The 57671-nt window shown below is 41.4% G+C and carries 38 protein-coding genes (2 of these 38 cut by a window edge); 25 read left to right on the top strand and 13 right to left on the bottom strand.

The annotated features are described in order from the left end of the window. The 6 genes from LVD51_RS10805 to LVD51_RS10780 form a co-directional block, all read left to right on the top strand. Positions 1–63: the 3' end of a hypothetical protein gene (locus LVD51_RS10805; RefSeq protein WP_236971249.1), read on the top strand. The gene continues 312 nt to the left of window position 1, outside the view; only the last 63 of its 375 coding nucleotides appear in the window; the start codon falls outside the window, past its left edge; the stop codon is at positions 61–63. Between the two features lie 84 nt (positions 64–147). Further along, positions 148–1500 carry a neutral/alkaline non-lysosomal ceramidase N-terminal domain-containing protein gene (locus LVD51_RS10800; protein WP_236971248.1) on the top strand — a complete coding sequence of 451 codons (1353 nt, stop codon included), beginning with the start codon at positions 148–150 and terminating at the stop codon, positions 1498–1500. Positions 1501–1531: 31 nt separating this feature from the next. Continuing rightward, entirely contained in the window at positions 1532–2806 is a 1275-nt protein-coding gene (locus LVD51_RS10795) for a hypothetical protein (RefSeq protein WP_236971247.1), read from the top strand. Between the two features lie 7 nt (positions 2807–2813). Then, positions 2814–4190, top strand: a complete 1377-nt coding sequence (locus LVD51_RS10790) for a hypothetical protein (protein ID WP_236971246.1) — start codon at positions 2814–2816, stop codon at positions 4188–4190. A gap of 56 nt (positions 4191–4246) precedes the next feature. Continuing rightward, positions 4247–5455: a Gfo/Idh/MocA family protein gene (locus LVD51_RS10785; protein ID WP_236971245.1), complete on the top strand. Its 1209-nt coding sequence runs from the start codon at positions 4247–4249 to the stop codon at positions 5453–5455. A 183-nt stretch (positions 5456–5638) separates the two neighbouring features. Then, positions 5639–6409, top strand: coding sequence for a sialate O-acetylesterase (locus tag LVD51_RS10780; protein WP_236971244.1), 771 nt, complete (start codon positions 5639–5641; stop codon positions 6407–6409). Positions 6410–6646: 237 nt separating this feature from the next. Here the strand turns inward: LVD51_RS10780 and LVD51_RS10775 are convergent, their stop codons facing one another. After that, positions 6647–7594 (bottom strand): NAD-dependent epimerase/dehydratase family protein, encoded by a 948-nt coding sequence (locus LVD51_RS10775; protein ID WP_236971243.1) that lies wholly within the window; start codon positions 7592–7594, stop codon positions 6647–6649. Between the two features lie 80 nt (positions 7595–7674). Further along, the gene (locus LVD51_RS10770; protein ID WP_236971242.1) at positions 7675–8739 is read right to left on the bottom strand and encodes a LacI family DNA-binding transcriptional regulator; all 1065 of its coding nucleotides are present in this window, start codon (positions 8737–8739) and stop codon (positions 7675–7677) included. 334 nt (positions 8740–9073) lie between these two features. Between LVD51_RS10770 and LVD51_RS10765 the strand changes: the two genes are divergently transcribed. From LVD51_RS10765 to LVD51_RS10755, 3 genes are all read left to right on the top strand, one after another. Further along, the gene (locus LVD51_RS10765) at positions 9074–11143 is read left to right on the top strand and encodes an outer membrane protein assembly factor BamB family protein (protein WP_236971241.1); all 2070 of its coding nucleotides are present in this window, start codon (positions 9074–9076) and stop codon (positions 11141–11143) included. 23 nt (positions 11144–11166) lie between these two features. Next, positions 11167–13275, top strand: coding sequence for an outer membrane protein assembly factor BamB family protein (locus tag LVD51_RS10760; RefSeq protein WP_236971240.1), 2109 nt, complete (start codon positions 11167–11169; stop codon positions 13273–13275). 200 nt (positions 13276–13475) lie between these two features. Beyond that, on the top strand, positions 13476–16850 hold the full coding sequence (locus LVD51_RS10755) for a proline dehydrogenase family protein (RefSeq protein ID WP_236971239.1): 3375 nt from the start codon (positions 13476–13478) through the stop codon (positions 16848–16850). A gap of 316 nt (positions 16851–17166) precedes the next feature. Here LVD51_RS10755 and LVD51_RS10750 read toward each other — a convergent pair whose 3' ends face one another. Beyond that, positions 17167–17931: an SDR family NAD(P)-dependent oxidoreductase gene (locus LVD51_RS10750; RefSeq protein ID WP_236971238.1), complete on the bottom strand. Its 765-nt coding sequence runs from the start codon at positions 17929–17931 to the stop codon at positions 17167–17169. A gap of 176 nt (positions 17932–18107) precedes the next feature. On the opposite strand from LVD51_RS10750, the gene LVD51_RS10745 reads away from it, so the two are divergent. After that, positions 18108–19814, top strand: coding sequence for an IlvD/Edd family dehydratase (locus tag LVD51_RS10745; RefSeq protein ID WP_236971237.1), 1707 nt, complete (start codon positions 18108–18110; stop codon positions 19812–19814). A gap of 17 nt (positions 19815–19831) precedes the next feature. Here LVD51_RS10745 and LVD51_RS10740 read toward each other — a convergent pair whose 3' ends face one another. Genes LVD51_RS10740 through eat form a run of 5 tightly spaced genes read right to left on the bottom strand, consistent with a single transcriptional unit; the run spans position 19832 to position 25841 of the window. Further along, positions 19832–21220 (bottom strand): aldehyde dehydrogenase family protein, encoded by a 1389-nt coding sequence (locus LVD51_RS10740; RefSeq protein WP_236971236.1) that lies wholly within the window; start codon positions 21218–21220, stop codon positions 19832–19834. 12 nt (positions 21221–21232) lie between these two features. Continuing rightward, a complete protein-coding gene (locus LVD51_RS10735) occupies positions 21233–21967 on the bottom strand; it encodes a gamma-glutamyl-gamma-aminobutyrate hydrolase family protein (protein ID WP_236971235.1) in 735 nt (244 codons plus the stop codon). An 11-nt stretch (positions 21968–21978) separates the two neighbouring features. Then, entirely contained in the window at positions 21979–23130 is a 1152-nt protein-coding gene (locus LVD51_RS10730) for an iron-containing alcohol dehydrogenase (protein ID WP_236971234.1), read from the bottom strand. Between the two features lie 21 nt (positions 23131–23151). Further along, positions 23152–24525 carry a glutamine synthetase family protein gene (locus LVD51_RS10725; protein ID WP_236971233.1) on the bottom strand — a complete coding sequence of 458 codons (1374 nt, stop codon included), beginning with the start codon at positions 24523–24525 and terminating at the stop codon, positions 23152–23154. After that, entirely contained in the window at positions 24522–25841 is a 1320-nt protein-coding gene (eat, locus tag LVD51_RS10720) for an ethanolamine permease (RefSeq protein WP_236971232.1), read from the bottom strand. Before eat ends, LVD51_RS10725 begins: the two co-directional genes overlap by 4 nt. A gap of 533 nt (positions 25842–26374) precedes the next feature. On the opposite strand from eat, the gene LVD51_RS10715 reads away from it, so the two are divergent. Both LVD51_RS10715 and LVD51_RS10710 read left to right on the top strand, forming a co-directional pair. Beyond that, on the top strand, positions 26375–27790 hold the full coding sequence (locus LVD51_RS10715; protein ID WP_236971231.1) for a DUF3748 domain-containing protein: 1416 nt from the start codon (positions 26375–26377) through the stop codon (positions 27788–27790). Positions 27791–27866: 76 nt separating this feature from the next. Beyond that, on the top strand, positions 27867–28775 hold the full coding sequence (locus LVD51_RS10710) for an alpha/beta hydrolase family protein (protein WP_236971230.1): 909 nt from the start codon (positions 27867–27869) through the stop codon (positions 28773–28775). Between the two features lie 86 nt (positions 28776–28861). Here LVD51_RS10710 and LVD51_RS10705 read toward each other — a convergent pair whose 3' ends face one another. Further along, positions 28862–32383 carry a DEAD/DEAH box helicase gene (locus LVD51_RS10705; RefSeq protein WP_236971229.1) on the bottom strand — a complete coding sequence of 1174 codons (3522 nt, stop codon included), beginning with the start codon at positions 32381–32383 and terminating at the stop codon, positions 28862–28864. A 1838-nt stretch (positions 32384–34221) separates the two neighbouring features. On the opposite strand from LVD51_RS10705, the gene LVD51_RS10700 reads away from it, so the two are divergent. The 11 genes from LVD51_RS10700 (at position 34222) to LVD51_RS10650 (ending at position 51312) form a co-directional block, all read left to right on the top strand. Next, entirely contained in the window at positions 34222–34788 is a 567-nt protein-coding gene (locus tag LVD51_RS10700) for an RNA polymerase sigma factor (protein ID WP_236971228.1), read from the top strand. 179 nt (positions 34789–34967) lie between these two features. After that, positions 34968–35969 (top strand): FecR family protein, encoded by a 1002-nt coding sequence (locus tag LVD51_RS10695; protein ID WP_236971227.1) that lies wholly within the window; start codon positions 34968–34970, stop codon positions 35967–35969. Positions 35970–36064: 95 nt separating this feature from the next. Next, positions 36065–39478, top strand: a complete 3414-nt coding sequence (locus tag LVD51_RS10690) for a TonB-dependent receptor (protein ID WP_236971226.1) — start codon at positions 36065–36067, stop codon at positions 39476–39478. A 33-nt stretch (positions 39479–39511) separates the two neighbouring features. Continuing rightward, complete coding sequence (locus tag LVD51_RS10685) at positions 39512–41230, top strand: RagB/SusD family nutrient uptake outer membrane protein (RefSeq protein ID WP_236971225.1); 1719 nt, start codon at positions 39512–39514, stop codon at positions 41228–41230. A 10-nt stretch (positions 41231–41240) separates the two neighbouring features. Continuing rightward, complete coding sequence (locus tag LVD51_RS10680) at positions 41241–42713, top strand: alkaline phosphatase D family protein (protein WP_236971224.1); 1473 nt, start codon at positions 41241–41243, stop codon at positions 42711–42713. A 144-nt stretch (positions 42714–42857) separates the two neighbouring features. Next, positions 42858–44390 (top strand): arylsulfatase, encoded by a 1533-nt coding sequence (locus tag LVD51_RS10675; protein ID WP_236971223.1) that lies wholly within the window; start codon positions 42858–42860, stop codon positions 44388–44390. A 4-nt stretch (positions 44391–44394) separates the two neighbouring features. After that, a complete protein-coding gene (locus LVD51_RS10670) occupies positions 44395–45861 on the top strand; it encodes an alkaline phosphatase D family protein (RefSeq protein WP_236971222.1) in 1467 nt (488 codons plus the stop codon). Between the two features lie 822 nt (positions 45862–46683). After that, complete coding sequence (locus tag LVD51_RS10665; RefSeq protein ID WP_236971221.1) at positions 46684–48228, top strand: solute:sodium symporter family transporter; 1545 nt, start codon at positions 46684–46686, stop codon at positions 48226–48228. A 23-nt stretch (positions 48229–48251) separates the two neighbouring features. After that, positions 48252–49070, top strand: a complete 819-nt coding sequence (locus tag LVD51_RS10660; RefSeq protein ID WP_236971220.1) for an inositol oxygenase — start codon at positions 48252–48254, stop codon at positions 49068–49070. 969 nt (positions 49071–50039) lie between these two features. Further along, entirely contained in the window at positions 50040–50582 is a 543-nt protein-coding gene (locus LVD51_RS10655) for an RNA polymerase sigma factor (protein ID WP_236971219.1), read from the top strand. A 127-nt stretch (positions 50583–50709) separates the two neighbouring features. Continuing rightward, a complete protein-coding gene (locus LVD51_RS10650; protein ID WP_236971218.1) occupies positions 50710–51312 on the top strand; it encodes a YceI family protein in 603 nt (200 codons plus the stop codon). A 461-nt stretch (positions 51313–51773) separates the two neighbouring features. Here LVD51_RS10650 and LVD51_RS10645 read toward each other — a convergent pair whose 3' ends face one another. Continuing rightward, entirely contained in the window at positions 51774–52475 is a 702-nt protein-coding gene (locus LVD51_RS10645; RefSeq protein ID WP_236971217.1) for a hypothetical protein, read from the bottom strand. 20 nt (positions 52476–52495) lie between these two features. Continuing rightward, a complete protein-coding gene (locus tag LVD51_RS10640) occupies positions 52496–53575 on the bottom strand; it encodes a 3-oxoacyl-ACP synthase III family protein (protein WP_236971216.1) in 1080 nt (359 codons plus the stop codon). Positions 53576–53810: 235 nt separating this feature from the next. On the opposite strand from LVD51_RS10640, the gene LVD51_RS10635 reads away from it, so the two are divergent. Together LVD51_RS10635 and LVD51_RS10630 are read left to right on the top strand one after the other, a co-directional pair. Then, positions 53811–55262 carry an MBOAT family O-acyltransferase gene (locus LVD51_RS10635; RefSeq protein WP_236971215.1) on the top strand — a complete coding sequence of 484 codons (1452 nt, stop codon included), beginning with the start codon at positions 53811–53813 and terminating at the stop codon, positions 55260–55262. Between the two features lie 3 nt (positions 55263–55265). Then, positions 55266–56225, top strand: a complete 960-nt coding sequence (locus tag LVD51_RS10630; protein WP_236971214.1) for a hypothetical protein — start codon at positions 55266–55268, stop codon at positions 56223–56225. A 76-nt stretch (positions 56226–56301) separates the two neighbouring features. Here LVD51_RS10630 and LVD51_RS10625 read toward each other — a convergent pair whose 3' ends face one another. Next, the gene (locus tag LVD51_RS10625) at positions 56302–57429 is read right to left on the bottom strand and encodes a glycosyltransferase family 4 protein (RefSeq protein ID WP_236971213.1); all 1128 of its coding nucleotides are present in this window, start codon (positions 57427–57429) and stop codon (positions 56302–56304) included. 49 nt (positions 57430–57478) lie between these two features. After that, positions 57479–57671, bottom strand: partial view of a non-hydrolyzing UDP-N-acetylglucosamine 2-epimerase gene (wecB, locus tag LVD51_RS10620; protein ID WP_394803169.1) — the 3' portion only. 947 nt of this gene lie beyond the right edge of the window; only the last 193 of its 1140 coding nucleotides appear in the window; the start codon falls outside the window, past its right edge — the gene reads right to left on this strand; it ends in the stop codon at positions 57479–57481.

Here is a 57671-nt window from a genome sequence, read left to right as displayed (position 1 = left end):
ATTTTATTCAAAGGCCCTGTTTATGAAGATGCCTATTGTACATATTGGGCACCTCAAGTATAGGACAGTTTAGTTTTTTTGAGATAATTTCTGAGATTAAAATGAGATACTATGAAAACTTGTGGTCTAATTTTTTTAATGTTTTTTATGCAAACAATTACGCAAAAGGTCGTGGCGCAATCGACTGATATGAATTGGAAGGCCGGTATGGCTAAAGTGAAAATAACCCCTGAAACTTCAATGTGGATGGCTGGTTATGGAAGTAGGACCAGTCCTTCTGAGGGAGTTTTGCACGATATTTGGGCCAAAGCCTTGATGTTGGAGGATGCCAAGGGATATCGTTCAGTTTGGGTGACTTTAGATTTGTTGGGATTGCCCAAAGCCGTGTCGGATGAAGTTCGCGATCAATTGAAGTCTAAACTAAATTTAGACAGATCACAAATCATTTTAAATAGTTCTCATACCCATACAGGACCGGTACTCGGCAATGCATTGGTGGATATTTACCCGACGACTGATGCCGATGAGGCATTAATCGATCAGTATACCGAGCAGTTGACCCAACTGTTGGTGGATGTAGTAGTTCAATCATCCATGGAAATGGAGAAAGTACATTTATATGCTGAAAATGGCGTGGCGCGGTTCCAAGTCAACCGTCGAAACAATGTTGAGTCCTTGTTGACTGAACAAACCTCCTTGGCTGGCCCCATTGACCATGCCGTGCCCGTCATTAAGGTAGAGCGAATGGATGGCAGTATTAAAGGCATTGTATTTGGATATGCCTGTCATCCCACAGTATTGAGTTTGAATAAATGGTCAGGCGACTATCCGGGATTTGCTCAGATAGAATTGGAAAAATCTCACCCTGGCGCTATGGCTATGTTTTTTCAAGGAGCTGGCGCAGATCAAAATCCTTTGCCTCGACGTACCGTAGCATTGGCCCGTCAATATGGACGCACTTTAGCCGCTGCTGTCGATGCTGTCTTGGAGGAAGATATGCAAGCTATTGAATCACAATTGTCTACAGCCTATAGGGAAATTGATCTCAACCTCAATCAACCCCCCAGTCGTGCTGATTTAGAAGCGCATTGTGCCTCTGCTAGAGGATATCAATTGAAATGGGGCCAGCGATTGTTGGAAGAAGCCAAAAAAGGAGAGAAATTTATGGAATCATACCCATATCCTATCCAAGTTTGGAAACTCGGCGATTGGCCACTGTTTACCCTTGGTGGCGAATTGGTTGTGGGCTATGCCAATCAACTGAAAAAAATATTTGGCCAACACAGTTTTGTCTTGGGCTATACCAATGATGTAATGGCCTATATACCCACTGCGGTTATATTGGAAGAAGGGGGGTATGAAGGTGCGAGTTCACAAGTGGTATATGGATTGCCTAGTATTTGGTCATTTAACATAGAGAGCAATATTATTCAATCTATGGTAGAACTGGCTTCCACCATAGAAGTGGAGCCCCAGGTTAATGCATTGTTGAAGAAATAAATCACACCATAAAAAAGTAAGAATAAATATAATGAGTAAAATAATTGCAAAAAAATACTATTCGGGCTTTCCATTAGCCCATGATACCTATAATACTTTGTCTGCTGCAAGTGATGGAAACATCTATTACGTACTTTCGTCTGAAGATGTTAAGATTGGGGGACAAATGTATAAATACAATCCCAAGACCGATGCTACTGAATGGGTAGGAGATCTTACAGAAATGTGTGGAGAAAAAAATACCGATGGTTTGTCTCAAGGTAAAAGCCATGTGGAATTCGATGAAATGGATGGCAAGTTGTATTTCTCTACCCATATTGGATATTATGAAATGATCGATGGAATGGAACGTTTACCCGTCAATCCACCAGAAGGCTCAAGTTTATACCCTGGAGGTCATTTTCTATCCTATGATATGACGACCAAAGAGGTAGAGGATTTGGGCATATTATCTGATGGCGAAGGGGTATTGACCATGATTACCGATACCGATCGGGGACAAATTTACGGTATATCTTGGCCTACTGGTCAGTTTTACCACTTAGATATTTCCAGTAAAAAATTGTTGAATCTTGGAAAAATTTCCCACAACGGCGAAGCGGGTATCGTAGGGGAGGATTATCGAGTGTTATGCCGTTCGATATTGGTTGTTCCTCAGACCGGTCACGTTTATTTTACCAATGCGGAGGGTGATATTTTTTGTTATAAACCAGAATTAGAGGCCATCAGTAAATTGGATAGTGTCCATATGAGACTGGATTATTTCGGAAAATACGATCCTTTGGATGCCGGATCCATGGGGTATAATTGGCGTAAGATTGTATGGCATCCCACAGAAAAAGTAGCTTATGGAATGCATGGTAATTCCGGTTATTTATTCAAATTCGATCCATTTAATGAAACCATAGAAATCGTTGAAAGACTTACTTCCCTGCCTTCCAAACGCAGTGGTATGTTCGATCAATTCAGTTATGGTTATTTGGGTTTTGAGTTAGATTTGGAATCCAATACCCTGTACTATTTAACTGGAGGACCAGTGATACAAAATGGAGAAAGAGTGGTCGGGCCAACAAAGATATCCAAAGGGGGAGCAAAAGCATTGGAAAACCTCCACTTAGTAACTTATCAACTCGACAGTCATACTTATCGAGATCATGGGGCCATTGTTTATGAAGATGATGAGATTCCCACTTATGTAAATTCTATTGCTGTGGGGCCGAGTAAGGAAGTATATACCTTGGCTCGAATGATGGTGAATGGAAAAGAGATTCAAGATTTAGTAAAAATTGATCCAGTTTTAACTTAAAATAAAAATGATGTCTACACCAGCTCAAATCCTTGTTTCAGCACTTGTTCTAGTATTGTCCATATTGGGATGCCAGTCTGAAGATATCCAGACTACTGGTATTGAAATGACAACATTTGAGGTGGATGTGACACCGCCCATAGGTAGTCCTGTCGCATATGCACCGACTCGGTCAGTGACAGAACCCTTACTGGCCAAGGGCATTATCTTGCGAACCGCTGCCAAGACCATAGTCTTGTGTGCCTTTGACTGGATAGGAATTGGCAATGAAAGTCAGGATATCATCAAACAGGCATTGGCTGAAGCTGCAGATACAGAGGCCAGTCTAGTCAGTGTGCACGCCTTGCATCAACACGATGGCCCGCGTTGTGATCACAGTACTGCCAGCATTTTGGAAAAATACGGCGTGGATCAAACTTATTATGATATAGCATTTTTAAACCAGGCCATAGATCGGGTTGCGGCATCACTGTCCAATGCTATGAATTCTTTGGAGCCTGTCAGTCACGTTGGCTTTGGACAGGCAAAAGTAGATAGTGTGGCTTCCAATCGGCGCGTTTTGGGTGCAGATGGCAAAGTGGAAATCGTTCGGTATAGCAAGAGTACAAACCCCGCAGCCATTGCAGCACCGGAAGGCGTAATTGATCCCTATTTGAAGTCTGTGACTTTTTGGAATAAGGACAAGGCCATTGCCAATTTAACCTATTATGCCACTCATCCTCAAAGCTATTATGGAGAAGGTGACGTGACTTGTGAATTTGTAGGGATTGCGCGCAATCAACGTCAAGAGGAAACCGGAGTTCCCCATATCCACTTTACGGGAGCAGCGGGAAATGTAGCTGCCGGTAAATACAATGATGGTTCTGTAGAGATGCGTCCTATATTGGCCAGCCGTATAGAATCAGCCATGAAAAAATCATGGAATGATATGGAGAAATCACCCATTGAAGGAAAGGATATTCAATGGAAGGCCGAGGATATTGTTCTTCCAATGGCCGACTATTTACAAGAAGATTTTTTGGCCGATCGAATCACTGGTAAGGTGGAAGACAAAGATTTATCCCCATTGTCGGCTGCCAAACATATGGCATGGTTGAAGCGAACGAATGATGGTCATATAACTACGGTGTCGGCTTTGAAACTGGGAGATATTCAACTCCTGAATTTGCCCGGGGAGATATTTGTTGAATACCAATTGGCAGCAGAAGCCTTTAGACCAGATCAACACATTTGCACGGCAGCTTATGAAGATTACGGACCTGGTTATATAGGGACGAAAATCTCCTATGGACAAGGTGGATATGAGACCTCCATGCGTGCTTCTAGAGTCAATGGCGAAGCAGAGGCTGTGTTGATGAAAGCCATAGAGGAAGTATTGAAATAATATATACAATAATTGTACATAGATAATTAACCCGATAAAATATTAAATTTCTAATAATGAAACAATCACTTAACAGTTCTCGAAGATCGTTTGTCAAGCAGAGTAGTGCGCTCGGTTTGGGTTTAGCGGTTGCACCCTATTATCTCATGTCGGACAAAAAACAATTCCTAGCCAACGCCAAACCCAATGTAGGATTAATTGGCTGTGGTAGTCGGGGTTTGGGATTAGCGAAGATATTGAGCAATCTAGACAACCTCAATTTTATCGCATGTTGTGACATTATGCCTGAAAAAATAGCCGCTGTTCAAAAAATAGATAGTAAAATACAGGGGTATGCAGATTATGAAAAACTCTTGATGGATGCCAATATCGATGCGGTAGTTATCGCAAGTCCACTGTTTTTACATTATGAAATGTCTAAAAATGCCATAGATGCGGGTAAAGATATTTATCTTGAAAAAACCATGGCATACTCTATTAAAGAAACCTTGGATTTGGAAAAAAGAGTTGTGAAATCTGGTACGATATTAGAAATTGGACATCAATATCGATATTATAACCTATATCACAAGATCAAGGAAGTGATAGACAAAGGATGGATCGGTAAAGTATTGCAATACGAATCTCAGTATCACAATAATTCCGACTGGCGAAGACCGGTATCAGATCCAGCTCTCGAAAGACAAATCAATTGGAGAATGTATCGCGAATATTCTGGTGGAGTTATGGCCGAATTGGCCGCTCATCAGATCGATGTAGTGAATTGGATGGTCGGTGCTCCACCTGTAAAAGTCAATGGTTTGGGAGGAATTGATTATTGGAAAGACGGTAGAGAAACCTATGACAATGCCAGAGCTGTATACGAATATCCCAACGGTATAAAATCCAATGTTAGCAGTATTTTAATGAATGGTTACAACGGATATCAACTGAGAATACTGGGAACTGATGGTACGATAAATGTAGCCAGAAGTTCGGCTACTCTCTTTAGTGAAAAAGTGAAAAGAGAAATTGGCGTCGTAGATGGTGTTACTGGTGCTACCATTCCTATGGAACCTGGAAAGGGTGAGGAATTGGTTTTTGATAATGAGGGTAAAAGTCCAACGGAACACGCTTTGTATCAATTTGGAGAATGTGTAGTGAGTAGAGCAACGCCATTGTCTAATTGTCACACTGGTAAAGAAACAGCCATCGCAGTACACATGGCCAATCATGCGATGAGAAAAGAAAAAACACAGTATTGGAAAAACAGCTATAATCTATAGTTGCCTCCAATATAGGATGAATCTGCCTAGTTTTTAGGCGGAAATGGATGGGGTATCTTATTTATTTTATTGAATTATTTTGCGTGGACAAGACCATCATAATTCAATAGAATCATGAGATACCCTTTTTTGACTTCCTCTTTTTAAAATAAATGTGTTAATTTTCAAAAAAAATATTGATTGATGAAGACCTTCTTTACCATTGTTATCGCTTTTTGTTTAGCCTTTCCGGTCATGAGTCAAAACGGATTGCCCAGTGCAACTGTTGATAGTAGTTTTCATATTTATTTATTGATGGGCCAGTCGAATATGGCGGGTAGAGGTAAGGTAAACGAAGAGGAAAAAGTAAATCCTCAGGTATTGGTTCTCAATAAAGAAAAGCAATGGGTTATAGCCAAGGATCCACTTCATTTTGACAAACCCAATATAGTAGGTGTTGGGCCTGGATTGTCATTCGGCAAAGCCATGGTCGAACCAGGGATCAAGATTGGTTTAATCCCATGTGCAGTGGGAGGGACGTCTATACAATTGTGGAAGCCCGGTGCATTTGATGACCGAACGAATACCCATCCCTGGGATGATGCAATAGTACGGATCGAAGAAGGCATGCGTTATGGAGTGGTAAAAGGGGTGATATGGCACCAAGGTGAGTCAGATAGTAGTCCAGAAAAGGCCGTGAATTATTTAGTAGACTTAAACGATTTAATTAAGCGGATTAGGACATTGGTAGGGAATGAAACATTGCCTTTTGTTGCAGGAGAATTGGGCCAGTACAAGGAATTGTACCAAAACATCAATCGCGAATTGGAAAAACTGCCTGCATCTATTGTACATACAGGATTGGCGCGGTCACAGGATTTGACGGCCAAGGAGGACGGTGTACATTTCAATACGGCATCAGCCCAAGAGTTTGGCAAGAGATATGCAGCCGTGATGAAGGAATTGATTGATTAATACGAATTACATTTTATAATGACGGAAAAGATTTCGAGAATATTTGGAGTTTGACAAGGCTAAAAACACAGGCATAGCCGTAGCTACGGCGAGTATTTTAAACGAAGTAAAACTTCTAATAAATCGAAAGATTACCGTTAATTATAAATGTAATTCGTATAATACCCAATGCAATTGGGATTAATCCTCTGTCACTTTTAGGTGTTCTTATTGTAAACTGCGTGAATATTCACAAAGTTAATACTGCTGTAGGAGGGAAGGATAGTCCTTGGCCACTATTTCCTTTATGCCCTTTAAGTAAGGTGTGGCTTGGATACCAAATTTTTTCTCAAATTTGCTGCTGTCAAAAATATAATCCCTATCGTACTGATACAGCATTTCTATGGATTCCGACATAATAGGAGAGAATACTCCAGCTAGCTGTACCATCCATTTTTTAATCGCCCTATATTTTGGTTTTTTTCCCATTACCGTAGCGATTGTATTTATCCATTCTTGACCAGTAGGCGGATTCTTGGCCGTTGGCAAATGCCAAATTTGTTGGTAGGCATCTGGGGTGTTCCCCAATAGAGCCGTTGCTCTGGCTGCATCAGGCACATAGGTAAAAGAGTGTTTACAGTGTAAGTTCATCAGCCAATTGGCAGTTTTTCCCCTGCTTAGGGGTTTGATTACTGTCTCGGTTAACAAACTGTTGTGTTGGATCGATGGTCCATAAAAGTCAGCCGATCGAACGATCATGGCCTGAATGTCATCACTGCTGTATGCATTGACCACTTGCTGGGCTATGGATGCCCTTACTCTTCCTTTCTTGCTGCTGGGGTTGACAGGTGATTTTTCGGTGATGTGAGGCATGGCTGTCGGTGCATACATGTAAACATTGTCGAAAAAAACCAGCTTGACATCGTGCTTTTGACAAGATGCTATCGCTTGTTTTATAAATATGGGCCATGTTTTCTGCCAGATTTTGGTCTTATAGGGAAATCCTATTGCAATGTAGGCTACTTTGCAATCCCTAAGTGCCTTATCCATCAAACTGGGATCCATTAAATCTCCGGCGAGTAGAATATCGGATTTGTTTACCTTTTTTGGTTTTCGGCTGACCAAGCGTATGTCATCGGTATACTGTGGAAGTATTCGCGCTAAACTCTTACCTATTGAGCCACCTGATCCTAATATAGCCTGCATAAGATCTGATTTAAATGATGGTATTATCTAAAAATAATCATTTATTGGCTTAATATTCAATTAATAGAATAATATTTTATTTAATTTACATAAAATGGAGCACTGCCTTTGGTAACAATGTCTATAGGCATATATTGAACTTTCTCAATCGTTTGCATTAATATCAAATGTTGATAAAGGGCCATGATACTTCGATAACCTTGCTCTTCTGGTTTATGGCAAATGAGGTAGTTGATAGAATTGTTCTCTAAATATTTTTTATTTTCTTCGATAAAGTCAAATCCTACCAAAAATATATCTTTTCTTCCCAACTCAGAGAGTACTCGGGCGATAGAAAATACCCGAGAATTGGTCACAAAAATGGCCTTGGTCTTGGGCTTGTTGTTTAATATCTGAATCAGTTCTTGCTTAAACAAGGCGAAGTTGCCATCTAACAATTGAACAGAATTCACAGGATTGGGCAGGGCTTTGTCGATAAAAAAGTCCAAAAAACCTCTTTCGATCTTTTTGAGGTTGTCTATGGTGTGTTCCGTCTTTGAAATATTCATGACCAATACCGTATCTTCCTCAGAATGTAAGGCATATTGGGTGAGTTCAGCACCTACAAAGCCACTGTGGTAGAGGTTGGGACCGATATAAGACAAGTTGTTTTTGCCCGCAATATGGGCATCGATAAAAATATATGGGATTTTCTTTTTGTCTAACTTCCTCGCCAACAATCTTGATTCTTCAGAAAAAGAGGGCGATAAAACGATGCCATCTATTTTATCGGCCAACAGATTGTCACTTGCTTCTTTGAAAGACTCTGCATCAGACAATTCAAATAAGTACATTTTGATATTGATGCCGTACCGCTTTACCTCATCGTGAGCTTTCATTATACCATTGTATGGGGCTTCCCAGAAATTGGTGTTTTCAGAGATTTTAGGGATCAATACACCAAGGGTGAAATCCTTGTTGGACTTGAGTCGGCTCGCTAAAATATTGGGTTGATAATCAATTTCTTTTATGATTTCAAGAATCTTTTTTCGGGTACTTTCGGCAACTCCTGATCTATTGTGGATCACTCTGTCAACGGTAGCTATGGATACACTGGCCCTTTTTGCGATTTCTTTTATGCCCATGGCTTTCTTTGGTTGGCCCATTGGTGTTTACTTTTATTATTAAAATTACGGTCTTTCCCCTTTTTTTATTTACGCTAATATAATATAAACTGTTTTGATTTTTAGTTCATTGATTATTTCTTGAAATTTTTTTGACTTTGGAATCAATTTTCGCTTTAATTACATCATTAATAATTTTATAACAAATCCAATTTTCAAAGGAAATTTGTCTTTTTTCGACATTTCGATATATTGATTGTTTTAGAGGGGATCTAATGCCATTAAATGCTATATTTGATAAATATATAAATATTAATGTTTCATTAAATAAAATATGATAACTGATCTTCGATTTTGGATAATTTGTTTCGTGAGTATGGGATGCATGCAATGTCAAAATCAGCAATATTCCAATGTGGACTGGTCAGAATACAACGGGAGTGGACATCGCAATCATTACAGCAATCTGGATTTAATTCATCGAGAGAATGTCGAGGATTTGACATTGGCTTGGGTGTACGATGGCGGAGGTCAGGATAGCTTGCGACATCGAAGTCAGATTCAGTGTAATCCTATTATTATCAATGGTATATTATATGGTATGACGGCAGACAATCAGGTTTTTGCTCTCAGAGCTGGATCGGGCGAAGAACTTTGGAAAACCGAAATAGAATTCGAAAAAATAGGCAATAGTCGAGGCTTAACTATGTATGGTGTATATCCCGAACAACGACTGTTTTTCGGAGGAGGACGTTATTTATATGCCCTCAATCCCCAGACGGGACAATTATTTGATGACTTTGGGAAGGGCGGAAGAATCGATCTATCGGAAGGCATCGCCAGACCGGGTTCAGATAACAATGTAAGTATGAGTACTCCAGCTACCCTATATGAAGATTTACTCATCGTCGGATGTAGACTATCGGAATCCATACACGCTATGCTGGGGGATGTTCGAGCATACGATGTGTGGACAGGTGAATTGAAGTGGACTTTCGAAACCATTCCATCACCCGATCAACCGGGTTCAGAGACATGGGCTGCCGACAATCCCAGGGAGGTGGCCGGTGGTGCCAACTGTTGGATGGGGTCGGCCATAGATAGAGATCTCGGAATAGTGTATGTGCCTACGGGGTCAGCTGCCTACGATTTTTATGGCGGCAATCGAGCCGGAGACAATCTATACGCCAACTGTTTGTTGGCTTTGGATGCAAGGACTGGTGAAAAAATATGGCATTATCAATTGGTCCGTCACGATATCTGGGATAGAGATCCTCCTGCTCCACCCAATTTGTTTACCATCAATTACCAAGGCCGAGAATATGATGTAGTATCTATAGTGACCAAGCAAGGCCATGTATTTGTTTTCGATCGTCGGTCTGGTCAGCCTATTTTCCCAATTGTGGACAGTAGTTTTGTCACAGAGGCTATGCCCGGAGAATACGTAAGTCCTCGTCAACCCATTCCTCTATTGCCAGAGCCTTTTACGAGGCAGAGTTTCGATACCGCCGATGTCAATCATTTTATGACAAACCGAGATTCTATTATTGATATTATCATGCAATCCAATACGGGATCACCTTATATTCCCATTACCGAGAAGAGAACTATCTTTTTTCCGGGTACAGATGGAGGTGCTCAGTGGGGTGGGGCAGCCGTAGACGAAGATGGCATCATGTATGTTCCTGCCAAAGAAATACCGGTGTATACTTCACTGGTCCCCAAATGGTCTGAAAATGAGGAAGTAAAAGATGGGGCTGCACTATATCGCTTGCATTGCAGTGCCTGTCACGGTGAAAATATGGAAGGAAATCACGATGGAAGCTATCCCAGTCTCCAGAGGTTAGAGGAAAAATTAGATAAACCGAGTATTCGACAAATATTGGACCAAGGTAAGGCTCGAATGCCTGCTTTTTCTTTTTTAAGTGGAGGAGAAAAGGATGCTTTGGTAGAATTTCTTCACGGAAATATAACCCAGGTGGAAGCTGTGACCGAAACCGCTGCAGAATTACCCTACCAACACACGGGTTACAATAGATGGTATGAGGATGGATTCCCTATTAGTAAACCGCCTTGGGGTAGTTTGACGGCTATTGATATCAATAGCGGTAAACGCAAATGGCAGGTTCCCCTCGGGACTTATCCAGAATTGATGGCAGGTGGATTGGGAGAAACGGGTACCGATAATTACGGAGGACCATTAGTCACCCAAGGGAACTTAGTCTTTATTGCCGCCTCTAGAGATGAAAAAATCAGAGCATTTGACAAGTTTACCGGAGAAAAATTGTGGGAGCACGATTTACCAGCCGCTGGATATGCATCTCCGGCTACCTATTCGGTCAATGGCAAGCAGTATGTTGTAATCGCTTGTGGGGGAGGAAAATTAAATACTAAGTCAGGAGGAAAGTATGCCGCATTTACCATCCCTCTTCAAAAAAATAACTAGATCTAATGATAAGAACCATATCGATGAAAACAAATATATTGCCATTATTGGGGACAGGATGTTTATTGACCATAGTTTTGTGGAGTTGTCAAAGTGGACAACATGAAGGTGATTGGCCACAATATCTCGGAGATGAGGGGCATAGTCATTACAGTAGACTAGACCAAATAAATGTAGACAATGTAGATCAATTGATAGAAGTGTGGGAATACCATAGTTTGGATTCTGGTGAAATGCAATGCAATCCCATAGTGGTCGATGGCGTACTATATGGTCATACAGCCAAGAAGAAGGTCTTTGCCCTCGATGGTAAAACCGGACAGGAATTGTGGAAATTTATTCCTCCAGGCGATCAAAACCTCGAAAGAAGTAGGGGACTGACTTATTGGGAGGATGGAGAGGATAGAAGAATATTGGCCTCACATAAATCATACTTATATGCTTTAGACGCCAATACCGGTCATCCAATACCTAGTTTTGGCGATAGTGGTCGCGTAAGTTTAAAAGCTCACCTTGTAGATGCTGACAAAGATTATTTTGTGGTTTCTCGAACACCGGGCGCCTTATTTGAGAATTCTATTATCATGCCTTTGACCATGCAGGAGAGTGCCGGTGGAACTCCTGGCTATGTTCGCGCCATCGATGTAAGAGATGGCAGTATAAAATGGACATTTAAAACCATTCCAGAACCTGGTGAATACGGTTATGAAACCTGGCCGACAGAGGCTTACAAAGACGGTATAGTAGGTGGAGCCAATAGTTGGGCTGGAATGGCCGTAGATGTCGATCGTGGGATTGTTTTTGTTCCTACTGGTTCGGCATCTCCCGATTTTTTTGGTGGCAATCGCAAAGGTCAAAATCTTTTTGCCAATTGCTTATTGGCCTTGGATGCCAATACCGGTGAGCGGCTCTGGCATTATCAATTTGTGCATCACGATATTTGGGATCGCGATCTTCCTGCTCCACCTACTTTAGCCCAAATCCGAAGAGAGGGTCAATTGGTCGACGTGGTTACCCAGACTACCAAAACAGGTCATGTATACGTGTTTGATAGAGAGACTGGTGAGTCTATGTTCCCCATAGATACTATTGCCGTGCCTGCATCACCTGTGGCTGAAGAGGCAGCTTGGCCAGTGCAACCATTGCCCACTTTGCCCAAACCATTTAGCAGACAAAGTTTTGAAATGACCGATATCAATCCCTATTCTCCCTATCGCGATTCTTTGATGGCTGTATATCAGTCGGCAAACAAAGGTCTATTTATGCCCCTCAGTAAAACGCCTACCATTTTGTTTCCGGGCTGTGATGGGGGAGCAGAATGGGGTGGGACGGCAGTTGATCCCAACGGGATTTTATATGTCAATTCCAATGAAATGGCTTGGTATTTCACCATAAGCCCAAAGACTAAGGAAAATATTAAAACTACACTGGGGCAATGGGTATATCGCAATAATTGTGCTTCCTGTCATCAGAACAATTTGGCTGGATTACCAGATAGTGGGTATCCAGCATTGGATGGTTTAAGTGAGTCCCATAGCGCTACTGAAATATTAACCATTGTCGAACAGGGACGAGGTAGAATGCCGGGATTTACCCAATTGAAGAATGAAGAAAAACAAGCCCTTGTAAAGTATTTGATGAAAATTCCTGAGGAGGCTTGGCAACCGCCGGTCATGGTGGAAGAAGAACCGTTGGTTGCATGGCAATTTGATGGCTATAAAAAGTTTTTGGATCAGGATGGAAACCCAGCCCTCAGTCCCCCTTGGGGGCAGTTGACTGCTATTGATCTCAATACTGGTGAGCATTTATGGCAGATTCCTCTGGGTGAGGATGAAAACCTCAGTAAACAAGGTGTCCGACATACTGGAACAGAAAATTATGGTGGGCCAGTAGTCACCGAAGGCGGTGTGTTATTTATAGCGGCGACCAAAGATCGTCGCTTTAGAGCTTTTGATAAGAGTTCTGGTCAATTGTTATGGGAGACCGAATTGCCTGCTGCTGGATTTGCCACTCCTACCACTTATATGATTGATGGTCGTCAGTATGTAACCATAGCTTGTGGTGGAGGCAAATTGGGGACGAAAAAAGGGGATTCTTATCTGACTTTTGCCCTGGCTTCGGTTGAAGATTAGTTGACGGTATTGCGACGTTTTTTGGGTCATGTTTATATGTAATAATAATGTTTTTTAAATTTATGGTTTTATTTTTTTGAAAATCTTGTTGATTTGACTTTGTTTATATATTTATTGTTTTGATATTGGAATGTATTTTACATTGCATTAGGCGGGCAAGGCGTTTAATGTATACATTCATTAACATTTAAAATGAAGATATGGCAGATCAAAAAGTTACAAAATCAATGATTGACCAGTCCATATCGTTGACTAAGGACTTGTTGTTGAGTTCAAAACCCATCCGACGCAATGGCTTTACTGAGCGAATGAAACCTCTTTTGCAGTCCTCTGAGGCCAAACATTTTGCCATTCGATTGATGGATGTGGCATTTCGTTCCAAAAATGAACAGCGAATTGCAGACTACATTTTGCAATTGCTAAACAATTCTAGTCGATATCAGGCATTGTTTTCAACTGGGGAGCGTTTTTTGGTTTATTTATTTCGAACCATAGGTTATCGAGTTCCCAAGATCAGCATTCCGCTGTTGCAATATTATATTAGGCGATTAACTCGGCCGGTGTTGTTTTTTGTCGATGATGATGGTTTCAAAAAACATGTGGAGGGTCGACGGAGACAAGGCGTGCGATTGAATATTAATTTAATTGGCGAGGCTTTGTTGGGAGAACGTGAGGCCAATGAGCGGATTCAACAGTATTGCTATCTTTTGCGCCAAGAAAATATCGATTATATTTCCATTAAAATATCTACTCTGTATTCCCAAATCTCAACCTTGGGCTATGAAGATACCCTGCAATGTTTGATAGAAAAATTGTCAATAATTTATCGGCAAGTACTCGATGTAGAGAGGGAGACCGGTGTGCAAAAGTTTGTCAATCTCGATATGGAGGAATATCGAGATCTCAGTCTCACCATGGATGCTTTTATGCAAACTCTATCCCTGCCCGAATTTAAACAGGTAAAGGCTGGAATTGTCCTGCAAGCGTATTTGCCGGATGGTTTTCCCATGATGGAAAAATTAAAAGATTGGGCCATTCAACGCGGTCAAAGTGGAGGAGCTCCTGTCAAAGTTCGTTTGGTGAAGGGAGCCAATATGGAAATGGAAAAAACGGAGGCATCTTTAGAAAATTGGCCATTGACCACTTACGACAACAAGATGGATACCGATGCTAATTTTAAAAAGATCCTTCTCCATTTACTCCAGCCTTCGTCGATTGAATACCTTCATGTGGGTATTGCTTCGCACAATTTATTCGACATAGGTTTTGGTTTGCATTTGGTTAAAAAACATCATTTGGAATCGTATGTAGATTTTGAAATGTTAGAAGGCTTGGCCGAGCCGACGGTGTTGAATTTATTGACGAGGGGGGTAGCTGTTATTTTGTATACACCTATAGTCAGGGAAAAAGATTACCATCACGCCATAGCATATTTGGTTCGTCGATTAGATGAAGGGAGTCAGGAAGGGAATTTTTTAAAGGAGGGATTTCATCTCAAAGTTGATTCTCCAAAATGGCAGTTCTTGGAAAAGCAATTTCGCGACTCAATGGAAAGAATCTCAACGGTGTCCGACGTGGCCCAAAGGCAACAGGACAGAAGTAGAGAAGAGTATGTCGTCCAGCAAGGATTTGACAATGTAGCGAATACTGATTGGAATTTAAAAAGTAATAGAGAGTGGATAGCATCGGTTAAAGAGAGATGGCAGAATCCTGAAAATATAATAGGGAAGGTTATTCCTGTAGTGGGACCTATTCATCGAGATGATCGACCGACGCATCGCCATATTGGTTGGGATGGTCCATTGCCATGGGCCATTGAATGGGCCGATGAGGCTGATTATCGAGCTGCTCTAGCGAGTGATTCGGAGTGGTATGGATATACTTGGGAGGAAAGAATAGAGGTTGTCAGAAAAGTAGCGGTAGAGTTGGCCAAGTCGAGAGGGGATTTAATCGGGGTAGCGGTCACAGAATTGGGTAAAACGATTCACGAAGTAGATGTCGAAGTGTCAGAAGCCATAGATTTTGCTAATTATTACGCTTTTCAACTGTCCAATATGGTGGCTGAGGGGATGGAGTTGGAAAGTCGTGGTATTCAATTGGTATTGTCTCCATGGAATTTTCCTTTGGCCATTCCCGCAGGAGGAGTATTGGCTTCCCTAGCGGCGGGGAAACGAGTGATTTTAAAACCATCGATTAATGCAGTGGGCTGTGCATATGTCATTTGTCAGGCAATGTGGCGAGCTGGTATACCGCGTACGGCATTGATGCTGATGCCTATTGAGGAGGCGGGCTTAGATCCTTTGTTATCTGAAGAGGGATTGTTCGATGCCGTTATTCTAACGGGGAGTACAGAGACGGCTAAATTTTTGTTAGATCGCAATCCTCGATTGCCATTATATGCGGAGACGGGAGGAAAAAATGCCACTATTGTTACCAGTTTGGCCGATAGAGAGCAGGCTATTAAAAATGTAATACAATCGGCGTTTGGTAATCAGGGGCAAAAATGTTCGGCCACGAGTTTGTTGGTTTTGGAGAAGGAGGTTTTTGAAGATCAACATTTTAGGCAGTTGCTAAAAGATGGTATTTTGAGTAAGCGACAGGGCAATCCTTGGGATTTTGCGGTTCAGTGGTCGTCATTGTCTGTACCTATATCGGATAAGATAATTCAGGTGATTGAGAGCACTCCCGATGATAAGTGGTTGATCAAACCGGAGAGGGAGGGTGATTTTTATTTAACTCCTGGGGTGATATGGGGGATTGATGTCAATCATCCCGTCTATCGGCAAGAATTATTCGGTCCTATACTGGCGGTGATGGAGGCAGAGAATTTAGATCATGGCATTGATATAGTGAATGGATCGGAGTATGGATTGACCAGTGGTATTGAGTCGTTGTCTCGAGAGGAGGTCGCATATTGGCAGTCCCGGATAGAGGCTGGCAATCTGTATGCCAATCGATCGACCACTGGAGCCATTGTTCAGCGTCAGCCTTTTGGCGGGATAAAGGCATCCTCTTTTGGTTTGGGTTGCAAGGCGGGCGGGCCGAATTACGTGATGCAGTTTGTCAGTTTAAAAAAGGAGGGCAACAGTGATATCGAAACCATAGAGGCCGATTATTGGCAGCAATTAAACAGTCATTTTAAACTGGAAGTTGATGCTGCTCAGATTCGGGGTCAGCACAATATCAATCTTTATCTATGGCCTAAAAATGTAATTTGTTTATTGGATGGATTGACATCGATGCAGGATATATTGCGAGTGGACATGGTGGCTCAAATATTGAAGGTGCCAATACGGTATCTAGCGGTAGAGAGTAGGGTTATGCCGAAGTTGCTTCATTTGGAGATTGTCGAGGATTGGACGGATATATATAGTGATTTGGGATCGGGGAATATAGTAAGGGCGTTGAATTTCGATCGATTGGACGATGATTTTTTAAGGTATTGTCATCAGCGGGCCATATATGTCAATGGTCGCAAGCCGTCTGCCCGTGGGAGGATAGAGTTGCTCAATTATTTGACGGAGCAAAATCGATCCATCAATTATCACCGGTATGGCAATCTATTGGATTCTTGAAAATGACCGAATGAAGTTGCTCAATAGAGCAACCCGATGGACTAAATGTCCATCGGATGAGGGAACCGAGACCACTGGGCTCGGGTGGGTAGGCCACCGTGCCGAGGCGTGGTATTAATAATACTTCATGATAATCTTTATTGGCATCAATGGATAAAAATTTCAATTTATGTAAATTAGATTTAGACGCAAAATTTTGCGCCTCTACCAATCGTGATCACCCTGTAATTCGATAGCGAATTAACAGCGTCACTGCCCCGTAAATCGTAAGGATTTCACCTTAATTTATTATGTCGTCCTTTCCGATTAATTTTATCTATTGAGGCTGTGGACTGTAAGACGTCCAACCTCCATCTACAACAATGGTTTGTCCGGTGATTTGGCTGGATAATGGTGACAGTAAAAACAATACCGCATGGGCAATGTCAGTAGTATATGCTACTTTGCCTGTCGGGGTGATACGCTCCCACTGTTCTTGAAAATCTTTGTCCAACTCTTGAGTGCGCTCCGTCATAGTGGCACCCGGAGATACTGCATTGACGGTAATGTGATGAGGACCCAATTCAACAGCCAAAGTTTTGCCCAAATGGCGAAGAGCAGCCTTCGTCATACCATAGGCCGTGAGATCTTGATGGGCTTGGTGACCTGTCACCGATGACATAAAAACTATCCTTCCCGATACATTGTTTTTAATCATGGACTGCGCCGCTTTCTGCGCCAAGAAAAATGATCCTTGAAGGTTGACAGCCATGAGTTGCTGAAACTTTTCTGGACTATAGGTGAGGAAGTCTCCAAATGTGGTGATGCCGGCATTGGCTATGGCGTAATCAAGCTGTCCAAAATTTGTTTCTGCAACCGAGATCATCTCGTCTATCACTTCCATTTCGCAAGAATTTCCCGATACAACCATGCATTGACCACCCAGTGTTCGTATTTCGTTGGCCGCAATATGGGCGGCATTTTCATCGATATCATTTAAAACGATATGGCAACCCTTTTGTGCCAATTGTCTGGCTATTTCAAATCCTATGCCTATGGCAGCTCCCGTAATAATGGCTGTTTTGTCTTTAAATTTTGTCATGGTGGCTAATATCCTTTTTTTGATTGGATTGTTAAAGTAAAAATATAATTCTTGAACAATATCTAGCATTAATATACTTTTTTGTTTCAAATAATTTTTAATATTGTTTACAATTTTCTGTTACATTTTTTTGTAAAATATTACATGTAAATAACTACGACTAAATACAACACCCTATGAAGCTTCGAAGTCAAGAATGGTTTGGTAGAAAAGGCAAAGATGGTTTTATCTATAGAGCATGGATGAAAAATCAAGGAATACCAGATGACGAATTCAATGGCAAACCAGTTATCGGAATTTGCAATACTTGGTCTGAACTCACTCCTTGTAATGCCCATTTTCGACAATTGGCCGAATCGGTTAAATGGGGTATCATAGAAGCCGGAGGTTTTCCGGTAGAATTTCCCGTGATGTCATTGGGTGAAACCATTATGAAACCCACAGCCATGTTGTTCCGCAATCTCATGAGTATGACGGTAGAAGAATCCATTCGAGCCAATCCCCTCGATGGTGTTGTCCTCTTGGTGGGTTGTGACAAAACCACCCCAGCTTCGGTAATGGGGGCATGTAGCGTAGATATTCCAACCATTGCCGTATCCGGAGGCCCTATGTTGACCGGAAAATTCCGTGGCAAAGATATGGCGACCTCTGATATCTGGCGCCTCAGTGAAGCCTTTCGATCGGGAACCGTAGACGAAGCGACTTTTAGAGCATCAGAAGGTGCGATGTGTCGCAGTCAAGGTCATTGTGCCGTCATGGGGACAGCCTCCACGATGGCCTGTATGGTGGAATCCCTAGGTCTGACCTTGCCGGAAAATGCAGCCATTCCCGCCGCCGATTCTCGCAGAAAGGTGATCGCTCATATGTCGGGAAGGAGGATTGTGGAAATGGTGAAAGAAGACCTTAAACCTTCAGATATATTGACCCGTGAAGTTTTTGAAAATGCCATAATGGCCAATTCAGCCATCGGAGGATCTACCAATTTTATGATCCATCTAATGGCCATTGCCGGTCGGATAGGTATTGATCTCAGTCTCAAAGACTTTGACGAATTGGGGAGTAAAATTCCATTATTGGCCAATTTGCAACCATCAGGTCAATATTTTATGGAAGACTTTTACTACGCTGGAGGTCTGCCCGCCGTGCTAAAAGAACTATTGCCCTACCTTCATCCCAATGTGATAACCGTCAATGGGAAGTCGGTCGCCGAAAATTGTCGCGATGCAGAATGCTTTAACGACGCCATAATCGCCAGTCTAGACAAACCGTTTAAAGACGAATCAGGCATGGCAGTAGTCTATGGCAACCTTTGTGAAAAAGGGGCCGTGATAAAACCCTCGGCTGCTACCCCAGAATTGATGCAACATCGCGGCCAAGCCGTAGTCTTCGAAACCATAGAAGATTACAATGCCCGCATCAACGATGAAGATTTGCCCGTGGATGAATCCAGTATATTGGTTTTGAAAAACGTAGGTCCAAAAGGATATCCAGGTATGCCGGAAGTCGGAAATATGGGATTGCCCGGAAAGTTGTTGAATAAAGGGGTGACCGATATGGTAAGGATTTCCGATGGGCGTATGAGTGGGACGGCATTTGGCACTACCTTTCTTCACGTATCTCCAGAATCAGCTATCGGAGGCAATCTGGCTTTGGTGGAAGATGGAGATTGGATAGAGGTCGATGTAGCTCAACGCCGACTCCATCTCGATGTCAGCGATGAAGAGTTGGCACGGCGACGAAGTGAGTGGAAGCCGATCGACTTGGGGATAGATCGAGGGTATGTCAAAATGTTTATAGACCATGTGGAGCAGGCCGATCAAGGCATGGATTTGTCATTCTTAAAGGGAAACTCTGGCAGTAAAGTAACCAGAGATTCCCATTAAAATAATATATCGATTTGTTAGGGTAGGCGAAGTTGATAGGCCTTGGGTTGTACAAATGCGCGAATGCCTTGAGAAGATAGGGTAGATCCCAAACCAGAATTTTTTCTGCCCGACCACGGTAAATTAGGACTTACTCTGTCGCAACAATTCCAATATACCGTACCGGTATTCATGGACTCTAAGACATCTATGGCGCGTTCTTTATCCTGTGAAAACACGGCTGCTGTCAATCCATAGACGGTATCTTTCATATATCCTATGGCTTCTTCATCGGAATCCACAGCTTGGATGCCTATTATGGGGCCAAAAGATTCTTCCATCATCACAGACATGGAGTGATTAACCGCTGACAATACCGTGGGTGCAAAATAATGTCCAAGTCCTGGTAATTTTTTGCCCCCGCATTCCAGCTGCCCACCTTTGTCCAAAGCATCTTTTACCTGAGCTTCCAACACCTCTATTTGTGCGCTTCTAGTCAAGGGACCTATAAATGTATCGGCCGACATGGGATTGCCTACTTTGTAGGATTTAACCTCTTCCACAAAATGTGATAAAAATTCATCGTAGATAGAGCTGGAAACATATATCCGTTCTACGGCACAACAGCTTTGTCCCGCATTGTAGAAGGCACCTTCTGCAGCATTGATGGCTGCTTGGCGAATATCTTGGATATCGTCCATTACATAAAGTGGATCTTTGCCTCCGAGTTCGAGTTGGACAGGAATTAATTTGGACGCCAAACTTTGGGCAATGTGCTGTCCGGTCTTGTGTGATCCGGTAAAGAAATATCCATTAAAATCCATGTCTAATAAAGCTTGTCCCACTTCTCCATCTCCGATGGCGGTTTGGAAAACCGACTCTGGAAGTCCAGCTTCATACAAATAAGCGGCCATCTTAAGTCCGGTAAGACTGGCGTATTCGGAAGGTTTATACATGACGGCATTGCCTGCGACTAAGGCGTATAAAAATACATTGTAGCCTACGTTGTACGGAAAATTCCAAGCGGAAATATTGGCGATCACGCCCAAAGGCTCGTATTTAATGGTCTCAATCATTGAAGGCGTATCGAAGGTCTCGGTGGCCAACCACTTTTCGGCGTAAGCCGTTAAATGGACAATGCGATTTTGAGCACCTCGGATTTCGTTGCGCGATTGTTGAAGAGGTTTGCCCGTTTCTGTGGTCAGGATTTCTGCCAATACTTCGAGATTGGTCTTGACGATTTCTCCAAAACGTTGAATAATAGCCAGGCGTTCGGCCACTGACTTTTGCCTCCATTGCGCTTGCCCTGATTCTAGCAGGGTAAATTTTGAAGCCAATGAGGACGCCGTGTCCATAGGGATTTCATCGACAATATTGGCATTGGCAGGATTAATTACTTTAAGAAATTTTATAGATTGATTGCTCATGTGATTTTCGTTTTAAAGATGTTGGATAAACAAATCCAATAATATATCGGCATCAATGACTTTGTCGCCCAAGGTATGAGAAAACTCCGGATGCCATTGGACACCCATGACTTTGCCTTCTGGTGCTCCAGAATAGCCAAAGGCTTCGATCAGTCCATCGTCGGAGTGGGCATAAACATTTAAATCGCGCCCCAATTCCTTGACGGCTTGATGGTGAACCGTGTTGACATGTGGATTTTTTTCGTGGCTGTAAAGACTTTCAAATAGGCTGCCCTTGACCCATTCAATGGGGTGACAAATCGTGTCGTACAATTCGGCGGATCGATGTTGGTGGGCATTGCTAATCTCCGTAGCAATATCCTGGTATAGACTGCCTCCAAAGTAGACGTTCATCAATTGAAATCCTCGACAGATGCCCAGCAATGGTTTGGAATGCCGAATGGCGTAATCCATGATCTTGAGTTCGTATTGATCCCGGTAACCATCTCCCTCCCAGTGCCCAATGGCCTGCGCACCGTAGGTTTGCGGAGCTATGTCTGCCCCGCCCTGCAACACAAACCCGTCCATTTCATCCAATATATCAGCCAAGATTTCAGGCAGTACATCGGGAATCAATACCGGCAATATGCCCTTTCTCGTCAAATAAACCGACATGTCGTTCTCTATATAATTCAATCGCTTATGGCCAAAAACCGTCCGCTCCACATCGGGATACATAAAACAAGCACTAATCCCTATCTTTTTCATCTGTCTATAGGTTATAAAGCTTTTAAATACAGTTCTTTAAAATCGGCTTGGCTTACGGGTTTGGGATTGTTGGGATGGGCAAAATCTGCCTCAGCCAATACCGACAATTCATCGATGTGTTCCGGTTCAACCCCTATGTCGGACAATTTTGTCGGCAATGATAATTTTTGGTTGAGTTCGGTCAAATAGTCCATGACTCGACTTCCGGCATCCCTACCCAAGCCTAGAGCACTGGCCATGGCGTCAAACCTATCTTCAAACCCCTGGTAGTTAAAGGCCATCCCATAGGGGAGATTGACGGCATTGGCCAATCCGTGATGGGTGTCCAAAAGGCTGGAAAGGGGGTGGGCCAAACTGTGGACGACGCCCAATCCTTTTTGAAATGCCACCGATCCCATCATTGATCCCAGCAACATCTCGGCTCTGGCCTTTAAATCGGGGGCATTCGTTGCCGATTCTATGGAGTGAGCAATGAGTTTCATGCCTTCCAAGGCTATTCCATCGCACATGGGATGATAATTTTTGGCCAAATAAGCTTCCATGTTATGGGTCAAAGCATCCATACCAGTGGCTGCCGTAATAAATGGAGGCAAATCCATAGTCAGAGCGGGGTCGGCAAATACGATATTGGCCATCAATTTGGGACTAAATAAAATTCTTTTTTTCTTGGTTTCATCTTCAGATATAATGGCAGATCGTCCCACTTCGCTACCGGTTCCCGAAGTGGTGGGGATGGCGATAAAAGGTGGAACCGCTTCGGTGACATATTGATCGCCCCCGATTAAATCGTCGTAATCGAAGAGGTCTCGATGATGGTGAATGCGCAAGGCTATGGCTCGAGCTACATCGATGGCCACCCCACCGCCGATACCGATAATGGCATTGCGTTGGCTGGAATTATAGGCTTGCCCTCCTTTTAAGACATCGGATTTAATGGGGTTTTTATGCATTTCGCTAAAAACCTCAACATTGATATGATGTCGTTCTAAATTTTCTACGATAGATTTAAAAAAAGGCAATTCAGCCACAGTGGCGTCGGTGACCAATAGTGGTCGGTCAATGGCCTCTTGCTTTAAGTAAGCGGGCAATTCTTTGACAATACCTACTCCAAACCGAATTGTGGTTGGAAAGTTAAATTGATAGGTTTTTTGAATATCTAACACGGTATATTTGTTTTTCTGTTTTTAAATGATTTCGAAGTAACGTTTTTTTTCCCAGTCTGTGATTTCTACCGAAAATTGTCTCCACTCCCAGAATCGAGTTTGAGTAAAATGATCTACAAATGCCGGATTGAAAAGTTCTCTAGATATGGGAGATTTATCCATGGCTTGACTGGCTTCGAAAAGATTCGATGGCAGTCGACCACCCCCTATATCTTCATAGCCATTGCCCGATGTGGGAGGCAGATCCAAGGACAGATTGTGTTCTATGCCGTACAATCCACTGGCCAAGCAAGCCGCCATTGCCAGATAGGGATTGACATCGGATCCTACGACGCGAGATTCCAAACGAGCGGATTTTTCACCCAGTGGGAGGGCTCTAAAAGCCGTAGTCCGATTGTCCACACCCCAAGTCAATGTCGTGGGTGCCCAAGCTCCTTCTACCAAACGTTTGTAACTGTTGATCGTAGGGGCCAGCATGGGTAAAATATGGGGTAGACAGTGAATCTGTCCTGCTAAATATTGCTGGAAAACTCGGCTCATATTATGGACAGCATCGCCGTCGTAAAACAAGTTTTTGTTCTTTTCTATATTCCATAAACTTTGGTGGACATGGCCGCTACATCCCGGTAATTCTTGCGATTGTTTGGCCATGAAACTCGGTATAATGTCGTGTTTAAATGCGATTTCTTTAACAGCGGATTTAAATAATACGGCGCGATCGGCGGCTTCTAAAATTTCACTGTATTGGATGGCGCCTTCATATACGCCAGGACCGGTTTCGGTATGCAATCCTTCGAGGGGAACTCTAAATTGGGCTAATAAATCGAACAAATCGTTGAAGTACTCACTGTATTCTGCCGCTTTTAGCAGGGAATATCCAAACATACCAGAAGTGAGGGGTTGAAGTTGTTGGAAGTTTTTTTCGTAGAGTTCCCGACTATTTTGTTTAAAATTAAACCATTCAAATTCCTGTGAAAAAAATGGAGTAAATCCCATAGTGTGGGCCTTGGTGATCACTTGTTTGAGCAGGCTGCGAGGGCAGGCCGCCATGGCCGAAGACGCTTGAGAACCAGTGAAATCGGCGAGGAAGAATGGGAGGTTGTTTTCCCATGGGATGTTGCGATAAGTTCGCCAATCGACAAAGGCTTCGGCATCGGGATATCCGGTATGCCAGCCCGATACCTGGACATTGTCGTAGGATTGATCGGCCATATCCCATCCGTAAACGACGTTGCAGAATCCAAAATTCGATTCCATCACTTGTAGGAATTTTTCTTTGTGCATCAGCTTGCCTCGCAAAACCCCATCGATATCGGCAATGGCTACCTTGACTTTTTGATGTGGACTGTCGATTATTTGTTGAAATATGTTTGATTTTAATGTTTCGTCATTCATGATGTCGCAGTTTTTTTATCTAAAAATAATAGGTAGCCGATATAGGCTATGGCAATAATGCCGTAAAATATTAGGGCAAGCGTGAGGTTGTAATAAGTCATGGCTATTAAAGCAACCACGGCTATGATCAATGCGGTAGCTGGGAATAGTGGATAGATGGGCACTTTAAATGGTCGGACGAGATTGGGTTCTTTTTTGCGCAGCGCAAAGAAAGTGATCATGGATATAATGTATAGATTGAGGGCGCCAAAACAGGCGATGGTGATTATTTCTGAAGTTTTTCCAGTGAATAAAGCCAAGATTCCAATGGCCATATTGAGGATTAAGGCATTGGCTGGGGTTTGAAATTTGGAATGTATTTTTTTAATTTTTTTCGGCGCATAGCCCACTCGTCCAAATTCAAAAGTAGCCCTGCCGGCAGCCAATATTATTCCGTGAAAAGAGGCGATCAATCCCAGCAGTCCTATCCCTATCAGTAATTTGTACAGGAAATGTCCGCTGTCTACTACATGGGCTAAGGCCAAGGGCAATGGCGAGTCAGAAGGAGTGTCGCTGCCCGGAGGATAGACGACGGTTTCCCAACCATTTACACCTACTGCGGCCATAAAGGTGAGGATACATAGAAATACCAGAGTGCCGATGGCTGATCCAAATCCGATTAATACATTTTTTTGAGGATTCTTGGCTTCTTCGGCAACATTGGCTACTCCTTCGATGGCCAAGAAAAACCATATGGCAAATGGGATGGCCGCGAATGCTCCTTGAAAACCATTGGGCAGTGGGTTTTTATGTAGGTTGGCCCATTCGAAAGAGGGAAGGGTGGCGCCGGCAAAAATCAATAATTCGATGACGGCCAACACCGTGATCACCAGTTCGAAGGAAGCGGCCAGTTTGACTCCCAATACGTTGATAGTAGTGAAAATCAAATAGGCAGCCACGGCAAATAACATGGGATGTATATCGGGATAGAGTAGGTTGAGGTAGGCTCCAATAGCGGCGGCTATCGCTGGCGGTGCAAATATAAATTCGATATTTTGAGTCATTCCGGCAAAGAAGCCCAATTTTCTACCCAGTCCACGGTTGGCATAGTCGAAGGCTCCCCCTGCCTTGGGTATGGCACAGGCCATTTCTGTATAACTAAAGGTAAAGGTGACGTACATGATAATGATGAAAAAGGTGGCAATGGCCAGACCGTAAGTGCCTCCTTCTGCCAATCCTAAATTCCATCCAAAGTACATGCCCGATATGACATATCCCACTCCTAGTCCCCATAACATCAATGGACCTAGACTTTGTTTTAATTGTTCGTTGCTCATATTTTGCAGTATTATGGGGTGAAAAACGATAACAAGATAAAATTTTATAAGCAATGCAAATTAAATAATTGAATCACCTTCTACCGTCGTTATATGGAAATTTTCCTTGGACATCGCTTTGAAATTTTATTCCTAGGTTTGGGCCATACTACCTGCAAACACAGATTGAGGTCTATTAAAACCTCATTTGTGAAAGCCCAAATCAGTCAAATAATTCTGTACAATATCACATCCTTTAGGCCCAGTCATACTCATAGTTCAGTAGATATGACCATCCTACAAAAGGACGGTGAATTCTCCGTTATATTTTTTCACTACAGTTGTATTAATAAAGAGAGTTAAATTAATTGAATGGATTAAAAATGTAGATTCAATTTTCCTATTATTTGTGATTTCACAGGGTGAGCCTATGGCTTTATTGTATTATAAAAAGTTAAAATAGTATAGTACACCAGCCATGGATAAAGAGATATTATCGTAAGATATTTGGTATTTTGTCCCAATATTAATTTTTGACACAAAAAAATAAACGCATGGTGACGAAGGCTATTAAGTGTTTGATGGTTACTTTACTTTCTATGTTTTTCGTTCAATGTAGCAACGACAACGATATGGAATCGAATCAGAACAATTGGAAGGAGAGTCAGCTGACTTCAGGGAAGGGTGGACATTTGTTAAATCCGGTGCAATCATTTTCGCCAAAAGATGAATACTTGGTATATGATGTGCGCAATGTAGGGGGAGATATTGGAGCCACACCCAGAATAGAGCGAGTCAATATAGCGACTCGGGAAGTGGAAGTGGTTTATGAAACTCCTGGTCAGACCACTTATGGTCCAGGTGTTGGGGCGGTGGCTTATCATCCCCATGAGGATATGGTGCTGTTTATTCACGGATTGCTAAACTGTGATGAAAGTCGCCCTTATGGTTTTACCCGACGGACAGGAGTGGCTGTAGATATGAATCATCCTAGTCAGGGAATTTGGATGGATGCTAGGGATGTGACGCCTCCATTTACCGTGGGTGCCATGAGGGGAGGAAGTCACGCGCATTCTTGGAGCGGTGATGGAAAATGGGTGACATACACTTACAACGACGATGTGATGGGGCAGTTGGCGGAGAAAGATAGCACTGTGGGCAATCTCAGGTTTATAGCTGTAATGGCTCCTTGGGGGGCGGTAGAGGTAGATGCAGATGCCGAAGGGGAAAACAATTCTGGTACTATGTTCAATATGGCCGTAGCTAGAGTTACCGAAAATCCTAAGCCGGGTTCCGATGAAATAGAAAAGGCTTATGAAGACGGCTGGATTGGGCAAAATGGATATGTGAAATCCAATGGAGAACAACAAAAATATGCTGTGGCTTTTCTCGGAGATCTTCGAGATGAGGCTGGCAACTTGTTTACAGAAGTGTTTGTAGTCGATTTGCCTGAGGAAATGCCTGATTTAAGTAATGAACAACAGTTGGCAGGGACAGCAGTCAGTCGTCCACTGCCGTTGAAGTCAGTGGTTCAGCGACGTGTGACTCATTCTGAAGATCGAAAGTATCCCGGCGTTCAGGGACCGAGGCAGTGGATGAAGAGTTCTCCCGATGGAAAGTGGCTATACTTTATGATGAAGGACGATGAGGGAAGGGTACAGATTTATGGTGTACCTACAGTAGGGGGAGAAATTGTGCAAATGACTTTTAATGACTTTTCCATTGATACTTCCTTTGATCTACATCCGGCAGGTGGGGTATTGGCCTATGGTTCTGATGAAAAAGTGTATATTACGGACTTAAATAATCACGAAACACATTGTCTGACAGAAAATATAGCTGATCACTACCAAGAATTACACGGTATCCAGTGGTCGCGCTCAGGCAAGGCATTGGCCTATAATCGTGCGGTAGTGGAAGACGGTAAACCCTATTATCAAATATTTTTATTGACATCAGATGAAGAATAAATGGTCTATTTTAGGCTCAATTGTGGTTTTTATATTTCTAATAATTATATTTTTTTATACTGAAAAAATAGCCAATATGGCTTCAGATAAGGACGTCATAGCCTATGACGATGTGCGTAAAAGCAATTGGACTTCGCCGTTTGAAGAGGTGTCCATTCCGTCAACCCTAGATGACGAATCTCAACCGGCCTGGTTTTATGCTTCGACCTCTGAAGAGCCACAGCCTTTATTGGTGAGTTTACACACGTGGAGTGGAGACTATAATCAAAAAGATGATTTAGCGAAAATGGCAGTGGAGGAAAATTGGAATTATATTCATCCCAATTTTCGAGGGCCCAACTGGACGGTAAAGGCCTGTTGTAGTGAATACGCCCTCAGCGATATCGAAGATGCCATAGATTACGCCATTGCCAATGGTCGTGTAGATGTCAATAAGATTAGAGTAGTAGGTGTCAGTGGTGGCGGATATGCGGCCTTGGCCGTCTACATGAAATCCAAACACAATATTGAGAAAATATCGGCTTGGGTGCCCTTAGTGGATTTGGAGGCATGGTATAATGAATCGACGATAAGAGGCAATAATTATGCGAATAATGTAATGAAATGTACGGGTTCTGAGGGAGAGACTTTGAATGTGGAGGAGGCATTGGCCAAATCGCCATTGCATTGGGAAACGCCGGATCGCGACACCAAATTGTCTATTCATGCCGGTGTATATGATGGATTAAAGGGCAGTGTGCCGATTACCCATTCTATTAATTTCTACAATAAGTTGGTCGATGATTTGGGAGCTGATGATGAGGGAAGTCGAGTGACGGCAGAGGAGACTTTGTATTTGTTGGAAAAGAGAAAGCCATTGGCTGAATTGGGTAAAATAGGTGATCGCGACATTTGTTTGTATAAATCTTTTAAAAACATCGATTTGACCATATTTGTCGGTGGTCATGAAATGTTGCCTGTGCCGGGATTTGAAAAATTGAAATAACAGTGGGTAGTAGTGGTTAATTGCAATAAGTAATGGTTAATTGCAATGGGTAATGGTTAATTGCAATGGGTAATGGTTAATTGCAATTAACCATTACTACCCACTTCAAATAAATCTTTTAGCTCACTGTTGCTCAGGTTTCCGATCCAATTCTCTCCTGTGGCCACCGTTAAGTTGGCCAATGCTTTTTTGGATTGGATCATTTTATCGATCCGCTCTTCAAATGTATTTTTGGTGATAAAGCGGTGAACCATGACCTTCTTTGTTTGCCCTATTCTATAGGCTCTATCGGTAGCTTGGGCTTCTACTGCCGGATTCCACCACAGATCGTAGTGAATCACATGACTGGCAGCAGTTAGATTAAGCCCCGTCCCAGCCGCTTTCAACGACAGTATAAATATTTTTTCCGCAGGCTTGTTTTGAAATGAATCCACCATCTGTTGGCGTTGTTTAAGGTTGCAACCTCCATGGTAAAACAATGGTGTTTCTCCGTATTTTTCGGCAATAAATTGTTGTAACATTCTACCCATTTCAGCAAATTGGGTAAATATTAAAACTTTCTCATTGTTTTCTAAAATACTGTCTAACTTCTCGAATAGCAAATCCATTTTGCCGCTTAGAGAGGCGTCCATGGCATTGTTTTTAAGAAATTGGGTTGGGTGATTGCAGATTTGTTTAAGGGCTAAAATCATTTGCAAAACCAAACCTTGTCTGGTGAAAAGGCCTTTCTTATCATTGACTTCAATGGCTTCAATATTTTTCATTGCCTCCTCCAAGGTCTTTGTGTATAATCCCACTTGTTCTTTAACTAAGGTTGAAAAACTGTTAATCTCAATTTTGTCGGGTAGATCACTGATGATGGTTTTATCTGTTTTTAATCTCCTCATTAAGAATGGGCTAGTCGCTTTTATTAGTTTGTTTGCGACTTCTTTATCATTGAATTTTTCTATTCTTGTACTGAATTGCTTTCTAAAGGTTTTTTCACTTCCCAGCAAGCCTTTATTGCTAAAATCCATGATGCTCCAAAACTCACTTAGTCTGTTTTCTACTGGTGTGCCGCTCATGGCAATATAGTTATCGGCGCCAATGCTTTTAATGGCTTTTGACTGCGCAGTGTTGTGATTCTTAATATTTTGTGCTTCGTCGATGATCAATGACTGCCATTTCATCTTTTTGATCTTTGCTACTTCCGACCTCGCAATACCATATGAGGTAAGTAAAATTTCAAAATCATTTTCAATCTTGCGCGCCGATCCGTGATATAGAAGAATTTTTAATGTCGGGGCAAATTTTTGAAATTCCGATTGCCAATTCATCAAAAGTCCAGTAGGGGCTATGACTAATGCTTTTTTATCTTGAAATAGCCCTTCTTCTTTATATTTCAATAAGGTGGTGATCACTTGGATGGTTTTGCCCAATCCCATGTCATCGGCGAGTATTGAACCAAAACCTATTTTGGAATTGCGATAGAGCCAGGAATATCCTCTTCGCTGATAAGGTCTCAATGTCGCCTTCAGTGAAGAAGGTGGTTGAATTTCGTCCAATGAGGTCAATTCATTAATCAACTTTGTTACTTCATCGGTCAGTGATATGGGCGCACCTTGATATTCTTCACTTAATGCGATTTGTAATAACTGCAGTGTGTTTAATGAATTATTCCCCCTTATGTGTTTTTGGAGTTTTTCTAAATCCTCTTGTGTAGCATAAATATAATTTGACTTGTATTTAAATAAGCCATCTGATTGCAGCAGCAATTTGTTGAATTCCTCTTCACTTAACAATTTGTCGCCTATGGCAATTCGCCAATTAAACTTTAGAATTTCATCCAATCTGATATAGGATTCGCTGGGATATGTTGAAATACTTACACTGACTTTGGGGCGAATTAATTTTTGTAAGGATTTCGGGAGTAGGACGTCAATGTCGAGCAACTTTATTGCAGGAATCATTTCAAATAAAAATGGAATAAATTCGCCTTTGTCGTATATCATTAATTCCTCACCCTTGGAATTGAGGTAGTCGTCTATTCTATGGATAAATGGGCTTAACTGGCTGATGGATTGAAAGATGGAGAATCGATCCTGGTCAAAAATGGTATGAGTAAAAACATTTTGAAGCGATTGTGGACCTTCCATTAAATGGTCTCTATTTTGCACATTAATAGAAACTAGGAATTTATCATTAAAGGTCTCTTCGACTATTATTTGGAGTTTATACTTGCCTTGAGATATGAAAAATCTTTGAAGCCAAGCCATTATGCCCTTGGTCAATTCATTTTCTCCAGGTAAATCAAAACGGTAGTTTTGATTTTTCCAGAATAAGTTCATCACATTGTCATTTTTTGAAGAAATGTCAAAGGATGCTATGAGTTTGGTGATTATGATAGATAGTATATGAAATCCTGGAGAAGTATTGATCTCTTTTTGTTCAATCTTATTTTTATAAAATAAGAGCTTTGGAGGTAATATTTTTTCTACTTTTTCAATCATTAACCTCACCTCTTTACTCAACATGGCTGGCAACCATTGGACGGTATAGGATTGGTCTTCGAGTTGGACGATCTGAGGGCATAGAGCTCCATTGGCGATCAAATGCAAGCTGGTATTAAAAGCAGTGTGGAATGCGGCAGTTGACGGTTGATAATCAAGGGTTCTATTGGCTGGAATTTGTTCGAGAAGGAGTAAAAAATCAATTAAACGAATAGGCGAATCTCCCAGGATGGCATGGGCATTAAAGTTGTGATCCAGTACTATAAAGATGTCGTCCTTCTTTTCGAACAATGCATAGGGCGATTCTTCTTTAATGGCATGTGAAAGAGTGGATTTACCCTGAACAATCTTTTGGGCTATTTTAACCGCCCTTTTCATGGAGGTTGTATATTCTTTCTTGAAATCGGATTTTTCCAGATAAAAAGGTGGTTGATCTGAGAGCAATGAAATAAGGGCCAGATGAATATCTATGAGGTTGGAATACTGAACTTTGTCATAGGCATTGTAAGTCTTTACAGTATTCGATGTTTCTTTAACTGAAGGAGGGAAATAGATTTCCGTCAGTAAGGGAATGGAAAAACTTTCTTGTGAAATATGAACGCTTTTATTCAATTCTTGAATTAGATTTAAGTCGTGCAGATTGAAAACTAAAAAGGGGTTGTTGTCAATTTCCGAAGCGACTTTATAGATTACTGCGGCAAGGTGTTTGCAGGGTACAGCCCAATCGGGGCAAGAGCAAATCATCTTAAGATCTGACCATTGATTTGGAAAAACCAATAGACCTTGGGCCTTTGTGATATTCAGAATTTTGGGGTCGAGTTCTTTATTTAGTAATTTGGATATTAGGCCTGGATTATTCAATAATTCTTTAGTGAATAGTTCCTTTTGAGATTCAGAGAATTTGGGAATGGTGATATCTACACTATAGGGATGGACTCTAGAACCTGAAACATAAGCTTTGATTTTATTGTGGTCGAATTCTATATGGGTTACCGATCCTTTATTGGCATATGTTCGACCGCGGGGCAGTCGATTGCTGTAGTCAATATTGCTTAATGCATTAAGCCATTGTTGTCCCCACCACGTTTTACCATATTTCGCCATAGAATTATACCTCATTTTGTGGTTTAAACATATAAAATAATTATTTCTTGGCAATTAGATATAGTCGTGAATTTATAAAATGGTCGAGCTATGGTTTTAATGAAAATGGGGATAACAAAAAGAGTGATATAACCAATATCAACGGCAGCCGTAAATTTTGGGTGAATGTCAGGAATTAAAATTTTGATAGATTTATATTCTAATCACACCCGGAGCCCTTTGTCTGAACAGGATTAATACCAAATACGTTTTATGATGTCGGTTAAGATTTTTGAATGACTGAATGTAGTTGCCCTTTAGGGCAACCAAAGGTCGTAAATCGACCTTTGATGAAGGAACCGAGAGCTCCGTCTCTCGGGTGGGCTAGCCGTTAGACGAGGCAATGACTGAACAAAATTGCTCTTTGAGCAATCAAAGGTCGTAAATCGACCTTTGGTGAAGATGACCGAGCGAGGTTGCTCCTCAGAGCAACCAAATGTCCTCAATGGACATTTGGCGAGGGAACCGGAGCCACTGTGCTCCGGGTGGATCTCCGCGTTTCGGGTGGGGAAGCCGGCATAGCACCAGTACAGCTGTCTACATTACGTCTCTATTCAAAATAATTTAGATGTAATGCATTGCAACTCTACAATAAATCGAAATATAACCGACAATTATAAACGTATTTGGTATAAATAAAATAAAAGGATGGTCAAGATAATCTTTGAAGCCGCTGCGCTGAGCCGCCGCACTGAGCTTTGTCGAAGTGTTAGTCGAAGTAAGGCGAATCCTCCACAGATCGTTGCTGTCTATGATTTGGGACTCGGATGATCTTGAATATCACAACATCTTTTCCATCATGTTTTGACAATTCCGTAGAGACGCAATGCCTTGCGTCTCAGTTAATAATTTTAGGAGACGCAAGGCATTGCGTCTCAGTTAATAATTTTAGGAGACGCAAGGCATTGCGTCTCTACGTCGTCAAAATTAATTAGAAGATAACGCCTCGGTAATTCGCTATCGACATACGGTGCAACCACGCCGGACCCCCTTGTCTGAACAGGATTGGTAAGATAGAATGATCGGCACGATAGCCTATGCAGCATTCCAATTAGGTGAGGCTAAGTTCTTGATTCGAAATTTTGTCGCAGTATGACGAATCCTCGACAGGACTGATAATATTGAACAAGATTCTGTCTATGATTTGGGCTAGGATTATCTTGAATATCCTAACATCTTTCCCATCATGTTCATACTATTGATACGAGGGAAGTGCGAAGCACTGTAGAGGCATGACCGAATGCAGTACAAAGTACCCAATCGACTTAACGTCGATTGGATGAGGGAACCACGACCTCCGGGTCGTGGGTGGGTTTGCCTTGCGTCTAAATCTAATTTACATAAATCGAAAAGTTTATCCATTGATGCCTATGCCGTGGGTTGAAAACCCACGGCATGGGCATCAAACAACATTGATTTGGCGGACTTTTTGCATTGTCAATTTTCTGACACGAATAGATCATATCTTTTCATTCCCTGTAATGATATAATAGGATAGATTGGGCAAAAAGTGTGACAAATCCAAGTGCTCTTACTCCTCTCTGTTGAAGTGATTAAGAGGGGGTATCACAGTGGAATCATAGGTCTACACGAAGCTCACAAAGGATTTCTAGTGGTATTACCTGTTACAGCTGTAATAACAGATTATTTTGCCGCCATATTCTGGCTATTTTGTTGTGAAATATTATGCCAATAGTTTAGTTGGAAGACGGGGAATAATTCGACAATAATTTGCGATGTAAAATGAGGAAGCAAAATATATGAATAATTTTTTTTAACTTTCGTCCCTAACTATGATGAAATAGATCTAACCCATGTCAGAAAAACCAGATGTCAACTGGGAAGACCAAGATTTGCTGCGAGCCCTGCGCAACAGCAATGAAAAAGCCTTCAATATCCTCTATCGAAGATATTGGCAACCTCTCTATTCTACTGCTTATAAAAGACTGAAAGACGAAGAACTCTGCGAAAATGCCGTCCAAAACGTATTTATCGACCTTTGGAAACGCAGAAAACAAGTGGATATCGATCGAATTTCTCCCTACCTCCATAGCGCTGTAAAATATCAAGTGTTTGCCGTGACGCGCAATGCCTCAAAAGTAGTTTCCTTTATCCAACCCCTGGAAGCTATGTCGCAATCACCCTTCTCCGCCGATGGCGATATCGTGGATCAAGAACTCAAATTATTGTTTGAACAGTGGAAACACAGCCTGCCTGCCAAGCGGAAAAAAATATTCCAACTCTACTTCGAACAAAATTTGTCCTCCCAAGAAATTGCCAACCAACTCAACATTAGCCAGAAAACCGTGCAAAATCAAGTGCGTACTGCCGCCCAAAATCTGAGATCTCAGATCGCTCAATTCCTTTCTATATTTTTATAATTACATGTTTTTGTTATTCTGGATGTAACAAAATTTCAATTTTTTTTAATTGGAAGATTTAGTTGTAAATCAATAGCTTATATAAACAATGTGTATTTTATTTCAATTTTTTTAAAATTACTTTTGGGAGTTTAATGCAGTTTGTACACGTATTGATAGGAATTGGATAGAATACAATAATGGAAAATAATAATTGGGTTTTTAGGCTGTTAAAAAAATATACTACAGGTAGTGCTAGCCCTGAAGAAAAAGAATATTTAGATCAATACTATCAGTCATTTGCGGGTGAAAATGATGTTTTGAGTCAATATTCCGACCGTCAGCGTCAGGAAATAGAGACTCGAATGGAAAAGAAAATAAGCCATCAAATTCGCGAAGAAAGATCAAAATCGATTCGACGTAGAATTCAACTAACTTCCGTCGCTGCCACCTTCCTTGTCTTAGTCTCACTGACATGGTTGTACTTCAAATATTTGCCCAAGGAAAATATTGAACTTAAAGAACAGCTCTCTGTACCCATGCAATATGTCGAAGCCCAATTAGATCCCGTCAATGTTTATTTGCCAGATGGGAGCATTGTCTACCTCAATAAGGGCAGTCAATTGTCTTACCCCAGTATATTTGAGGATAGCCTGCGTATGGTGAATTTGAGTGGAGAAGCCTATTTTGATATAGTACACAATGAATCCGCTGCTTTTGTGGTCCAGAGTGGAGAGATTAGAACTAGGGTCTTGGGGACAGCCTTCAATGTCAGAGCATTGGAAGGAGAATCGGAAATTGAAGTGTCGGTAACCAGAGGTAAGGTAGCCGTGTCAGACAGCAATGAATCCTTCGCTACCTTGTTGCCCAATCAGGCCGTTAGCTATGATAAGATTACCAAAACCCATGTCCAGCACGAAGTCAATACCGTGGCCGATGTCTTGGATTGGAAGCCATCTGAATACAAGTTGGAAAATATGTCGATGGATGACGTCGTCGAATTTATCGAGCGTCGATGGGATTATAATGTTGAATTAAGTCATCCTAGTTTGAGCGAACGAATAGTATCGGCTACTTTTTTCGAAGAAGATCAGGTCGAAGATTTGCTCTTCGTTCTATGCACCGTCATAAACGCTGAATATAATATTGATAATAATAAAATAACTATCTATGATAATACAAAAACCACAAGAGTAAAATAGAAAATACTGGAAAAAAAATTGTCTCTCCGGCGGCCACCGAAAAGACAATGAAGTTTAAATAATCGGTTCTATCAACTATTTAAAAAATCAAAAATATGAAATATTTAATATTCAAGGTCAATCCTTTGGATAATTATGGTGTGAGCTTACTCAGAAATAATTCATTCTGGATGAAATTAAGTTTTATTTGTGCATTCTCTATGGTATTTAGTTTGCAGCTCGTGCTGGGAAGTAATAGTCATGCGCAAGGCCTACAAGATGAAATTATCCAATTGGAAGTGTCCAATGAAAACCTGTCTGAAGTTTTTCAGAAAATTGAAGCCCAAACCCATTATCGATTTGCATACAGTCCCAATGAGGTCAATGCCTATGCCGTGAGTTTGGCTCAGCAAAAACTCAATCTGGAGGAAGTCCTCAATCTTGTTTTAAAACAAACTCCATTTCTGTACAAAGTAGCCAATAACAAAATTATCGTTTACCGAGCATTGGTAGAACGCCCCGTTGTGGTATCCGCTTTGCCCAAAACCCATGCCTTGCAGGTGAATCGCAATTTTAAAAAATTGGAATTAGTTGTCTCCGGTCGTGTCGTCGACCAAAGCGGTGAATCCCTCATCGGTGTCAATGTGACTGTGAAAGGCACAGACAAAGGTACGGCCACCGATTTTGATGGAAATTTTGAATTGGCTGGGGTTAATGAAAATGCCATCTTGATTTGTTCTTATATCGGTTACCAAAGCCAAGAAGTTCCCGTCAATGGCAAATCCAATATTGAAATCGTCATGGTCTCCGATGCCGAGATGCTGGACGAGATAATCGTCGTAGGGTACGGGGTACAAAACAAATCCGATCTTACCGGTTCAGTAGTTCGGGCAGATATAGAATCGTTTAGAGAACAGCCCAATATATCCATTATGCAATCCCTACAAGGATCTGTTCCCGGCCTCAATATCGGTCAGGTCAATGAAGCCGGTGCCGAGCCAGATATGCAAATCAGGGGACGGACTTCCCTGTCTGGAGAGCAAAACCCTCTCATTGTTCTCGACGGAGTAATCTATCGAGGAAATATAAGCGACATCAATCCCAGCGATATCAAAACCGTCGATGTGCTCAAAGATGCCAGTGCAGCATCCATCTACGGATCACAGGCCTCCAATGGAGTAATTATATTGACTACCAAAAGTGGGGGTGAAGTCGGCAAACCCATCATTCGCTACAACAACTCTATGACCTTTCAGAGTCCTATCAAGGAGTTTGCCACTGGAAGCCCAGAAGATTACCTACAAAAAACCGAATGGTCAGATATATTCAACAGTAGAACTCAAGAGTCGGGTTATCTCAATCCTGTCCAAGGTTGGGAACCCTCATCCAACTTTAAAACCAATGATGAAATAACCGCCTATAATCAAGGTCGATCTGACAATTGGTACGATCTATTGACCAATGACAACCCCTATATTCAAAACCACAATCTCTCTCTGGCCAATCGATCGGAGTGGAGTAATTACTATATCTCCATGGGATTAACCGATCAGGAAGGTTATATGAAAAATGAAGGCTACCAGCGATTAAATGCTCGGGTAAATGTAGAAACCAAGGTCAATAACTGGTTGGATTTAGGCCTGCAATCCACTGTGGCCAAAAGCAATTACGACGGTCCAGAAGTCAGTGTCGGTAATCGCTATATCTCGCCTTTTGCAACGGCTTACAACGAGGCTGGGGAATTAATTCAGCTGACCGGTGGATTGACTACCAATCCTTTAATTCAGTTGGAATCCGACTACCTAAATAAGAGGTTGAATCTCTTTGGCAATTTTTATGCTAATATCGATCTGCCTTTTATCGAAGGTCTGTCTTACAAAGGAAACTATTCGGTAAACTATCAGAATGCCAATATCAATTACTTTAGAGAATACAGCAGTAATTTTCAAGGTCAGGGAAGTAAGCAAATCGGTCTGACCAACAGTTGGTTGAGCGATCATATATTGACTTATAAAAGAAACTTTAATCAGCGACATAATCTTTTTGTCACCTTGGTTTATGGGGCAGAAAATAGAAAGTACGATTTGACCCAAGCCACGTCATCCATTTTTGCCAATCCCGTATTGGGATACAATAGTTTGCAGTCGGGAAGTGCCGATCAGCAACTGGCTATCACCGGGGCATGGGAAGAAGCCAGCCTCTACCAAATGGCTAGAATTAACTACGGTTTTGACTACAAATATTTATTTACAGCAACGGTTAGAAGGGATGGATTTTCAGGTTTTGGAGCGTCCAACAAATTTGGGATTTTCCCTTCTGTGTCTTTGGCATGGGTGATGTCTGAAGAAAACTTTGTCGCCGATGCCCTGCCTTGGGTCAATACATTGAAATTGAGGTTGTCCTATGGATCCAATGGCAATAGAACCATCGGTAGATATCAGACTTTGGCTCAGATCAATGCTGGATTCGACTATATCTTGGCCGATGGAACTCCGGTTTACTCTCAGGCCATTAGCAAACTGGCCAGCCCAGATCTCAAATGGGAAACGACGACAGGGTTTAATGTGGGATTCGACTTCGGTGTTCTTAAAGAAAGATTGATCGGTTCGGTCGATTATTACAATAACGAAACCACAGACTTGCTCTACCAAGTGGATATTCCGGGAATCAGTCGTTTCGAAACTTTCCCCGACAATTTAGGGCGGATTCACAATCAGGGATTGGATTTGACCATTACATCAGTCAATATCCAAAAGAAAAATTTCACTTGGGAAACCTCCTTTGTATTCTCTAGAAATAGAAACAAATTGGTAGAATTATTGGGTTTTGACAACGACGGCGACGGAGTAGAAGACGACTTGATTTCTGAAGGTCTGTTTATCGGTGAATCCATCGATGCCATCTACGGTTATCAAATCGATGGGTTTTGGCAAGTGGGTGATGAGATTCCCGCCTATTCTGATTTGGGTGCTTATAAAGTAGTCGATGTCAATGGTGATGGACAGATTACCCCAGACGATAGAAGTATTCTCGGTTATTCATCGCCCAACTTTCGATTTAGTATCAACAACAGTCTACAGTACAACAATTGGACTTTGCGAGTCTTTGTAAATTCCATTCAAGGTGGAAATGGATATTATTTGGGCGAAGACAATCTCAATGCTTGGGGAATCATCAATCAGGAAAATCACTTTAATATTCACTTTCCCAATGATCTTGATTTTTGGACACCGGAAAATCCCAATGCTACCTATCAACGACCCAATATCAATATCTCAAGTGGTTTGGCTGGTACACAATACAGTCCACGCAGTTTTGTAAGATTGCAGGATGTATCCTTGTCCTACACCTTTATGGATCAATGGTTGGAAAAAATAAAATTAGAAAGTTTAAAGCTATTTGTCAGCGGAAAAAACCTAGCCACTTTTACCAATTGGCGAGGTTGGGATCCAGAGACAGGTCAAAAGATCACCTCTTCGGGATTGCCTGTACTTAAGGGCTATTCTCTGGGATTGAATCTGGCATTTTAAAAATTACTTTCTTAACGTTTAAAATTTAATACGATGATGGTTTTAAAATCTATAATTAAAAGTATCCCTCTATATATTCTGTTGATGACTACACTCTTTGTGACTTCTTGTAATGAGGATGAATTTCTCAATGAAGTACCCATTGATTTTCTATCACCGGAAAATGCCTACGTCACGGCCAATGACTTTGATGCGGCCTTGGTCAATTTATACAGTCGGTTTCGAGAAAATTTTACGACTAGTGCTACGGCAACTGAATTTCCATCTTTGTCTTGGACGGGGACGGATATGATATATACCCACAAGGATTTGGGAGTGAAGCCCGACTGGGGCGGTTCAGTACTATTGCCCACCAATACTCCTGTAGTCTACGATGGATTGTGGCGACCGGCCTATTTAATCATATACGATGCCAATGTGATCATCGGCAGATCTCAATCCGAGATTAGTGAATTGACGGAAGATCAGGCGAGATTGATTCAAGCCGAAGCCATGTTCTTTCGAGGATATATGTATAAAATGTTGGCCAACTTATACGGAGATGTACCTATAGTACTCGAAGAAGTGCTCAGCCCTCGACGGGATTTTGAGCGTGCCAGTAGATCGACGGTGTATGAGCAGAGTGCAGCCGATTTAAAATTTGCCGCAGAAAACACCCTAGATATTGACCAGGCTCAAGATTCGAGAATCAATAATTTAGTGGCCTATCACGTGTTGTCCGAGGTGTATATTTCCTTGGGGAAATACGATGAGGCCATTGCTGCCGCTTCCAAAGTTATCGATCATCCCAGTACGGCCTTGATGACGGAGCGCTTTGGAACCATGGTCGATCAAATGGAATTTGGCGGCGATGTATATTGGGATTTATTTAGAGCGGGCAATCAGAACCGATCGACGGGCAACTCCGAAGCCCTATGGGTGATTCAGTACGAATTTAATGTGCCCGGAGGAGCTGATGGCGCATTAATGACTAGATTGGCTGTTCCTCGATTATGGCAGGCCAAGGTGACCAATGCCGATGGATCGGCGCCACCGATGATTCCCTATCCCAATGCGTCCTACTACGGACGAGGGTCGGGATTTATTAATCCTTCCAAATACCTCTACGATGGCATTTGGCAGAAAAGTGGCTATGATAGTGATATCAGAAATTCAGAATACAATATCGTAAGAGATTTTAAAGTCAATAATCCCGATTCCGACTACGATGGACAGTGGATATTTAAGGACAATTTGCCCATTGCCCTGTCTACTTCCAATGATACTTCGCGTAATTTTTTCCCTGTTTTTGCGAAATTGTCTACGGTTGGGCAGATTCCAACAGAGTTGTATCTCGCCGATCAAACTGTGCCTGGATCTTTGACCAGTGCGGCTCAGGCTACTTATAGAGATCGCTACATGGTTCGTTTGGCGGAAACCTATCTGTTGAGAGCTGAGGCTTATTTGGGTAAAAACAATTTGGAATTGGCTGCTGCCGATATCAATACCGTTCGAAGAAGAGCGCAAGCCCCAGAAATTCAAGCTTCTGACGTAACGTTGGATTACTTGTTGGACGAACGCTTACGCGAATTGCATTTTGAATCATTTAGACTGCTGACATTGACTAGGTTGGGTAAATTGGTTGAGCGCACAAAAAAATACAATACTTGGGTTGGAGATTTTTACAATGAATTCAATAATCTTTGGCCTATTCCTTTTAATGAAATTGAGAAAAATACCGAAGTTGATTTGGGACAAAATCCCGGTTATTAAGCAATAAAATATGACTGCATTTAGAATAATAGTGATGATGTTTTGTCTGCCCTTTATGGGGTTTGGACAGTATTTTGGTGAGTCTGATCACGTGATGAATAAGACCACTACCAATGCCGATATCATGGATTTTTGGAAGGCAGACCAAGCCACAAAGTCTACCTATATGGCGGCTTACGAGGTTTTGTCTGCCCATCCTCAGGCCATGTATCAGGATGTGGTAAAAAATGAAAAATTTAAATCATTGGCCGCTGAAAACGGATGGAAGTTGTTCTCTGGCCCCATGCTGGGCGACCTTCAGTCCGATGGAGTCACTATTTGGTTGCGAAGTATTCAGCCCACTGCAGTAAAGATTAGAGTAAAGGGCTCGGGCCTAGACAAAACTTTTGGGCCCGTGTATACCGATTTTGATACAGACTTGCGAGGTCAAATCAAAATTACAGGATTGAGGCCTGATCGTCAATACGAATATCAGGTATTGCTCGACGACGAAGTACTATCCCTTCCTATGACGACGAGGTTTAAAACCAGTCCAGTAGCTGACGAAGCGGAGGAAACTAGGATAGTTTTTGGTTCTTGCCCGCATAGATGGGGATTGTGGAATGAGAAAATGATGGAATTTGTCCAGTCTAGAGATCCCGATGCCTTGATGTTGTTGGGCGACATTGCCGTGCAAGATCGAATGAATAATATAGGTATGCACAAGGCCGACTATCTATTGAGGGATCAGTCACCGGCTTGGCAGGATGTGGTGAGCCAAATCCCCGTTTACGCCTCATGGGATGATCACGATTATTTTGGCAATGACTTAGCTGGTGTGCCCGAGGGATATGTCAAAAAAGATAAAGAAGCTGTAGCCAAAGTTTTCCGTGAATCGTGGAATAATCCCGCCTATGCTGAGGATGAAGAGACCGAAGGCATATATTTTCGGACGAGGATTGGTATGGCCGATGTGATTATGACGGACAATCGCTACTATAGATCTGGTGGGGAAGCCTCGTTTTTGGGTCGTGAGCAGATGGATTGGTTGAAGGCAGAATTGCTCAAGTGCCGTGGACCCTTTATCGTATTGTCCTGTGGTTCGATGTGGAGTGATTATGTGTCCAATGGCAAGGATTCTTGGGGTGTCAACGATGCCGAAGGCAGAGAAGAGTTATTTTCTTTTATCGAAGAAAATAATATCAAGGGAGTGGTTTTGATTTCTGGTGATCGACATGGAGCCCGGGGATTTACCATCCCTCGATCCAATGGATTTCAATTCTATGAATTTGAAGCTGCCAGTATGGGGGCTCGGGTAGGACCTCCTGCTCAAAAAGAAGAATGGACGACTCAGTTGTACGGTATCGATGGTCAATTTGCCTTTGGAGAATTGACGATGAAGGCCAACAAGGAAGAGCCTAGCCTGCATTATCGGTTATTGAGGGAAGATGGTCGGGTTTTATATCAAAAATCTTTGAAGTTATCGGATTTAACTCCCCAATAGAGGATGGGATTGATTAATTTAGGGCAAATTTTAATTTTATTTGTAGTTAATACTGGAATATCTGATGGGGGTAAGTGGTGTTTTGTGAAATTTTAGAGCTGTGTGTTGACAAAATGATTAACGATAATGGATACTATATTTTTTATGAAAAAAACATTTTTACTGATTTTGCTACTGGGCCTTGGCCTTAATATTTCCACTGGACAAAAGTTAAACGAGGATCGTCCCAATATTGTAATTGTTTTAGCCGATGATTTGGGCTATTCCGATATCGGAGCATATGGTTCTGAGATATCTACGCCGAATTTAGATGAATTGGCTAAAAATGGAATTCGATTTACCCAGATGCACAATACCAGTAAATGTTTTCCTTCGCGGGCTATTTTATTGACTGGCTTATATGCTCAGCAGGTAGGCATGGATAAAAAGCCGGAGAATTTTACCAATGGGATATTTTTTGGCGAAGTGCTGAAGCGAGCGGGTTATACTACTTTGTTTGTGGGCAAACATCACAGTACGGACAATCCCTACGACTGGGGATTCGATCACTATTATGGATTGCGCGATGGAGCTGCAAATTATTTTAATCCGGGATTGCAGCGCCCTGGAGAGCCAATGCCAGCTCAAAAAAGGTACGGCAAACGGGTATTTGCTTTTGATGGCGAATTGAAGCAGCCCTATACTCCGCCAGCCGATTACTATGCTACGACGACATGGACGGATTGGGCCTGTGATTTTTTAAAAAAATATGCTGAAGAAGAAAAGCCGTTTTTGCTTTATATGTCTTATCAAGCACCTCATGATCCGCTGCAAGCACCAGAGTCTGTGATTCAGAAATATGAGGGCGTTTACGATGTGGGCTATGAGGCCATCGCTGCAGCTCGGTATAAGCGACAGATCGCTTCTGGCTTGCTCGATGACCGCTACCCTCGATCTTTGCCGACCTATCCATCTTGGTCGGATTTAAACGACTCGATTAAGGCCGATCAAGTACGGCGGATGCAAGTGTATGCGGCCATGATCGATGAATTGGATCGCAATATAGGCCGACTGATTGAGGTCATCAAAGAAAGTGGGGAATGGGACAATACCGTATTTATGTTTTTGTCCGACAATGGGGCTTCGGCTGAAGTGGTGGATAGAGGGGAAGGACAAATCGGAGATATCGATCGATGGGCTTCACTACAAGGCAATTGGTCCAATGTGGCGAATACACCTTTTCGACATAATAAGAATGCCTCCTATGAAGGAGGGACGGCCACTCCTTTTATATTTCATTGGCCCAGAGGATTGAAAAATAAAGGCAGTGTCAATCACCAACCTCTGCATTTAATCGATATTATGCCCACATTGATAGAGTTGTCTCAGGCAGAGTATCCTAGGCAGTACAAAGGGCGTGAATTGCCTTCATTGCAGGGGGTTAATATACTGCCCTTGGTTAGGGGGGAAGATGTATATCGCGCTTCGCCTTTGTATTTTGATTGGCAAAAAGGCAGTGCCTTGCGCACAGAGGATTGGAAGTTGGTGAGGTGGAAAGATACTTGGGAATTATACAATATGAAAAAAGATCGAACCGAGACCCAAAACTTGGCCCAGGTGGAGGAAGATAGATTAGAATCTATGAAATTACAATGGCAAAAATGGGCAGAATCTGTAGGCATCCCTTATAAAAATTAAGAATATGAAAAACAAAACCTTTAAAGACAGACGTCATTTTATTGAAAAAATGGGAGTGGGCTTTCTTTCGGTATCTCTATGGGATATGGAAGGCAGTGCTCGATTGTGGAAGTCGATAACGAGTAAAAAATCGCCGGTTTATTTTACCAATGGATTTAAGATTAGCGAGTTGACTTCAAATTCAGTGGTTATTTGGACCAGGCTTTGTGGTCAGGAAAAACCCAATCCAGTGAGGCATGAAAGGAGGGAGGAAGTATTTAGGCATCCCATCGATTTTGATGAGAGTCAGCCGGTAGATCAGATGGATGGTGCGGTAAAAGGACAGGAAGGTTTGGCTAGGGTGAAAATCACTTCATCAGATGGAGAGTGGGTGTCGGATTGGATGACGGCCAACGAGGGCAATGATTATACGATAAAAGTGCCTTGCGATGGATTGAAGCCATTAAAGGAATATCAATTGGAGATTGAGGCCAAAGCGAGTAAGCGAGGTCCGGTAAATTCCATCTCTACGACTTTTAAAACCCCGCCTACGGCGGCAGATATTGTGCCGGTAAATATGGTGACCTCTACTTGTCAGTATTTTTGGAGTTTTGATGACGACGAGAGAGGATTTCAAACCTATGATACCATGAGAAAATTAAAACCCGATTTTTTCGTGCAAACCGGGGATTATATTTATTACGACAAGCCGGGGCCGTTGGCCAAAAATATTGAGCAAGCGCGTCATAAATGGCACGCCATGGATGGGTGGTTGTCTTTAAGGGATTTTTACAAGGAGGTGCCTATTTATATGATAAAAGACGATCACGATTTGCTCAAAGATGATGCTTACAAAGGGAAGGGGAATTATGGAGACCTTTCGATTGAGGATGGTATAAAGATATGGTATGAGAATGCTCCTATTGTCAAGAAACCTTATCGATCTATTCGCTGGGGCAAGGATTTGGAAATATGGATGGTGGAAGGAAGAGAGTATCGATCTCGAAACGATATGGAGGATGGTCCTGATAAGAGTATTTGGGGGGAAGAGCAAAAAAAATGGTTTGTGGAAACCGTGGAGGCTTCGGATGCTACATTTAAAATCCTAATTTCCGCCACCCCTGTTGTTGGGCCTGATCGAGAGCGCAAATCAGATAACCATGCCAATGCGGTGTTTAAACATGAAGGAACTTGGTTGCGAAAATTTATTGCCAATCAAAAAAATATGTATGTAGTGAATGGGGATCGGCATTGGCAATACGTTTCTCAAGATTTGGAAACGAAAGTTATGGAATTTGGATCTGGCCCCATCAGCGATTATCATGTGCAAGGTTGGAATGCTGAGGATTATCGGCCTGAGCATCGATATTTAAATTTAAAAGGCGGATTTTTGGGAATTGAGGTGTTTCGAAAAGAAGGTAGGCCTTATATTCAGTTTCGACACTATAGCGCTGAAGGGCAGGTGCATCATTTAGAGGAATTTTCTGTGTAGAGAAATAATGGTTAATTATTATTGGTTAATTGGGAAGTCGAAGGAGTCGAGGCCACGGTTCCGAGGTGAACGAATGAAGTTGTCAGAACAGGATGGAAAAGATGTTGTGATATTCAAGATAATCTTAGCCCAAATCATAGACAATAACTTGTTCACTCTTATTAGCCCTGGAGAGGATTCGCTCTATTTCGACATCCCTCAGTGCAGCGGCTTCAAAAATCATCTTGACCATCATTCTATCTTATTAATCCTGTTCAGACAAAGGGCTACGGCGTGGTTGCGCCGTATGTCGATAGCGAATTACGGAGGCGATATCTTCTAATTAATTTTGACGACGTAGAGACGCAATGCATTGCGTCTCTACGGAATTGTCAGAACATGATGGAAAAGATGTTGTGATATTCAAGATAATCCTAGCCCAAATCCTAGCCAGCAACTTGTTCAATCTTATCAGATCTGTGGAGGATTCGCTCTACTCCGCTCAGTCAGCGACCTCAAAGATTATCTTGCCGATCTTTCTATCTTATTAATCCTGTTCAGACCACTTATCATCAGACAATGGGGGAGGCCTAGCTGATAATTATATTTCTGTGAATAAATCCGACATATGGATGGCGATAACGGGCAAAATAGCGTCATATGTTAATAGTTTTCGATAATAAACGATGATTTGTTTTATTGTATAATTAGTTTGCAAACTATTGTATTGTTTATGGATTTTAGTATATATTTAAGAGATAATTGCTTCAGGGAAAGGATGGGATCAATCTTTTGCAAAATAGCCATTGAACTTGTTTAAAATATATTAAAATCGCCGGATATATGGATTTTGCCATTATAGACATTATTGCTTTCGTAGGGTTTCTAGTTTTTGTCATAGGGGTCTCTCTATATGTATCTAGAAATAAAGAGAATACTGAGGATTATTTTTTAGCGGGCCGGTCATTATCGTGGTGGGTGATTGGGTTGTCCTTGATTGCCTCAAATATTTCTACCGAGCATTTTGTCGGCATGGCTGGTCAGGGATTTAGGGGGGATATTGGATTGGCCATTGCCAGTTTTGAGTGGATAGCCGCCTTGGCCTTAATTGTGGTGGCTTTGTATTTACTGCCCAAGTTTTTGCAGAGTGGCATCTATACCATCCCGGAGTATTTGGAGTATCGGTACGACAAGAAGACCAGAACATTGATGTCGGTATTTATGTTGGTTTTTTACGTCTGTATCACCATAGCCACAGTATTGTATGCCGGGGCATTTGCATTAAAAGAAATTTTCGATATTTCTCTGATCAAGGGGGTGTGGATGATTGGATTGACGGGGGGATTGTACACTGTCTATGGGGGATTGAAGGCCGTGGTTTGGTCTGATGTAATTCAGGGGACGGCCTTGTTGTTGGGTGGAATGTTGGTTACCTATTTAGGGATGGTGGAAATCGGTGGTTGGGATGCCTTTGTAGAGCTTTCCGATGGGAGGTTGCACACTGTCCTGCCATTGGATCATCCAGAATTGCCTTGGTTGGCCGTTTTTCTTGGCGGGATGTGGATTCCCAATTTATTTTATTTCGGATTAAATCAATTTATTACCCAGCGGACTTTAGGGGCTAAGAGTATCGTGGAAGGGCAGAAAGGGGTGTTGTTTGGGGCCAGTATTAAGTTGTTGATTCCATTTATCATCGTTTTTCCTGGGATAATTGCCTATGAATTATACGGAGGGCAGATTGCCAATGGCGATGCGGCTTATCCGACCTTGATTACGGAATTGTTGCCGGCAGGTCTGGTAGGTATTATGTTTGCGGCATTATTTGGAGCCACAATGTCCACCTTGGACTCCCTGTTGAATTCTGCTGCCACCATATTTGTCATTGATATTTACAAACCATTTATAAATAAAAATATTTCTTCTTCGGAATCGGTGCGTATTGGTCGAATCAGTACATTTTTTCTAATGATATTGGCTTGTTTATGGGCGCCCATCATCAGTCAATTTGAGGGTGGATTGTATTTGTTTTTACAGTTGTACTGGGGTTTTATTCAGCCAGGTGTGGTTGCGGTTTTCTTTTTGGGATTGGTATGGAAAAAGGTGCCATCGAATGCGGCGTTTTGGGCTATGTTGTTAAATATTCCAGTGTATGGTGGGTTGTTATGGGCTTTTCCGAACATCGCATTTTTACATCATATGGCCATAACTTTCTTATTCGTCTTAGCGTTTATGTCCATATACACTTATTTAAGGCCGGGCAGCGGTGTTAAACATCATACGACCATACCGGTAAAATATGAATTGGATTACAAGTTGCAGCCTGTGGTCAAGATTTGGGCGGTGGCCATATTTATAGCGACGGTGAGTTTATATATTATTTTTTATTGATCAAAAGGGTAAAATTTTAAGATATGGATACGGTAAAAAAAGAGTTTCGAAATTATGATCAGAGTGATGCGACGGCGGCGGTGAGACATCATTACAAAAAGATGAGGCAGAATCAGACTTACGATTACGTAATGGAGATGAAGAAAAAATATTTGACATACGATATGCCTATGGATTTATGGGATGCATTTATAAAGCTCAATGATTTAATCGATGTCAGTGATCCCGATCTCAATCTGCCCAATATTCAGCATTTGGCGCAGTCGGCCGAGGCCATACGGCAGGACGGTCGACCGGATTGGATGCAGTTAGTGGGATTGATTCACGATTTGGGGAAGATGATGTATCTCAAGGGCAACGATGCCGATGGAACCAGTCAAGCGGAGCAATGGGGATTGGTGGGAGATATTTTTGTAGTGGGAGCAGCATTGCCCGACACCTTGGTATATCCAGAGTTCAATGCGTTGAATCCCGACATGGCCAATGAGAAATACAATACCGATACCGGGGTATACGAAGCGGGTTGCGGATTAGATAATTTACACTTGGCTTGGGGCCATGATGAGTATTTATATCAGGTATTGTCTCATCACAAGGGCAATCGTCTGCCCAAAGCCGGGATGGTAATGATTCGGTATCATTCCTTCTATCCATGGCATACTGGAGGCAGTTATCGGTCATTATTGAAGCCTGAAGATGAGGAATACAGAGAGTGGATATTGGATTTCAATCAATACGATCTTTATTCCAAGAGTGATAAGATATACGACGTCGAGGAGATCATGGAATATTACGGCCCTATAGCCAAGAAATATCTTGGCGACGAGGTAATTAATTGGTGACCGAATGAAGTTGCTCAATAGAGCAACCCGATGGACTAAATGTCCATCGGATGAGGATGACCGAGCAAAGTGCGTAGCACCATTGATCCTAAATGGATCAATGGCGAGGGAACCACGACCACTGTGTCGTGGGTGGGTAGGCCACTGGCTCCGGCGTGGTATTAATAATACTTCATGTTAATCTTTATTGGCATCAATGGATAAAAATTTCGATTTGTGTAAATTAGATTTAGACGCAAGGCTAACCCACCCACGACCCGGAGGTCGTGGTTCCCTCATCCAATCGACGTTAAGTCGATTGGGTACTTTGTACTGCATTCGGTCATGTCTCTACCAAGCGTGTCTGCACTGTAAATCGATAGAATTTCATGGAATCTCGTCGCAGCGCAGTGGCTAACCCACCCGAGGTACAGTGGCCTCGGCTCCCTCATCCAATCCATATTTAATGGATTGGGTACTTTGTACTATATTCGGTCGTTCTCGCCAGAGCCCGATTTACGGGCTCTCCTACCCACCCATGACACAGTGGTCATAGCTCCTTCATCAGATGAACATTTAGTTCATCTGGTTGCTCAATAGAGCAACTTTATTCAGTCGTGCACTTTGCTCGTTCACTCCGGCGTGGTATTAATAATACTTCATGTTAATCTTTATTGGCATCAATGGATAATAATTTCGATTTATGTAAATTAGATTTAGACGCAAAATTTTGCGTCTCTACGGAATAGTCCGAACATGATGGAAAAGATGTTGTGATATTCAAGATCATCCTATACCCAATCAATTTACTATGTCTTTTTAAATTCAACCATGAATAAAAAATTGAACTTTTTTTAACTTCACTGGTGTTATATCTATAGTTTAATATTTTCCTCTATGGTGGACATTCGAATAATGTAATGATCCTGTGAACATTTTTACATTACTTGTGTCTTAGCCATATATCCCCAAAAATAACGTGAAATATCGATGCAGAATAAAATGAAGCGATCTGTATATAGTCATTTTGATTTTACAGATTTGTATGACGAAAACTTTAGTAAAATTTCCAAATTTGTCCAAGACAATAATGGAAATACGGCAGACGCAGAAGATTTATTTCAGGATACCATGATGGTATTGGTCGAAAAACTGAAGAACGATGACTTTGTACTGACGGCCTCAGTGAATACCTATGTGTTTGCCATCAGTAAAAATCTCTGGACTAAAAAACTACAGGACGAAGAATACCATTTAACCCTAGACGAATTAAATGGTAGCGACTTTCAAGATCAAATCGATGCCGCTATCATTAATGAATTGTCCTTAATGGAAAAACTCAAGCGATACCTCAATAAAATAACCGACCACTGTCATCGGTTGATAAACGATATGTTTTTTAAAGGAAAAACCATAGAGCGGATTCAATCGGAGTACGGTTATACGACAAGACACAACGCACATAATCAAAAATACAAATGTATCCAACAGATTAGAAAAGTGAAGGAGTCAGAGGAATTATTGAATGATTAGATTAAACATGAAAGTAGGGATGATTTTTTGATTATGATACTACATAAAGGGAAAGATAAACCTTGATGATCAATTTATGTAGTAGTAATGTGTGATGAAATTATTATTCATTTAAAACACATATATCATGATTAAGAAATACTTTTTAGCACTCATTATCTCCCTTACATTCGGATGGAACTTGCAAGGGCAAGATGCTACCATGTGGACGGTCGATAAGGCCCATACCTCGGTCAATTTTGGCATCAATCACTTCTTTAACGAAGTCAAAGGTAAATTTACCGAATTCGATGGAAGCTTTCATTTTGATCCCGACCAATTAAATCAAAGTGGATTTTCTTTTATCATTCAGGTAAAGAGCGTAGATACAGACAATGAAAAGAGAGATAATCACCTTCAGTCCGCGGACTTCTTCAATGCAGAACAATTTCCAGAAATAAAATTTGTTTCCACAAAAGTGGAAATGATTTCAGAGAATAAATACCAAGCCATGGGCAACCTCACCATTAAGGATGTGACCAAAAATATAGTCATTCCGTTTTCCGTTACCGGGCAAATGGAACATCCTATGATGGAAGGTAATCTCATCCTCGGTTTGAGAATCGACACCACTTTGGATAGGACGGATTACGGTGTCGGTGTAGGAGATTGGGCGGCGACCATGGTGGTCGGCGATGAAGTCAGGATAAATATACCTATGGAACTCAATCGCAAGGTTACTTCCAAGTGAGAAGATGACCGAGCGAAGTGTGCAGCACCATTGATCCTAAATGGATCAATGGCGAGGGAACCGGAGCCACTTGCTCCGGCGTGACTGCCCCATCCATCGTTAGCGAATTTCATGGAATCTCGTCGCAGCGCAGTGGCTAACCCACCCGAGGTACAGTGACCTCGGCTCCCTCATCCAATCCATATTTAATGGATTGGGTACTTTGTACTATATTCGGTCGTTCTCGCCAGAGCCCGATTTACGGGCTCTCCTACCCACCCATGACACAGTGGTCATAGCTCCTTCATCAGATGAACATTTAGTTCATCTGGTTGCTCAATAGAGCAACTTTATTCAGTCGTGCACTTTGCTCGTTCACCGAGGCGTGAGTATGTTTCTTAATAAAAAATATCTTATAGATAAATAAAATCTAGATCCTCAGAATCCATTTATCACAATTTTGATTTCTCACATTCCACCGTTTATTTTTTGCCCTTGAGACCCTTCATTATTTTCTTGGCAAAAATTACGGGCTTGGGCTTGTAGCGAAAATAATGGACGATCTGTCCTCCAAATCCTTTCTTAAACTGCATCAATGATGGATTCTCATATCCTCCCATATCGTAAACCTTGTAATCCATAGATTGAAATCGGAGAAAATCACAGTGAAACAAATAGGTATTGGCCATCCCCGCCATCTGTCTATCCTCAGGTCTAATAAATTGTCGGTAATTGGAGATGTTCATAGACAGCAATACCACTTGGTTCTCTGCATCCATCAAATGACCGTGCATGGCCAAAACTCCCATTTCGCTGTGTTGAATCGTAGTAAACAGTCGATGATGAGCTGGACTCAACATCTCCATGGGATAGTAGTCTACCGCTTGGTTCTGCCTCACTACACTGTCTTGTAAATAGTAGAAGGGCCGCCCATCTCGATGCACTTCAATCCTAAAATCCATATCTTTAGACCGTTTCACATATCGACGAACGCGATACTGATAAGAGGCAAGCAATTCTTCCTCCCTAGCCTCTAGATCTAGGACCAGTGATCTAAACGATTCTTTTTTATAGTAAAAGGAAGTCTGATCGAATGTGCAATAATCATAAATATCTAACGAAAACCTCGGCAGATTGCGGGGAAAATAATAGGTGGAGAGTCTTTTCGATCTATCCCTTATCATCTCAATAGAGTATTGTTATATCAAAACTCATAAATGATGGCATTGATATTCATACCTGCTCCTACTGAAGTCAATACAATCTTGTCGCCCGGTTGAATAGAATGATCAGACATTTTACCGTGGAGAATTAAATCCAATAAGGTAGGCACTGTAGCTACCGAAGAATTCCCCAGATAATCTACCGTCATAGGCATGACATTGTCTGGTATTTCTACATCGGGATACAATTCATACAAACGCTCCAAAATAGCCGCATCCATCTTGCCATTGGCTTGGTGGATCAATATTTTACTGATGTCGGCGAGATCGACCTTGGTTTTGATTAAACAATCCCGGATCGCCGTCGGTACATTTTCCAAAGCATATTGGTAAAGACGTCTACCGTGCATTTTCAAAAATAAGTCCGATGGATCTTCATGTTCCTTGTTGTAAGAGCCATCCATAAATAGGAGGTGGGCGTGATTTAAAGTGTCGGATCGACTGCTGTGACCAATGATGCCAATAGGTGATTCGCTTTCTTTTCGCTCTAGAATGGCCGCACCGGCTCCGTCGGCATACAATAGGCTGTCGCGATCGTGGGGATCACAGACTCTGGACAATATATCGGCACCGATTACCAAAATGCGATTTACATCACCAGACCTCAAATAATAATTGGCCTGAATCATGGCCTGCACCCAACCTGGGCAACCAAAAGTAATGTCGTAGGCTATGGTGGCAGGATTTTCGATGCCCAATTTTTGTTTTACTCTAGCCGCTAAAGTAGGTAAGATGTCTGACCGATTTTGTCCGGCTTTTATATTGCCAAAATTATGGGCCAGAATAATATAATCCAAACTCTCCACATCTATTCCAGCATCTTCGATGGCGGCTTGGGCTGCCATGTAGGCGATGTCTGAAGTCACATATTTGTCCGAAGCATGACGGCGCTCGGCGATGGTAGTGATTTGCTCAAACTTATCTAAAATTTCGCTGTTTTCCTTTTGAATCTCTCGACCCTTGCCATCGTAAAACACATGGTCAGCGAAGGCTTCGTTCTCTACGACATTGGCAGGAATATAGCTTCCCGTCCCTATAATGACACTATAATTATTATTCATATAAACTTAAAGGTAAGAAATTGTCCGATAAATTGACATTATTTCATATCACGACCTATTTATGAGGCGGTTGGTTTATGAGGAAGAGAATATTTTTTATAATATTGATTTTGAATTATATAATTATAAAATTATCTTTGTTTCTTATATTATATATACTAATATAGAAGTATTTGTTGTCATATTTATTGTTCTTGTCAGGCTTCAATATCAAACTTATAAGAACCCTTAATACATGTTGTTTAATTCTATAGATTTTGCTATTTTTTTACCTATTGTATTTACCCTTTATTGGTACTTGGGCAAGAACAATGTTAGGTTGCAAAACTATATTGTAGTATTGGCCAGTTACTTCTTTTATGGTTCTTGGGATTGGAGATTTCTGTTGTTGATTTTGTTTAGTACTCTTGTAGATTACAGTGTAGGGCGGAGGTTAGGTATTGAGGAAAGACCAAATAAGCGGAAATTCCTATTATGGATTAGTTTGATTGTAAACCTTGGAATGCTAGGGTTTTTTAAGTATTTCAATTTTTTTCAGGATAATTTTATAGCGGCTTTTACCTTTATGGGACGGGACATTCAAGCGAACTCACTAAATATTATTCTTCCTGTAGGTATTAGTTTCTATACCTTTCAAACCCTGAGTTATACTATAGATGTGTACAAAAAGAGACTGAATCCGACAAGAGATTTAATGGCATTTACAGCCTTCGTTAGTTTTTTTCCCCAATTGGTCGCAGGACCCATCGAGCGGGCTAGTCATTTATTGCCTCAATTTTATAAAGACAGAATTTTTGACTACTCAAAGGCCGTTGATGGCATGAGGCAAATTCTATGGGGCCTTTTTAAAAAAATAGTCATCGCTGACAATGCGGCACAATTGGCCAATGAAATCTTTAACAATTCATCTGATTATCCTGGCAGTACTTTACTTTTGGGGGCGATATTTTTTGCTTTTCAAATTTATGGTGATTTTTCTGGATATTCTGATATTGCCATTGGGACTGCTAGATTATTTGGTATTGATTTAAGACAAAATTTTGCCTTCCCTTATTTCTCAAGAGACATTGCAGAGTTTTGGAGGCGTTGGCATATTTCCCTATCCTCTTGGTTTAAAGATTACCTTTATATTCCTTTAGGAGGTAGTCGTAATGGGAAGTGGTTGAGTATTCGAAATATTTTTATCATATTTCTAGTGAGTGGATTTTGGCATGGTGCCAATTGGACTTTTATTGTATGGGGTGGACTTCACGCCCTATTCTATTTGCCTATATTTTTGTTTAAAATAAATAGAAAGAATACCGATGTAGTAGCTTCAGATAATATCTTCCCCACCTTTCTAGAATTATATCAAATGATATTTACATTTGGGTTAACTACCTTGGCATGGATATTTTTTAGAGCTAATGACCTCAATCATGGCATTTCTTATTTTTTGACCATTTTCTCTTCATCGTTTTTTACATTGCCAAGAATTAATTATTCTAAAATGTTAATACTTCCATTAATCGCGATGATTATAGGGTTTATATTCATTGAATGGATAGGAAGAAAAGATAAATACGCCATAGAAAAAATTGGATTAGTATGGAAGAAAAAGTATCGAATGGCATTTTATTATAGCTTGTTTTTTATGCTATTTCTATTCTTAGGAAAGGATCAAGAATTCATTTATTTCCAATTTTAATCTATGAAATTATTTATCGTTAAAATTGTAAAAGTACTTTTATCTTTTGTGATGTGTATATTCCTTTTTGTCATTTCCTTGCATTGCTTACGTCATGAACAATTGAATTATAAATTAGATAAGGAAAAGGAATATTTGATTATGGGACATTCTCACCCCGAGCAGGCTTTTGATGATGGTATAATTTTGAAATGTAAAAATTTAGCAAAGTCAGCTGAAAATTATTTTTTTACTTATCAAAAAATAAAAGAGATATCGGGAAATCATCATATTAAAGCCATTTTTATAGAGTACTCCAATAATGTTTTAACTTCAGGTGTAGATCAATGGCTTTCTAATTTTGATAGAGTGAACAAAGCATCTCAGGTCCATTCTCCATTTATGAGTTTAGAGGATATTATTTATCTTTATAGAAGATTTCCTAAAGAATTTATTCAATTAGTCTCGACGTCTACTCGGGTCAATTTAATTGATTTAATATTACAAAGAAATAGTTTTAAATCAAATTATGGTGGTTTTACACCAAATACAGTCAGTAATATTGATAGTCTATTGACAGAACAGAAACAAGGTGTTCAAAGAAAAGAGGAAGAATTGCTAGATCCTAATGAAAGTATCTTGTATTTAATTAAAATATTGGATTATTGTAGTGAGATTGGCATAAAAACCTTTTTAATAAGGAGTCCTCAGCACCTTAAATTTTCTAGGAGTAATGAAGAACAATTGAGGGGTATATTGAAAAACGAACTTAAGAATGTTGCATTTTTAGATTTTGATCGGTTTCCTCTACTAGATGAAGAATATGCTGATTTTGGTCATTTAAACCAAAAAGGAGCAGTTGTTTTTTCAACATGGTTTAATACTTTGTTAGAAAACGGATTGCTTCAAAAAGATAATAAAGCTGAAATGGTGAAAGTTGAAATAGAGAAATTTAGAAAGAAAAGGGAGGGAGAAAACGATTAATTTAAATAATTGATATGTTTTTAAATTTCTTGTCCCTTCCATTTTTATAATTATAAACGCATTTGGTATAAGAAGACTAAATGATGAACTCGCTTATCATTTTAAGATATTGTTTAACAACGATATCTTGATCAAATTTTTCAACCGCCATTTGCCTACTCTGCCGCCCCATTTCGCGAAGTCTGGGATAAGGTAAGGCCATTATGTTTTCCATTTTCTCGGCGAGATCAGCGGAATCTTTAACCTTACAGGTGAATCCATTTTCTCCTTCAATGACTGTGTCTCTACAGCCCGCCACATCACTAACCACCATAGGTTTGGCCATGCTCATGGCTTCTAGACATACACGGGGCAGGCCTTCTCGATACGATGGAAGGACTAGGGCATCACAGTTGGCAATATAAGGTCTGGTGTCATCGACTTGACCGTAATAGGTCAGATAGGATTTTTCTTCCCATTCGCGGAGTTCCTCCTCTGATAATGTAGCTGGATTCTGATCATCGATACCGCCCACGAGGTGGAGTTTGAAGTGATGGTGTTTTTGGGATAAAAGATCTGCTGCAGCCTTGAGTTCTCGAATTCCCTTGTCTTTTAAAAATCGACCGACAAATAAAAAGACAAAGTCATTGTTTTCTTTCTCACCTACAGGGTCTGAGGGAGCATAATGTTTGGTATCGATTCCACTTCCCGGTACAATAGACATCTTATCAGCGTGACCGATTTTTAGTTCGCGGAATAACTGGAGGTCGTCGGAGTTTTGAAAAAGGATTTTATCTGCCCTAGAAAATGCCCGATGATACAAAGCCTTGACCAATTGGTTGATCCAACCCTTTTGAATAAAGGTATAACCCAATCCAGTCACTGTACAAATGGTTCGAGTATCGGTAGATTTACCCGCCATGGCACCGAAAATGTTGGGTTTAATGGTGTACAACAAGGCTACATTGATATGATAGGTCTTGAACAGGGATTTTAGTTCTCGGTATAAGCCATAGTCGGCCGCCATGTTTTTCCCCTTGCGCTGTAAATGTTTTAGCGGGATGAAATGAGCTCCCCAGGATTCTATCTCACTCACATATTCATCGGAAGGAGCAATGCAGTAGACATGATAACCTTCAGCTAAAAGGGCCTTGACCAATCCTTGTCTAAAATTGTAAATATTCCATGCCGCATTGAGGACGATGGCTATGTTTTTCTTGGACATAGGTTAATCTTGAGATGCTTAGTAAATCAAATAGAGAATACTTCCTCTATTAATTTTTTCTCCAAACTACTCTTTGAATGTAGTCGGAATAACTTAAAATGATTTTTAAAACCTTTTGTGAAACATCGGGCATGGTGTAGTCAGCCACCATCCGACTCTTATAGGGCGGCGTTTGGTTTTCTTGGTCTTGCAATACGGCTAAACCTTGAATAACCCGATCTTCGTTGAGCCCGGTCATGATT

It is taken from the genome of Membranihabitans marinus (assembly GCF_021729155.1).
Classification (GTDB): Bacteria; Bacteroidota; Bacteroidia; order Chitinophagales; family Saprospiraceae; genus Membranihabitans; species Membranihabitans marinus.
The sequence above is the reverse complement of the archived record's forward strand: the minus strand, read 5'-3'. Positions and strand labels throughout refer to the sequence as shown.

What these genes read in the sequence shown, in the direction of transcription:
- LVD51_RS10800 (WP_236971248.1), top strand. Translation starts at nt 148, where the DNA reads ATGCAAACAATTACGCAAAAGGTCGTGGCGCAATCGACTGATATGAAT.
- LVD51_RS10795 (WP_236971247.1), top strand. Translation starts at nt 1,532, where the DNA reads ATGAGTAAAATAATTGCAAAAAAATACTATTCGGGCTTTCCATTAGCC.
- LVD51_RS10790 (WP_236971246.1), top strand. Translation starts at nt 2,814, where the DNA reads ATGATGTCTACACCAGCTCAAATCCTTGTTTCAGCACTTGTTCTAGTA.
- LVD51_RS10785 (WP_236971245.1), top strand. Translation starts at nt 4,247, where the DNA reads ATGAAACAATCACTTAACAGTTCTCGAAGATCGTTTGTCAAGCAGAGT.
- LVD51_RS10780 (WP_236971244.1), top strand. Translation starts at nt 5,639, where the DNA reads ATGAAGACCTTCTTTACCATTGTTATCGCTTTTTGTTTAGCCTTTCCG.
- LVD51_RS10775 (WP_236971243.1), bottom strand. Translation starts at nt 7,594, where the DNA reads ATGCAGGCTATATTAGGATCAGGTGGCTCAATAGGTAAGAGTTTAGCG.
- LVD51_RS10770 (WP_236971242.1), bottom strand. Translation starts at nt 8,739, where the DNA reads ATGGGCCAACCAAAGAAAGCCATGGGCATAAAAGAAATCGCAAAAAGG.
- LVD51_RS10765 (WP_236971241.1), top strand. Translation starts at nt 9,074, where the DNA reads ATGGGATGCATGCAATGTCAAAATCAGCAATATTCCAATGTGGACTGG.
- LVD51_RS10760 (WP_236971240.1), top strand. Translation starts at nt 11,167, where the DNA reads ATGAAAACAAATATATTGCCATTATTGGGGACAGGATGTTTATTGACC.
- LVD51_RS10755 (WP_236971239.1), top strand. Translation starts at nt 13,476, where the DNA reads ATGGCAGATCAAAAAGTTACAAAATCAATGATTGACCAGTCCATATCG.
- LVD51_RS10750 (WP_236971238.1), bottom strand. Translation starts at nt 17,931, where the DNA reads ATGACAAAATTTAAAGACAAAACAGCCATTATTACGGGAGCTGCCATA.
- LVD51_RS10745 (WP_236971237.1), top strand. Translation starts at nt 18,108, where the DNA reads ATGAAGCTTCGAAGTCAAGAATGGTTTGGTAGAAAAGGCAAAGATGGT.
- LVD51_RS10740 (WP_236971236.1), bottom strand. Translation starts at nt 21,220, where the DNA reads ATGAGCAATCAATCTATAAAATTTCTTAAAGTAATTAATCCTGCCAAT.
- LVD51_RS10735 (WP_236971235.1), bottom strand. Translation starts at nt 21,967, where the DNA reads ATGAAAAAGATAGGGATTAGTGCTTGTTTTATGTATCCCGATGTGGAG.
- LVD51_RS10725 (WP_236971233.1), bottom strand. Translation starts at nt 24,525, where the DNA reads ATGAATGACGAAACATTAAAATCAAACATATTTCAACAAATAATCGAC.
- eat (WP_236971232.1), bottom strand. Translation starts at nt 25,841, where the DNA reads ATGAGCAACGAACAATTAAAACAAAGTCTAGGTCCATTGATGTTATGG.
- LVD51_RS10715 (WP_236971231.1), top strand. Translation starts at nt 26,375, where the DNA reads ATGGTGACGAAGGCTATTAAGTGTTTGATGGTTACTTTACTTTCTATG.
- LVD51_RS10710 (WP_236971230.1), top strand. Translation starts at nt 27,867, where the DNA reads ATGGCTTCAGATAAGGACGTCATAGCCTATGACGATGTGCGTAAAAGC.
- LVD51_RS10705 (WP_236971229.1), bottom strand. Translation starts at nt 32,383, where the DNA reads ATGAGGTATAATTCTATGGCGAAATATGGTAAAACGTGGTGGGGACAA.
- LVD51_RS10700 (WP_236971228.1), top strand. Translation starts at nt 34,222, where the DNA reads ATGTCAGAAAAACCAGATGTCAACTGGGAAGACCAAGATTTGCTGCGA.
- LVD51_RS10695 (WP_236971227.1), top strand. Translation starts at nt 34,968, where the DNA reads ATGGAAAATAATAATTGGGTTTTTAGGCTGTTAAAAAAATATACTACA.
- LVD51_RS10690 (WP_236971226.1), top strand. Translation starts at nt 36,065, where the DNA reads ATGAAATATTTAATATTCAAGGTCAATCCTTTGGATAATTATGGTGTG.
- LVD51_RS10685 (WP_236971225.1), top strand. Translation starts at nt 39,512, where the DNA reads ATGATGGTTTTAAAATCTATAATTAAAAGTATCCCTCTATATATTCTG.
- LVD51_RS10680 (WP_236971224.1), top strand. Translation starts at nt 41,241, where the DNA reads ATGACTGCATTTAGAATAATAGTGATGATGTTTTGTCTGCCCTTTATG.
- LVD51_RS10675 (WP_236971223.1), top strand. Translation starts at nt 42,858, where the DNA reads ATGAAAAAAACATTTTTACTGATTTTGCTACTGGGCCTTGGCCTTAAT.
- LVD51_RS10670 (WP_236971222.1), top strand. Translation starts at nt 44,395, where the DNA reads ATGAAAAACAAAACCTTTAAAGACAGACGTCATTTTATTGAAAAAATG.
- LVD51_RS10665 (WP_236971221.1), top strand. Translation starts at nt 46,684, where the DNA reads ATGGATTTTGCCATTATAGACATTATTGCTTTCGTAGGGTTTCTAGTT.
- LVD51_RS10660 (WP_236971220.1), top strand. Translation starts at nt 48,252, where the DNA reads ATGGATACGGTAAAAAAAGAGTTTCGAAATTATGATCAGAGTGATGCG.
- LVD51_RS10655 (WP_236971219.1), top strand. Translation starts at nt 50,040, where the DNA reads ATGCAGAATAAAATGAAGCGATCTGTATATAGTCATTTTGATTTTACA.
- LVD51_RS10650 (WP_236971218.1), top strand. Translation starts at nt 50,710, where the DNA reads ATGATTAAGAAATACTTTTTAGCACTCATTATCTCCCTTACATTCGGA.
- LVD51_RS10645 (WP_236971217.1), bottom strand. Translation starts at nt 52,475, where the DNA reads ATGATAAGGGATAGATCGAAAAGACTCTCCACCTATTATTTTCCCCGC.
- LVD51_RS10640 (WP_236971216.1), bottom strand. Translation starts at nt 53,575, where the DNA reads ATGAATAATAATTATAGTGTCATTATAGGGACGGGAAGCTATATTCCT.
- LVD51_RS10635 (WP_236971215.1), top strand. Translation starts at nt 53,811, where the DNA reads ATGTTGTTTAATTCTATAGATTTTGCTATTTTTTTACCTATTGTATTT.
- LVD51_RS10630 (WP_236971214.1), top strand. Translation starts at nt 55,266, where the DNA reads ATGAAATTATTTATCGTTAAAATTGTAAAAGTACTTTTATCTTTTGTG.
- LVD51_RS10625 (WP_236971213.1), bottom strand. Translation starts at nt 57,429, where the DNA reads ATGTCCAAGAAAAACATAGCCATCGTCCTCAATGCGGCATGGAATATT.